This window comes from Polaromonas sp. SP1 (assembly GCF_003711205.1).
Lineage (GTDB): Bacteria > Pseudomonadota > Gammaproteobacteria > Burkholderiales > Burkholderiaceae_C > Polaromonas.
The window spans coordinates 796,971-853,863 of record NZ_CP031013.1; the positions used below are offsets into that span (position 1 = coordinate 796,971).

Consider the following 56,893-nt stretch of genomic DNA (forward strand, 5'->3'; position numbering starts at 1 on the left):
CCGACGTGATCGGCATCGAGATCGAGCACGTCAACTTCGCCGCCGACTACAAAGACCGCGTGTTTGCCGAGTTCCTGCGCGAATACCAGGCCGGCCGCACGCCCAACCCCGACATCCTGTGCAACGCCGAGATCAAGTTCAAGGCGTTTTTAGACCACGCGATGCGCCTGGGCGCCGAAAAAATCGCCACCGGGCACTATGCGCGGGTGCGCCACAACGAAGCCACCGGCCTGCACGAGCTGCTCAAGGGCCTGGACCCGGCCAAAGACCAGAGCTACTTTTTGCACCGCCTGAACCAGGCGCAGTTGGCCAAAACGCTGTTCCCCGTGGGCGAGTTGCACAAGACCGAAGTGCGCCGCATCGCCGACGAGATCGGCCTGCCGAACGCGAAGAAAAAAGACTCCACCGGCATTTGTTTTATCGGTGAGCGGCCCTTCCGCGAGTTTTTGAACCGCTACATCGCCAAGGAACCCGGCCCCATCAAGAACGACAAGGGCCGCGTGCTGGGTGAGCATGTCGGTTTGTCGTTCTACACGCTGGGCCAGCGCCAGGGCCTGGGCATTGGCGGCGTGAAGGCCAAAGGCGCCGAACTCAAGGCGGCGCAGGCGCGCGGCCAACGCGGCGTTGGCGAGCACGAACCGTGGTTTGTGGCGCGCAAGGACCTGGACACCAACACCCTGTGGGTGGTGCAAGGCCATGAGCACCCGTGGCTGCAATCGACCGTGTTGCAGGCGCAGGACTGCAGCTGGGTGGCCGGCCACGCACCGGCGCCCGGCGCCATGGCGGCCAAGGCGCGCTACCGGCAGGCCGACGCGGCGTGCGTGTTGAGCAGCGGCGCAGGCGCCACCTGCGAGCTGACGTTTACCGATGCCCAATGGGCGGTCACGCCGGGGCAGTCGGCCGTGCTGTACCAGGGCGGTGTGTGCCTGGGCGGCGGTGTGATTGCCGCCAGCAATGTGCAGAACCTGCCGGCCGCGCCGGTCAAGGCGGTCTCGCCTGATTTCAAGCGAAATCAGGCTCTAGCCCAATAACCACCTTGGGTTATAGCTCCTGAATTCATAGCAAACCGGGTTTGACCGAAGGCTTAAAGCGCCGACTCGACGTAGGTGTAGATGTAGTTGGAGCCGCCGTTGACATTGCCCAGCAGGCGCGACGTGCCAAAAATACCGGAGCGGTGCGAGACGCCGAAGCCGATATAGGTTTCCTTCAGCGGGCGGTAGCCGATCAGGTCGCCCAGGCTCACGTCGATGGTCGGGTCCAGGAAATTCAGCATGCGCGAGGGCGACTTGCCGTTGGCCGCCAGGCTGGACGACTCAATGTAAGGCGCCCGCTGCGCCATCGACACGCCCACGCCCAGCCCCAGCCGCGTCTTCACGCGGTCGCTCCACGGAAAGCCCGAATACACCGCCTTCATGAACAAGTCGAGCTGCACGCCGTTGGCCTGCAGGCCGCGCTCGTTGTGGTGCGTCAGGCCCACATAGCCGATGAAGTCCAGCGGCCAGCCGTTGACGTTGTTCAGGAAGGGCTTGCCCACCTGGATGCCGGTGATGCTGGTCGAATTGGTTTTGGCGGTGGAGAGGCACTGCGCCGTGATGATCTTGGCCAGGTGGCAGCCGTCCTCGGTCGATTTGCCGTACAGCAGCTTGAAGTAGGTGGGCGAGCTGTCTTCGGCCCATTCGCGCTTGTGGCCGCCGAAGTCATACGCCGCGCCCAGGTACACCGCGGGCAGCACGCCTTTTTGCACGATGGGGCTGTCCTTGGTCTTGCTGTCCAGCATGGTGGCCGACACGCCGGCCAGCAGGCGCCAGCGCTGCGTCAGGTCGTAAGAGCCATACAGGCCGATGGAGGTCTGAATGCCGGAGCCCGGCGCATACGCGGGCCGGCCCGGTGTCGCCTCGCCGGGCTGCACGCCGTAGTAATAGTTGTTGAGCCTGGCGTCGCGCATGGACACGGTGATGTTGGGCCGCAGCATCCACGGGCCTGAGCGCCAGTCGTAGGTGTAGCCCAGGCGGACCTCGTTGCCCTTGTAGGTGTTGCTGATGTCATGCACCAGCTCGGCCTGCAGCGTGCCCCAGGGCTGGCGCCAGCGGTAAGCCAGGCCCAGGTCGATGCCCGAATCGCGCGGCGACATGCCGGCCAGGCTGGCGGGCAGCCGCTCGGTCGGAAAGCCCTCCAGGCGCTGCTCGATAAAAAGGTCCAGCCGCTGCTCGGTGCCGTTGAGCAGCTTCACGCCGCCGCGGTTGGCATGCAGGAAAAGCCGCTCGCCCTCATACAGGTACAGCGGCAGCAGGTCGTAGCGGGTGCCCGCATCCTTGTAGGGCGAGCGCTCGATCCGCGTCACCAGGCCCAGGCCGGCGCTGCCGGGCGCCGAGAGGATGTCGGTGAGCGGCTCGGTGTTGCCGCCCGCCAGGGCCGGCGATACCGCGAAAAGGGCGCAAAGGCTGCCCAGCGCAAGGGTGGAGCCCACAAGGAGGCGGCGCGGCGAGAAGGTGAGATTCATCATGTTTTTTTGGGGGAAAGTGCAAAAAAAGAGGGCAAAAAAGGGCTGCCCGATGGCTGGGGCGCGAAGGACACTCCGATGCTATCCACGAATGGCACACCCCGGCCCGCCCAACTTGTAAGCAAAACGGCACAAACCGGCTAGGCCGGCATCCTTTTGGGCCGGTTTCCTCACACGCCGGCTCACACGTACACTGCCTATCGTCGGGTCTCCACCAACTCAAAGGAGCCTGTTATGCCCAAATTTGTGATCGAACGCGCCATCCCCGGACTCGGGGCCCTGAAGCCCGCCGAACTGCAATCCATCTCCCAGAAATCCTGCGGCGTGCTGCACGACCTGGGGCCGGACGTCCAGTGGATGCAAAGCTACGTGACGGGTGACAAGATGTACTGCATCTACCGCGCGGCCAATGAAGAACTCGTCAGGGAACATGCGCGCAGGGGGGGCTTTCCGGCGAATTCCATCGCGCAGGTCACCACCGTCATCGACCCCACCACCGCCGAAGCCTGAGGCCCACCGGTGAAACCGCAAGCCCCCGACGCCCCGCCGCCGCAGGGGCTTGCCATTTACCTGCTCGGCCCGCCGCGGGTCGAGCGCGGCGGCAGCCCGGTGGCGGCCCCGCGCGGGCACAAGGTCTGGGGTCTGCTCGCCTATTTGGTCCAGAGCGGCGCGCCGGTCAGCCGCAAACACCTGGCAGGGCTGCTGTTCGAGGATGCCGAAGACCCGCTGGCCGCCTTGCGCTGGAACCTCAGCGAGTTGCGCCGCCTGCTCGGCACCGACGGCCTGCGCGGCGATGTGCCGGCGCTGCCGCTTGAAGCGGCCAGCTACGTCGACCTGCGCGCCGTGCTGTCGGGAAGCTGGGCGCAGGCCCTGTGCGTGCCCGGCCTGGGCCGCGAGCTGCTGGAAGGCATGAATTTCCCCGGCAGCCCGGCCTTTGAGGTCTGGCTCGCCACCGAACGCCGCCATTTGCAGGCCGCCGCAGAAGCCGTGCTGCGCGAAGCCGCACTGGCCCGCATGGCCGCCGGCGCCATGGCCGAAGCCGCCGCGCTGGCCGGCCGGCTGGTGCGGCACAACCCGCTCGATGAAAACTACCAGGCGCTGCTGGTGCGCAGCCTTGCGGCGGCAGGCGACGGCGTGGGCGCGGCGCGCCAGGCCGCCGCCTGCCGGGAGCTGTTCCAGCGCGAGCTCGGCGTGCAACCCGGCGCCACGCTGGACGCCGCCATGCGCACGGTCACGGCGGTGCCCACTGCAGGGCCCGCCACCGGGCGCGCCGCGGCGCTGGCGCAGCTGGAAGCCGGCGAGGCGGCCATCGGCGCCGGCGCGCTGGATGCCGGACTGCAGTGCCTGCGCCGCGCCATTGTGGAAGCCGACGCCACCGGCGACGCCGTTCTGCGAACCCGGGCCCGCGTGGCGCTGGGCGGCGCACTGGTACATGCCGCCCGGGGGCGCGACGAGGAAGGCGCCACGGCGCTCCACGAAGCGCTGGCGGTCGGCCGGGACGCCTCACCGGCGCTCGCCGCGGCGGCCTGCCGCGAACTTGGCTATGTGGAGTTCCTGCGCGGGCGTTACGAGCGCACGCTGGCGTGGCTGGAGCAGGCCGCCCCGCTGGCCGCCGGCGACCGCCCCGAGCAGGCGCGCATCGCCATCGTGCACGGCGCCGCGCTCAGCGACACCGCGCACTACACGGCCGCCATCGGCCTGTTGCAAGAGGCCGAAACGCTGGCCGCGGCCGCCGGCGACAGGCGGCAAACCGCCTACGCGCTGTCGATGCTGGGGCGTGCGCTGCTGCTGCACGGGGATCCCGATGCCGCGGCCGGCGCCCTGGACAGGTCGGTCGGCCTCGCCCAGCAAGGCTGGACGGCGTTTGTGCCGTGGCCGCAATCGCTGCGGGCCGAAGTCGACCTGGTGCGCGGCGACGTGGACGCCGCGGCGAGCCGCTTTGAACACGCTTTTGCGCTCGGCTGCCAGATCGGCGACCCTTGCTGGGAAGGCATTGCCGGCCGGGGCCTGGGATGCGTGGCCATCGCGCGCGGTGAGCCGCAGCGCGCGGTCGAAATCCTCCTTGACGCCATCGCGCGCTGTACTCGCCTGCCGGACGCCTACCTGTGGGGCAAGGCCTATGCGCTTGACGCCCTGTGCGGCGTGGCCGTGGCGCACGCCATGCCCCAGGCCTCGGCCTGGATCAACGACATGCAGGGCCTGGCCGCGCGCAGCGGCATGCGCGAGTTGACGGTGCGCGCCTGCCTGCACCGCGCCGCACTCGGCGACAGCGCCAGCGGGGCCGCGGCGCGGCTGCTCGCAGGCCGGATCGACAACCCCGCGCTGCACGCGCTGGCCGCGCTTTGACACCGCCGCCGCAATACCTCAAGAGGCTGATGATGAAGACAAACACCTTGCACGGCGGAACCCGGCTGCTGGCGCCCGGCCAGGCGCTGCGCCTGCCCCGCGCGGGCGGCGAACTGACGGTGCTGCGCGGCCGGCTCTGGCTGACGCGCAACCACGACCTGGGCGACCACTTCATCGAAGCGGGGCAACGCGTGTGGCTGGACGCCGGCGAGAACGCAGTGGTTGAATCAGCAGGAAGGCAAAAGCAGCAAGGCGCCAGCCTGCACTGGGAGCCCTGCCGGCAAGGGGTTTTCAGCGCCCTGCTCGCCGGGCCGCTGAACGGCACGGCCTTCCTTGCGCTGCTGGCGGCCCGCGCTTTCATGGCGCTGGGACGCAGCGCCGCAGCGGGCGCCATCCGGGCGCGCGGCCGCCGCGAGACCAGCGACTGCCATGCGGTGTTCATCGCGCTGGAGCGTGGCGGTGCAGCGCAGCCTGCGGCCTTCAAAGGCCAGCGCCCCTAAAGAAAAAAGGCCCAAGGCGTCAACGCCTGGGGCCTCTTGTTTGCAACGCCGAAGCGGCGGATCAGAACGGAATATCGTCGTCCATGTCGTCGAAACCGCTGGCAGCCTTGGAGGCCGCTGGCGCCTGCCGGGGTGCGGCTGCGGCAGGTGCGCGTGCCGGTGCGGACTGGCGCGGGGCTTCGTAGCCGCCGCCGTCGTCACCGCCGGGGCCGCCCATGCCCTGGCGGCTGCCCAGCATCTGCATCTGGTCGGCGCGGATTTCAGTGGTGAATTTTTCGATGCCGTCCTTGTCGGTCCACTTGCGCGTGCGCAGGCTGCCTTCAACGTACACCTGCGAGCCCTTGCGCAGGTACTGGCCGACGATCTCGGCCAGGCGACCGTTGAACACCACGCGGTGCCATTCGGTGGCTTCTTTCATTTCGCCGCTTTGTTTGTCTTTCCATTTGTCGGTGGTGGCAATGGTGACGTTGGCGACCTGGTCGCCGCTCGGGAAAGTGCGCATTTCGGGGTCGCGGCCGAGATTGCCGACGACGATGACTTTATTGACGGATGCCATGGGGTGTTCTCCTGATCTAACCTGGATCGAACTTTAGAGTTTAACTGGGTGGCCCGGTGCGGCATTAGGGTTGTCTGTAACAGACGCAGCCCCATGCCGGCTGGGCGCCTTCATGGGCCAGGCCACCGCGAGCCACAGCAGCATCAGGCCGCCGCAGACTGCAAAAAGCCCCTCGGCGCCGTGCGTCTTGGTGATCCAGCCGCCGACCGCCCCACCGGCAAAAAAGCCCAGCGACTGCAGGGTGTTGTAGACCCCCAGCGCCGCACCGCGCGCATGCGCCGGCGCCACGCGCGATGCAAGACTGGGCTGCGTGGCCTCCAGCACATTGAAGCCGCAGAAAAACAGGAACAGCAAGCCCGCCAGCAAGCCCAGGCCGGGTGTCGCCGAAGCCACCCAGAGCAGGCCCAGCTGCACCAGCCCGATCAGGCCTACCGCGCCCAGGAACACGGCCCGCAGGTAGCCGCGCTTTTCCAGCGGAAACAGCGTCATGCCCATCACCACAAATGAGGCCAGCACCGCCGGCAGGTACACCTGCCAGTGGCTGGCCTTGTCCAGCCCGGCGCCCACCAGCAGGGCCGGAATGGCGACCCACATGGCCAGTTGCACGGCGTGGAGGATAAAAACGCCAAAGTCCAGCCGCAGCAGGGCCGCATCTTTCAGGACTTCGGCCACACTGCCGCGCGGGCGGTTGGCGTGCTCCACCGGCTCGGGCGGCACCCACCAGATCACCACGGCAATGCCACCCAGCGCCAGGGCGCCGGTCAGGGCAAACAGGCCATGCAGGCCGATGAGGCCGCCCAGCAGCGGCGCCACCACCAGCGAGAGCGCAAACATCAAGGCAATGCTGCCACCCACCAGGGCCATGGCCTTGGTGCGCACCTCGTCCCGGGTGGAGTCGGCCAGCAGCGCGGTGACAGCGGCCGAAATGGCGCCCGCGCCCTGCAGTGAGCGGCCGGCAATCAGCCAGTGAAGGTCGGGCGCCCAGGCCGCCACCAGGCTGCCCAGCGCAAAAACCACCAGGCCGGAAATAATCACGCGTTTTCGGCCCCACCAGTCCGAGGCGATGCCGAACGGAATCTGCAAAAGGCCTTGCGTCAGGCCGTAAATGCCCATGGCCAGCCCAACCCGCGCCGGGTCATCGCCGCCGGGGTATTTGGCCGCCTCCAGCGCAAACACCGGCAGCACCAGGAAAAGGCCCAGCATGCGCAGCGCAAAAATCGACGCCAGCGAGGCGCTGGCGCGCCGCTCGGTAGCGGTCATCGGGAAGGACAAAGGGGCAGTCGGCGCGGTCAAGGGGTAAAAAGCGGCAAAAAGGGCTGAAAAAGAGGGGAAAACGGGCAATCGGCCTGTATGACACGGCAAACCCGGCCGTCCGGACGGTACCCAACCGGCTATTGTGCTTGAAACAGTGCTTCGGTCTATGATGGAGAGTTTTGCGGCTGCCACATCTTGAACTCTCCCGACGACAGCAAATACCTCGCTTCCCAGGCCGCAGAAGGCCGGCATGTGGCTGAGCCTGCAGGCCGTTATCTGGCGCAGGCCCTGGCGGCGCAACGCATCAGCATTCGCGGGGCACGCACGCACAACCTCAAGAACATTGACCTGGACATCCCGCGCAACCAGCTGGTGGTCATCACCGGGCTGAGCGGGTCGGGCAAGTCAAGCCTGGCCTTCGACACGCTGTACGCCGAAGGCCAGCGCCGCTACGTCGAAAGCCTCTCCACCTACGCCCGCCAGTTTTTGCAGCTGATGGACAAGCCCGACGTTGACATGATCGAGGGCCTGTCGCCCGCGATCTCCATCGAGCAAAAGGCGACCTCGCACAACCCGCGCTCCACCGTCGGCACGGTGACCGAGATCCACGACTACCTGCGCCTCTTGTTTGCCCGCGCCGGCACGCCGTTTTGCCCGATTCACGACTTGCCGCTGCAGGCGCAAAGCGTCAGCGAGATGGTCGACACCGTGCTGGCCCTGCCCGAAGACACCAAGCTGATGATCCTGGCGCCGGTGGCGCGCGACCGCAAGGGCGAGTTTGTGGACGTGTTTGCCGAGATGCAGTCGCAAGGTTATGTGCGCTTTCGCGTCGACGGCACGGCGTATGAGTACGACGACCTGCCCAAGCTCAAGAAAACCGAGAAGCACAACATCGACGTGGTGATTGACCGCATCAAGGTGCGCGCCGACATGCAGCAGCGCCTGGCCGAAAGCTTTGAAGCCGCGCTGCGCCTGGCCGACGGCAAGGCGATTGCGCTGGAAATGGACACGGACAAAGAGCATCTCTTCAGCGCCAGGTTTTCCTGCCCGGTATGCGACTACTCACTCAGCGAGATGGAGCCGCGGCTCTTCTCGTTCAACTCGCCCGTCGGCGCCTGCCCGACCTGCGACGGCCTGGGCCACATGGAGTTTTTCGACCCGGCGCGCGTGGTGGCATTCCCCTCATTGAGCCTGGCCAGCGGCGCCGTCAAGGGGTGGGACCGCCGCAACGGCTATTACTTCTCGATGCTCGAGAGCCTGGCCAAGCATTACAAGTTCGACATCGACACGGCCTTTGAAGACCTGCCCGAGAACGTGCAGCAAGTGGTGCTGCACGGTTCGGGCGAGGAAGAAATCAAGTTCAGCTATGTGATGGACTCGGGCAACTTCGCCGGCAAGAAGATCACCAAGAAGCATCCCTTCGAAGGCGTGATCACCAACTTCGAGCGCCGCTACCGCGACACCGACTCCGCTGCCGTGCGCGAGGAACTCGCCCGCTACCGCAGCGTGCAGCCCTGCCCCGATTGCGAAGGCACGCGCCTGCGCACCGAAGCGCGCCACGTGTACCTGGTGGGCGCGCCGGAAGACGGCAGCGATCCCCTGGCGCGCAGCCACCGCAAGGCGATTTATGAAATCAGCCACGCCACGCTGCGCGAAAGCTTCGACTATTTCAACGCGCTGAAGATGCAGGGCGCCAAGGCCGAGATTGCCGCCAAGGTGGTGCGCGAGATCGGCCTGCGCCTGAAATTCCTCAACGACGTCGGCCTCAATTACCTGAGCCTGGACCGCAGCGCCGAGACACTCTCGGGCGGCGAGTCGCAGCGCATCCGCCTGGCCTCGCAAATCGGCTCGGGCCTGACGGGCGTGATGTATGTGCTCGACGAGCCCAGCATCGGCCTGCACCAGCGCGACAACGACCGCCTGATCGGTACCCTCAAACATTTGCGCGACATCGGCAACAGCGTGCTGGTGGTCGAGCATGACGAAGACATGATCCGCGCCGCCGACCACGTGATCGACATGGGCCCGGGCGCCGGCATCCACGGCGGGCGCGTGATGGCGCAGGGCACGTTTGAAGAAGTGCGGGACAACCCCGCCTCGCTGACCGGCCAGTACCTGGCCCAGACGCTGAAGATCGCCGTGCCCCAACGCCGCACGCCCTGGCTGCCGACGGTCAAAGCGGTGGAAGCGGCCGAGAAGAAAAAAGTCTCGCGCTTTCCGCAAAGCCCGGCCGCCGAGCGCCGCGCCGCACGCGAAGCCGTGCACCAGGCCACGCTGGGCGACATGCAGGCGCTGCGCGTCATCAACGCCACCGGCCACAACCTCAAGGGCGTGAGTGTCGAATTCCCGGTGGGCCTGCTCACCTGCGTGACCGGCGTCTCCGGCTCCGGCAAGTCCACGCTGGTCAACGACACGCTGTACGCCGCAGTGGCGCGCACGCTGTACCGCGCGCATGAAGAGCCCGCGGCCCACGAAGCGATTGAAGGCATCGAGCATTTCGACAAGGTCATCAACGTCGACCAGTCGCCCATCGGCCGCACGCCGCGCAGCAACCCGGCCACCTACACCGGCCTCTTCACGCCGATTCGCGAGCTGATGGCCGAGATGAACACCGCGCGCGAACGCGGCTACGGCGCCGGGCGCTTCAGCTTTAACGTGGCCGGCGGCCGCTGCGAAGCCTGCCAGGGCGACGGCGTGGTGAAGGTCGAAATGCACTTTTTGCCCGACGTGTATGTGCCCTGCGATGTCTGCAAGGGCATGCGCTACAACCGCGAAACCCTCGAGGTGCAATACAAGGGCAAAAACATCGCGCAGATCCTCGATTTGACCGTCGAGGTGGCCGCCGAGTTCTTCAAGGCCGTGCCCACCATCTCGCGCAAGCTGCACACGCTGCTGGATGTGGGCCTGTCTTACATCAAGCTGGGCCAGGCCGCGACGACGCTGTCGGGCGGCGAGGCGCAACGCGTCAAGCTCGCGCTGGAGCTGAGCAAACGCGACACCGGCCGCACGCTCTACATCCTGGACGAGCCGACCACCGGCCTGCACTTTGCCGACATCGACCTGCTGCTCAAGGTGCTGCACCAGCTGCGCGATGCCGGCAACACGATTGTGGTGATCGAGCACAACCTGGACGTCATCAAGACCGCCGACTGGCTGGTCGACATGGGCCCCGAAGGCGGGGCCGGTGGCGGCACGGTGGTGGGCGTGGGCACACCCGAAGACATCGCCGCCAACCCGGCCAGCCACACCGGCCGCTACCTGGCCCGCCTGCTGTAATTTTTTGTTGTTGATGCGTCAGGGCGCGCGCCGCGCCCGGGCCGCGCCTTTTTGTTTTCCCTTTCTTTCATGGAATCCCGGTTTTGAACAGCTCCACCTTTTTCACCCAGCGCAAAGTCGTTTTCCTGCTGGCCTCGCTGTGCTGCCTGCTCTGGGGCAGCGCCTACCCGGCCATCAAGAACGGCTACGCGCTGTTCCATATCGCCGCCAACGACATTCCGTCCAAGCTGGTGTTTGCCGGCTGGCGTTTTGTATTTGCCGGCCTGGTGCTGCTGGTGTTTGCCGCACTCAGCAAAAAGCCGGTGTTCAAGCTGGACCGCCGCACCTTCGGGCAGGTGACGCTGGTGGGCCTGACGCAGACGAGCCTGCAATACGTGTTCTTCTACATCGGCCTGGCGTATGCCACGGGTGTGAAGAGTTCGATCATGAATGCGACGGGCACTTTTTTCAGCGTGCTGCTGGCGCACTACATCTACAAGAACGACCGGCTCAGTTTTAACAAGGTGCTGGGCTGCGTGGTCGGTTTTGCCGGCGTGATGGTGGTGAACTTCAGCGAAGGTTTGCTGACCTTCGACTTCACGCTGCTGGGCGAGGGCTTTGTGGTGATCGCCGCCTTTGTGCTGTCGGCCGCCAGCATCTACGGAAAGAAGGTGTCGCAGCGCGTGGACTCGGTGGTGCTGACGGGCTGGCAACTGGCGATTGGCGGCCTGGCCTTGTTGCTGATCGGCTTTGCCACTGGCGGCACGCTGACGGGCTTCACGCTGAAGTCGACCTTGCTGATGGTCTACCTGGTGGTGTTGTCGTCGGCAGCGTTTTCACTGTGGACGATTTTGCTGAAATACAACCGGGTGAGCATGATCACGGTGTTCAACTTCATGGTGCCGATTTTCGGGACGCTGCTGTCGGCGGTGTTCCTGGAGGAGAGTTTTCTGGAGTGGAAGAACGGCTTGGCCTTGTTGCTGGTTTGTTATGGGATCTGGTTGGTGACGAAGGAGGAGAAGGTTGCGGGTTGAGGCTCTCTTTGGCCTCTAGCCCAGGTGGTGTCTTGGGTTTTAGCTCCTGAATTGATAGCGGTCACCATTTCCCGTCTCCCTCCGTTCCCCGTCCCCCGTCCCCCGTTCGGGCTGAGCCTGTCGAAGCATTCTCCCCTCCCGTTCGGGCCGAGGTATCGAAGCCTTCTCCCCTCCCGTTCGGGCTGAGGTATCGAAGCCTGGCGGTGCTCCGACGATGTGTTTTTTGCTGAGGCTTCCTGGCCGGGGTTGCCGGCGGCAACTTACTTTTCTTTGCTTCGCCAAAGAAAAGTAAGCAAAAGAAAGGCGACCCTGCTGGCTGCGTCCCTCCGCTTCGCTACGGGCAACCTGCGGTGCTCGATTCAGGTGGGGTCTCGCTAAACTCGCTTCGCTCAAACAACGCGATCCCTGATCCGCCTGAATCTCCGCTCCTCGGCGCATCCAGAAGGGGGTGGAGACAGGAACACCCAACAGCCGAATACCAAAACCGAATACCTGAAGAAACAAGGACTCGCCGTGGCGAGTCCTTGTTGTATTTGCATTGGTTATTTGTCTTTGGTCCCCGCTCCCGTTCCCGATTGCCCCTTGTGGATGCGCCGAGGAGCGGAGGACCAGACGGATCAGGGCAAAAACTTGTTTGAGCGAAGCGAGTTGTTTTTGACCCCGGCTGGGCCGAGCACCGCAGGTTGCCCGTAGCGAAGCGAAGGGACGCAGGAACCAGGGTCGCCTTTTCTTTGGTGACTTTCTTTTGGCGAAGCAAAAGAAAGTTACTTGCTGCCGGGCAACCCCCGGCCAGGAAGCCTCAGCAAAAAACACATCGTCGGAGCACCGCCAGGCTTCGATACCTCGGCCCGAACGGGAGGGGAGAATGCTTCGACAGGCTCAGCCCGAACGGGTGCGGGGTGCGGGGTGCGGGGTGCGGGTACGGGTACGGGTACGGGTACGGGTACGGGTACGGGATGCGGTGTGCGGTGTACGGTGTGCGATGAACGCTATCAATTCAGGAGCTAAAACCCAAGACAACACCTGGGCTAGAGGCCAAAAACACCTACAACTCCAGGCAAGACCTCAAAACCCGTACAACCCCGCCGGGTTGTCGACAAGAATCTTGCGCCGCACCGCATCCGACGACACCCACGAAAACAGCAAATCGTACAAATCCACTTCCGACGGTGGCGGGTTGCGGCCCGGATGCGGCCAGTTGCTCGCCCAGAGGCAGCGTTCGGGAAATTTCTCCGCCAGGGTGCGGGCGATCAGGCTCACGTCGTCGTACCCGGGCGCACCGACCTTGGAGGTCTCATACGGCGCCGACAACTTGATCCACACATTGCCCGTGTCCAGCACCCGCAGCAGCGACTGGAACGAAGGATGGTCGGGTTTGACGGGTTCGAGGAACTTGCCGTTGTGGTCGATCACCAGCTTGCAGGGCAGGCGCTTGAGCACCTCTTCATGCTCGGGGAAATTGCGGCCATCGAGCTGCAGGTTGATCATCCAGTCCATCACCGCCAGGCGCGCGGCCATGGGCTCAAGCGACTCCCAGCCCAGCACCGGGTTGATCATCATGTAGCGCACGCCGCAGATGCCGCCGTCGTCCAGCCGCTTGAGTTCGGCGTCCGGCACATCCGGCTGCACCAGCGCGATGCCGCGGCCGGCCTCGCCCAGTTGCGCCACCGCATCCAGCGTGCAGCTGTTGTCAAAACCATAGGCCGAAGGCTGCACGATGACGGCGCGGCTCAGGCCCAGGGCCTTTTGCACTTCGCGGTACGTCGACACCGGCAAATGGGGCGGCACCCAGGCGACGTTGGGCACCATGGGGTATTTGTCTTCGTAGATGTGGACGTGGCAGTCGCACGCGCCGGCGTAGGTCGTGTTCTGGGTGGCTTGCATAAAAGCTTTCGCGAAAAGAAAGAATAAAGGAGGGCGGGTTCAGGCAGCCTGAGGGGCGCGCGTGGCCTGCCGCCAGCGCGTGGCCTGCTGCGCATTGACAGCGCCCTTGGGCGCGCGGCCCTGCATCAGCTCGGCCACCTGCGCCACGGTTTCCATGGCCTGGTGTTCCACCGCCGGCGGGGTGAGGCCGCCGATGTGCGGGGAAGCGACCACGCGCGGATGTGCGGCCACGCGGGGCGACGGCATCTGGTCGGGCGCGCGGCCCACGTCGACGGCGCAGCCGGCGATCACGCCGGCGTCCAGCGCGGCAATCAACGCGTCTTCATCGACCAGGTTGCCGCGCGAGGCGTTGATGAAAAACGCGCGGGGCTTCATCGCGGCAAAGGTGGTCGCGTTCATCAGGTTCTCGGTGGCCTCGGTCGCGGCGGCCAGGCAGACCACGTAGTCGGACTGCTGCAGCAGCGGCAGCAGCTCGACCTGCTCCAGTTCCTTGCGGCCGGTGGGCGTGTAGGGGTCGTGCACCACGATGCGCATGCCGAACGCCAGCGCCACGTCGCACAAATACTGGCTGATCTGGCCATAGCCGATCACGCCCAGCGTGGCGCCGCGCAGCTCTCGGCCCATGGTGGCGGTCACGGGCTGGCCTGCGTGGTACAGCGCCGTGGTTGCGCTGATGTGGCGGCTCAGGTCGATCATCACGCCGATGATCCATTCGCTCACCGACGGGATAAAGCCCGCGCTGGCCTGCGTGACCAGCACGCCGTGGCGGCTGGCGGCCGGCACGTCGATGTTGCGGATGTCGATGGCGCAGCGCACAAAGGCCAGCAGGCGCGGCAGCGCGGCAAAAAGCGCCTCGTCACCCACCGTCTGGCGGTAGGAAATGATCACGTCGCAATCGCCGGCCAGCGCCGCCAGCTCGGCGGACGAGAGATCGGTGTCGCCGCCGTTAAAGCGCACGTCGGCAATCGCTTTGAGCGCAGCGATGGCGCGGTCGCCGAAGTAATGCGCGAGTTTGTCTTTGGGGTGGCTGACGAAAACCGTTGTCATTCAAAAACCTTGTTCAATATAAAAAGTCAGCGCTTGCCGGGCGTGTATTTCGCGACCGAATCACGCGCCATCAGCGTGGGCTGGAAGATGAACTCCTGCGTGGCGATGGCCGGGTCGGCCAGCCGGCTCATCACGCGCTCGACCATTACCTGCGCCATCTCGGGCACCGGCAGGCGCACGCTGGTCATGGCCGGGTGCATCAGCGTGGAAAGAAACACGTTGTCGATGCCGATCACCGACACATCTTCGGGCACGGCCAAACCGGCATCGCGAAAGCCCGCCATCAGGCCGAAGGCCATCAGGTCGTTGACGCCGATCACGCCGGTGGGCCGGTCAGCCAGCTGGGCCAGCAAACCTGCCTGCGCGCGGCCCACTTCGCTCATCATCGAGTCGCCGTATTCGTCGACCGGCGTGCCTTCGACCACGCGGGCGGTCGCCTCCAGCCCTGCGGCTTTGGCGGCGGCCGTGAAGCCGGCGATTTTTTCATTACGGCTCATGGTGCGGCCGGCCGGCGTGACAAACGCCAGGCGCCGGTGGCCCATGTCGATCAGGTGCTGCGTCGCAATGCGGGCGGACTCAAAACTGTCGACCGTCACGTGATCGATGATGGAGGTCATGCCCGGCGTGGCGCGCCGGTCGTAGCTCACCATCACCAGGCCGCGCTCGGCGGCGGCCTCCACGTGCTGCTCGTCGATCAATGAGGAAATGATGATCACGCCGCGCACACCGTGGGCCAGCAGGTCGTCGAAGAAGCGCAGCTCCTTGTCCTTGTCGCGGTAGGTGTTGCCGATCATGATGCGAAAGCCGTAGCGCTCCTGCGCCAGGGTTTCGATCTCGCGCGCGATAAAACCGTACATCGGGTTGGCCATGGACGGCACCAGCAAACCGATCAGCGGCGTGTAGCCGGTCTTGAGCTGGCGCGCCGTGGAGTTGGGCCGGTACTTCAGCTCGGCAATCGCGGCCTCCACCCGTGCCAGCGTCTCGGCGGCCATGCGGTTGGCACGGCCGTTGAGCACGTTGGACACGGTGCTGGTGGACACACCCGCCAGGGCGGCGACATCTCGGATCTTGCTCACGTTTTTTTCCCTGTCTTTTTATGCGTCTGCCGGTTGTGGCGCGTGAAAATGTGAAGAAATCGTAGCGAGCAACCCCGAGGCCGGTAGGAGGACCGGAGCCGTACATGCGTACGGTGAGGACCGCAGTGCCGGGATTGGGGTGCGCAGTAGATTTATTCGCATTTTCACAGGCCCATGCGGGTCGGCAGCCATAGCGAGAACTGCGGCACCAGCACCAGGATGATCAGCGTGACGAACAGCACCGCCAGGTATTTCATCATGGGCCGCCAGACATTTTTGAGCTCGGTGCCCGTGATGGCACAGGTGGCAAAGAGCCCCAATCCTATCGGCGGCGCGAAGAGCCCCAGGCCCATCGCAATCACCATGACCGTCCCGAAATGTAAGGGATTGACGCCGAGCTGCGAGGCAATCGGGGTCAGCAACGGGCCGAAGATGATAAGCGCGGGCGCGCCTTCCAGCACCGCACCGAAGATGATCATGATGAGCACCGACAGCAGTACGAACATGGTGCTGCCGTACGAGGCCGCAAACCCGATCATGAAGGTCGACAGGTATTGCGGGATCTGCTGGATGGTCAGCGCAAACGACACGCTGGAGGCCGCCGCCACGATAAAGAGGATGCCGCCGGCCATGGAGGCGGATCGCACAAAGAGCTGCGCCACCGACTTGACGGTCAACTCGCGAAACGCCATCCACCCCACCACCAGTGCGTACACCACCGCAAAGGCCGACACCTCGGTGGAGGTTGCCACGCCGGAGGTCACGCCCTTGCCGATCATCGCGACCATGACCAGCGCCACCATCGCGCCGCCCAGCAGGCGGAACATCGGCGTGCGCACGTCAAAGGCTTCGTCGGGGTTGATGCGCGTGCCGACGTACACCGTCACTGCCGCGAGCGACAGCGCCAGCACGGCTGCCGGCACCAGCCCGGCCATGAAGAGGCCGGCGATCGAGATGTTGGCCACGAAGCCCATGATGATCATGTTGATGCAGGGCGGAATGGTCTCGGCCATCACGGCCGTGCAGGCCAGCAGGCCGGCGGTTTCATTCGGGTCCTGCTTGGTCTTGCGCACGGCCGGCATGATGATGCCGCCCACGGCCGCGATGTCGGCCAGCTTGGAGCCCGACACACCCGAGAAAAACGCGGTGGCGGTGATGGTGATCAGCCCCAGCCCGCCGCGCACGCGGCCGAACATGCGCAGCAGCAGCTCGATCAGGCGCGACGACATGCCGTTGGCTTCCATCAGCAAACCGGCCAGCACAAAGAAGGGGATGGCCAGCAGCACATAGTGGTCGGTGCCGGCCATCACCTGCTGCGAATACACCAGCATGGGCAGGGAAGGGTCGGCCATGAAGAACACCAGCGACGACAGCCCCAGCACAAAGGCAATCGGCACACCCAGCAGCAGGCCGCCGACAAAACCGATGGTCAGCAGCATCCAGGGCTTGATGGCCATGCCCGGCATGAGCATGTTCCAGCCCGTCACCGCCACCACCATGGCGATGCCGATGGCCAGCGTGGTCCACACCACGCGCCGCGGGCCGTTCACTGCGTTGGCAATGCCGAACAGCGTCATGAAGAGGCTGCCGATGACGACGGGGAAGGTGTAGATCCATTGCGGCAGGCCGATGGGCGTGGTGCTGGACCACGAATCGATCAGCAGGCCGACGGACGACACGCACAGGCTGGCCGACACGGCCACGATGATCCAGCTGGCGAACTGGATCAGCGCCGGCTGCCAGCGCGCCGGCAGCAAACCGCGGAACAAATCAACGCCCACGTGCTGGCTGCGCGCCAGCACTGTGGCGGCGCCGAAAAACACCAGCACGATCATCAGCGCGCGCGCGATTTCCTCGGCCCAGTCAAAGGGCTCGTGCAGGAAGTAGCGGAACACCACCGAGACAAACACCACCAGCACATCGACAGCCAGCACCACGCCCGCGACGTACTCGGTCATGCGCATCAGCCAGGCCAGCCAGCGGCCGGACGAGTGGTTGACGCTGAAGCCCGGTGCGGACGCCTGCGTCGGGTTGTGCGACAGGGCTTCCGGCAAGGTCTCCCCTACCGCCCCGGGTACGGCCCCGGGCAGGGCCGCCGACATGCTGCCTGCCATGCTCAGCCTCGCGCCGCGTTGATTGCGGTAAAGAGCGGCGCGGTCTCAGGGTATTGCCTGGCAAAGCCGGCCCAGAGTTTGGCTTCCATTTCCTTGCGGACCTGGTCGCGCTCGTTCTTGGCCATGGGCGTGAAGGTGATGCCGAGTTTTTTCAGGTCTTCGATGCCCTGCAGGCCTTTTTGCGTGCCCGTCGTGCGCAACTGCACGGTGGAGTCCTGCGCGGCTTTCAGGAAGGCAGGCTTGAGGTCGGCCGGGATCTTGTCCATGCCGCGCTTGCCCATGATGCAGACCATGGGGCTGAAGAGGTGCTCGGTCATCCAGCAGTGCTTGACGACTTCGTTGAGCTTGCTGGCCAGCACCGTGCCGGAGTCATGCTCAAAGCCGTCGACCACGCCGGTCTGCGCCGCCATATAGAGTTCGCCGAAAGAAATCGGCGTGGGGATCGCGCCCATGATCTTGAAGGTTTCGATAAACGCCGGCGTGGGCAACACGCGCAGCTTGACGTTCTTGATGTCGGCCAGCGACTTGACCGGCTGCTTGGTGTAGACATTGCGGGCGCCGTAGTGCGCGCTCCAGGTGATGACCTGGCAGCCCGTGCCCTTTTGCAGCATCTCGTTGAGCTTGGCTCCCACGCCGCTGTCCAGCGCCTTGGCCACGTGCTCATAGCTGTCGAACAAATAGCCCAGGTCCAGCATGCCGAGTTGCGGCGTCACCGTGGCCCAGATGGAGGAGCCCGTCAGCATCATGTCGATGGAGCCGACCTTGACCTGCTGGACCACGTCGCTTTCCTTGCCGAGCTGGTTGTTGGGGAAGTAGTCGATGCGGATCTTGTCGCCCACGGCCTTCTTGAGGTTGGCTTCCATCAGCTGCTGCCAGGCGAAGTGCGAGGAGTTGAGGTCGGGCAAATGCGCCGACGACAGGCGCAGCGTGACGGTGGACTGGGCATTGGCCAGCCCAGAAAAACCCGTCGCCATGGCAACCGAGGCGGCGGACGTTGTCTGGACAAAGCGGCGGCGTGAAAGTGAAGTCATTTTTTGTCTCCTGATGGTGTTTTAGGGTGCGCTCTGGAATCTCGGGGTTCTTTGTAGAACGATTTACTGTATCGTTACACCAAAATACCGGTCAAGCCCCGAAACAGCCGTTTTGATAGGTGTTTTCCACCGTAAACAGCGGTTTTCCTACGAGAAAATCCGCTTTTGAACCGGCAGGGCGCGTCCGCAAGCAGCCGTTCCGCGCTTATCCTTCAGGGGCTCAGCTTCAACCCCTCAACTGTCCCTCGGATCTCCCCATGTCCTCCATCACCCTCCGCTTCCTGGCCGAACCCAGCACCGTCAACTTTGGCGGCAAAGTACACGGCGGCACCGTCATGAAATGGATTGACGAGGCCGGTTACGCCTGCGCCACCAGCTGGGCCAAGCGCTACTGCGTCACTGTGTCGGTGGGCAGCATCCGTTTTCAGCGCCCCATCATGATCGGCGACCTGGTCGAAGTCGAAGCCCGCCTGGCCTACACCGGCAAGACCAGCCTGAACATCTCGGTCGAAGTGCGCGCCGGCGACATGAAGCTCGGCCAGATGCAGGTGATCACCGAATGCCTGGTGGTGTTTGTCGCGGTCGATCTGGATGGCAAGGCGCTGCCCGCCGAACAATGGCGGCCCGAAACGCCCGGCGACATTGCCCTGGCCCAGCGGGTGAAAGCGCACCTGGACGCTGCGCGCGCGATGCAGCCGGGCTGATCAGGCCGTCGATGCAAGCTAATTCCCTGACAGGCCGCGATCTGGCGGCCGCCCTCACCGTGGTCGTGCTGTGGGGCGTGAATTTTGTGGTGATGAAATTCGCCCTGCGCGACTTCACGCCCTTCCAGCTCGGCACGGCCCGCTATGTGTTTGCCGTATTGCCGCTGGTACTGTTGATCCGCCCGCCGCAAATCGCCTGGAAGTGGATTGTTTTTTACGGCCTGTTCCAGGGCGTTGGCCAGTTCGGCATTTTGTTTCTGGCGCTCAAGGTCGGCATGACGGCCGCGCTGGCTTCGGTGCTGCAACAAACGCAAGTGTTCTGGACGGCGCTCTTTGGTTTTGTGTTGCTGCAAGAGCGCGCCAGCCGGCCGCTGCAGGCCGGCCTGGTGCTCGCGGCGCTGGGCCTGGCGTGTTTTGCGCTCAACTATGTGGGCACTGATGGCGCCGGCGCCACGACGCCGCTGGGCTTTGTGCTGACGCTGTGCGCGGCCGCCATGTGGGCCATGTCCAACATCGTGGCGCGCCGCGTGCAGCAGACGTACAAGGACTATTCGCCGCTGGCCTTTGTGGTGTGGAGCAGCCTGGTGGCGGTGCTGCCGTTTGCCGCGCTGTCGTGGGCGTTTGACCCGGAGGCCGTGCGCTGGCAGTGGGTGGAAGCACGCGCGTCCAGCTGGGCGGCCGTGGCTTACCTGGGCTGGGCGGCCACGATTCTGGGCTACGGCTTGTGGACCAACCTGCTCAAGCGCCACCCGGCCAATCGCGTCGCACCCTTCAGCCTGGGGGTGCCGGTGGTGGGCCTGGCCACCGGCATGCTGGTGCTGGGTGAAGTGATCACGCCCTGGCAGTGGGCCGGCATTGCGCTGGTGGTGGGTGCGCTGGCCTGCGTGATGCTGGGCGGGCTGATCAAGCGGCGCTAGCGCTACCCCCCGAACGGGCAAACCAGGCCGCCAGCAAGTCCAGCGTGTGACGCACTTTCGCCGGCTGCTCGCCGCGCCGCGGCGTCACGGCGTAGAGCGGCATGTCGCTCATGCGCCAGCCGGGCAGCACCGGCAGCAGCCTGCCGTCGGCCAGCGCCTGGCGGTCGTCTTCACTCACCGCCATGCTGATCCCCCAGCCGGCCACACACAGCGCGTGCACCGCCGTCACCTGCGAGGCCTGCACCCGGGGCGCCAGCCGCAAGGTTTCGCGTTCGCCGGCGGGGCCTTCCAGCTCCAGCATCTCTACGCCCGGGCTTTGCGGCCGGCTGGTCAGCCAGTCGTGCTGCAGCAAATCCTGCGGGTGCGCGGGCCAGCCTCGCTCGGCCAGGTAGGCCGGCGACGCGCACAGCAGGCGCGTCATGCTGCCCAGCTTGCGCGCCACCAGCGAGGAGTCGGGCAGCTGCCCGACCCGCAAGGCGATGTCGACGCGCTGCTCGATCAGGTCGATGACGGTGTCGTCCAGCAGCAGGCGCAGGCTGAGTTTGGGATGGCCGCGCAGTGGTGCGAGCGCCGAAGCCAGCAAGCCGCCAAAACCGATGGGCGCGGCCAGGCGCAGCTCGCCCTCGGGCTCATCGCGCAGGCGCACCAGGGCCTGCTCGGCCGAACGCGCGGCCGACACCATGGCGGCGCAACCGGCGTGGTAACGCTCGCCGGCTTCGGTCAGCGTCAGGCGCCGGGTGGAGCGGTGCAGCAGCGCCAGGCCCAGCGCCTGCTCAAGCTGGCGCAAATGCTGGCTCACGGCCGAGGGCGTCATACCCAGCCGGCGCGCCGCCGCGGTGAGCGAGCCGGCCGCCACCACCTCGGCAAAGATGGCCATGCGCTTGAGTTGGTCCATAGATTTGTCGCTCATTGCCCGCCCTATTCATTCGCCTATTGATTAGCTCTACTTCACAGTGTTAGCCAATTTTGCAGTCTATTCAACTTCTTGTGAAGTAATCAAACTAAAGGCTTCTTCAATCCACCAAGGGAAATTCCATGAACATCGCACTCATTGGCGCCACCGGTTTTGTCGGCGCCCCCATCCTTTCCGAACTGCTGAGCCGCGGCCACAAGGTCACCGTGCTGGCCCGCAACCCTGGCAAGCTTGCCGCGCAGCCGGGCCTGACCGTGGTCGCCGCTGATGCGCTGGACGCGAAGCAGGTCGCCAAAGCCGCAGCCGGGCATGACGCCCTCATCAGCGCCTACAACCCGGGCTGGAGCGAACCGAAAATTCACGACGTGCATTTGCAGGCCAGCAAAGCCATCGTCGACGGTGTGAAGCAAGCCGGCGTGAAGCGCCTGCTGGTGGTGGGCGGCGCGGGCAGCCTCTATGTGGCGCCGGGCCTGCAGCTGGTGGACACGCCGGAATTTCCGCCGCAGTACAAACAGGGCGCACTGGCCGCACGTGAAGCTCTCAACCAGCTCAAGCTGGAAACCTCGCTGGACTGGAGTTTTGTCTCGCCCCCCATCGGCCTGGCGCCCGGTGAGCGCACCGGCAAATACCGCCTGGGCGCCGACGACCTGCTGCCCGGCCAGGGCGACAAACCCGCCGGCATCTCGGTCGCCGACCTGGCCGTTGCCATCGTGGACGAGATCGAGCAGGCCCGACATATCCGCCGCCGCTTCACCGCGGCGAATTAAAGGCAAATCGGCCTCCAGCCCAATCGCCGCCTTGGCTGGTAGCTATTAAAAATATAGCAATCGAGGGTGCGGGCGGATTTGCCGGCTAAGTTTCAGTCCGCGCAAACATCCCGCACGCACTCGCGCAGCCAGCGGTGCGCCAGGTCGGCGTGCAGCCGCGGGTGCCACAGCAAGGACACCGTGATCTCCGGCATCGGGAACGGCAAGGCAAAGCTGTGCATGCCGCCGCGCAGGTTGCCGGTGTGGCGCTCGGGCACGGTCGCAATCAGGTCCGACGCGCGAGCCAGCGCGAGGGCGGCTGAAAAGCCGGACACGACGGTGGCGATCTGACGCTGCAGCCCGGCGTTCGTTTCCTGCAGCGCCACATCCACCGGCCCCTGGCTTTCGCTGCGGCGCGACACCGCGACATGCCGGCCCGCGGCGTAACGCGCGGGCGTGATCTCGCCTTCGCTAAGCGCATGCCCCGTGCGCACCACGCCGATAAAACGGTCGCGAAACAGTGCCTGCGCGCGCAGCTCCGGGCTGGCGCCCTGCCCCACCACGCCGGTTTCCAGGTCGACGGCGCCGTCCCGCAGCGGCGTGCTGTCCTTGTCGGTCTTTTGCACAAAACACAGCGTCACGCCGGGCGCCTCTTTGCCGGCGCGGGCGATCAGCGCCGGCCCGAAGTTCTCGACAAAACCCTCGCGGGTTCGCAGCGTGAAGGTGCGCACCAGCCGTTTTAAATTGAGCTTGCCGGCGGGGCGCAACACCGCCTCGGCGTCTTCCACCAGCTGGCGGGTCCGCTCGCGCAGTTCAATCGCACGCGGCGTGGGCACCAGGCCGCGCCCGGCCCTGACCAATAACGGGTCGCCCGTCGTTTCACGCAGGCGCGCCAGCGCCCGGCTCATCGCCGAGGGGCTGAGCCGCAGGCGCTCGGCGGCGCGCGCCACGCTGCCTTCGGCCAGCAGTACGTCCAGGGTCACCAGCAGGTTGAAATCGGGCATTGCCATGGGCCGACCATACCGCAATTGCGCCTGGCATGGCGTCAAACGCATGAATAAGCTGCAAATGCTGCGCCTTCCGCCATTCCAGCCAAAGAACTACGCTTGAAGCAGCTCCTTTTCGGGGCTCCAGGAAGGGAATTCAAGTGACCTCACTCAACACAAAAACTGGCGAAAACGACCCACCGCTCACCCCCGTCGCCCGCTGGGCGCTTGCCAGCCTGTCGCTGTCCATGCTGCTGTCCTCGCTGGGCACCAGCATCGCCAATGTGGGCCTGCCGGCCCTGGCCGAGGCCTTCAGCGCCAGCTTCCAGCAGGTGCAGTGGATCGTGCTGGCCTACCTGCTGGCCATCACCACGCTGATCGTCAGCGCCGGGCGGCTGGGCGACCTGATGGGCCGACGGCGTGTGCTGCTGGCCGGCATCGCGCTGTTCACGGCGGCGTCAGTGCTGTGCGGGTTAGCGCCCACACTCGGCTGGCTGCTTGTTGCGCGCGCGCTGCAGGGCGCGGGGGCGGCCTTGATGATGGCGCTGACCATGGCGTTTGTCGGCGAGACGGTGCCCAAGGCCAGGACCGGCAGCGCGATGGGTTTGCTGGGGACCATGTCGGCCATGGGCACCGCGCTCGGCCCCTCGCTGGGCGGCCTGCTGGTGGCCGGGCCCGGCTGGCGCGCCCTCTTCCTGGTCAATGTGCCGCTGGGCGTCGCGGCTTTTGGGTTGGCGCAGCGCTGCCTGCCCGTGGATGGCCCGCGGCCCGACACACGCCGCGCCGGCTTCGACCCGCTGGGCACGGGGCTGCTCGCAATGACGCTGGCGGCCTATGCGCTGGCGGTGACGACGGGTCGCGGCCACTTCGGCGCGCTCAACCTGGCCTTGCTGGCGGCGGCTGCCCTGGGCGCCGGCCTCTTTGTGCTGGCCGAATCAAAGGTCGCAACGCCGCTGGTCAAGCTGGCGATGTTCCGCCAGCCTGACTTGAGCGCCAGCCTGGTGATCAGCGCACTGGTCTCCACCGTGATGATGGCGACGCTGGTGGTGGGGCCGTTTTACCTTTCGCGTGCGCTGGGGCTCAACGCTGCGGTGGTGGGACTGGCCCTGTCGGCCGGGCCGCTGGCCGCCGCGCTGGCCGCCATGCCTGCGGGCCGCATGGCCGACCGTTTTGGTGCGCAGCGCATGACGATCGCCGGGCTGGTCGGGATTGCGGCCGGCGCGCTGGTGCTGTCCATGCTGCCGGCATCGCTGGGCGTTGCAGGCTATGTTGCCCCGCTTGTGGTGATGACCGTCGGCTATTCGCTGTTCCAGACGGCGAACAACACCGCCGTGATGGGCGATGTCGCGGCGGACCAGCGGGGCGTGGTCTCGGGCCTGCTCAACCTGTCGCGCAACCTGGGACTGATCACCGGGGCGTCCGTCATGGGCGCGGTGTTTGCGTGGGCCTCGCGCGCGGTGGACATTGCGGCGGCGGAACCTGAAGCGGTGGCCACCGGCATGGGAGTGACGTTTGGCGTGGCGGCGGCGCTGATCGCCTGTTCGCTGGCTATCGCGGCGGCAAGCCGGGCACTTGTCACGCGCCGTACGGTTTTGCTATGAATTCAGGAGCAACATGCCTATACCCTGATTGGGCTGGAGGCCGATTTCATTCAAGACATCAGCCACCCGGCCACGGCACACCCCGGTACCAGGCGTGCTGCGCCAGCCGCAGCATGGGCTTGTCGCCGGAGGTGTCGCCATAGGCATAGAGCGTGGCGCCCTCCAGCCCCGCCGCGCCAAAGCGTTCAGCCGCCCAGGCGCGCAAGCGCACCACTTTCTGCTCACCATGGCAGTTCGGTGTCTTCATGCGGCCGGTGAGGCGGCTGCCTTCAACTTCCATCTCCGTGCAGATCAGCGCATCAAAACCCAGTTGCTGCGCCACACGCGGCAGGTAAACATCGGGCGAGGCGCTCACCATCACGCAGCAATGCCCGGCCTGCTGGTGCCAGGCCAGCCGCGCCATGGCGTCATCGCGCAACTGGCCGGGGAAGTCTTGCGCGAACCAGCGCGTGGCCCAGTCGTCCATCTCCTTCACACTGCGGCCGGCCAGCGTGGCCTGCAGCAGCTTTGCCTTGGCGATGTTGTTGGGCAGCAGGCGCAGCGCGTAGCCGGCCAGCCAGGGCGAGCAGCGCAGCAGAGCCCCCAAGAAACGCGGCCAACCGAGGCCGCGCACGAGAAATGGAATGAGCGTGTCGCGCCGGGTCAGCGTGCCGTCGAAGTCAAAGGCAGCAATCACCGGTGCGTCTGGGGTGCTTACCTCGGGCATCGCACCTGGCCGCAGTAACGCTCACAGAAGGGGCAGCCCGTCATGGGCAGCCAGCTCGGAATATTGAAGTAGCGCTTGAAGGCCACGCCCAGCACGCCTTCGCGGTAGGCGGGGTAGTTAAAGCCCTTGCCTTCCACCGCGTAAAAAGGCACGCCGCTTTGCTCAAAGCTCAGCGCACTTACCGACTCGAAGTAAGGCGCAAATTCTTCCAGCTTCGGCGGGTCGGCCACGATGATGCGGATCGTTTTGCCCTGGTAGAGCGAGAAGTCGACCAGCATGTCGTCTTGCCGCGCATGGAACTTGCCGGAGCCGAAGACCGGCATGTACTGGCGGCGCTCAAAACCGAAAATCGACGCGGGCGTGTAGGCCTCGGCCATCAGCACCGCACCGGGCACGGTCACCTGCTGCAGCATCTCGGCGGTTTTGTAGCTGCGGATGATTTGCGGATAGAGCTTGGTGCTGCGCCAGTTGTCGAGCGAGGTCATGTACAGCCCCGCGACCACCAGCACATGCAGGCCGGCAAACACGGCCAGGCCCTTGGCGCAGGCCTTGAGCCTGTCGGCAGGCAGGGCAAACGCCAGGAACACAAAACCGAAGGGGTAGAACGACAGCACCCAGTGCAGGCCGATCACTTTTTTGGCCGACAGCAGCGCAAAGAAAACCAGCGGCACCACCACCAGGCAGGCCAGCAGGCGCTGCGAGCGCGCCGTAGCCGCCAGCGCCTGGCGATACCTGAAGGCCATCCACACCGCTACGGGCGTGATGAGGTAGACCATCATGCCGATGTAGGTGAGCGGCTTGCGCCATTCAAACACCGCATCTTCATTGCGGTTGTACACGTTGAACATGATGTTGGACCAGCCGTGCGACATGTTGTAGGCGATGTTGATGGCCGGACCCGGCAAGGCGCACAGCACCAGCAGCGCAAAGCCGGCGAGCCGGTCGCGGCGGTACAGCATGAAGTACACAAAGTAGGTGAAGCCCAGCACCACCGAGAAATACTTCGAAAGAAACGCGCAACCTAAAAAGAAACCCGACAGGGCATAAAGGCCGTAGGCGGCGCGGTCGGCCTGCGCGCGGCGCTCGGCGCGCATCAGCGCGGCGACCGACAGCACCGACCAGAGAATCAGCGGCGTGTCGGTGGTGATCAGGGTGTTGAGCCAGTTGAGCGGGGCGAGCCAGAAAAACAGCACCGCCCAGGCGGCGCGTACTTTATCGACCGGCTTCAATGCCCACCACAGCGCCGCGCCCAGCGCCAGCGGCAGCAGCACGATCGGCAGTCGTATGGACCACAGGCTGTCGCCCAGCGTGGCGCGCATCAGCGCGATCAGCCAGCCCACCATGGGCGGATGGTCCGAATAGCCCCAATCCGGGTACACGCCCCACCAGTAAAAGAAGGCCTCGTCGCCGGTGACCGGAAAAGTGACGGCGATCCAGAACCGCAGCAGCAAAGAGAGCAGGCCGGCGGCCAGCAGCCAGCGGCTCAGTGAAACAGGAAAGGCGGCGGTGTCGTGGTTCTGGGGCATGAAACTGGAAACTGGGGGAATCGTGGGCGGCCCCGGCAAGAGGGGCGAAGGCAGCAAAGGCGGGAAAGAGGGGCCTAGCGAAAGCTGATTTCCTTGCGGATGGCCGCACTATAAAGCAAGGCCACCACGCCAATGCCCACGGCCAGCCACAGCGTCAGCAGCCGCACCAGCACGGTGACGGACAAGGCCACCGCCGGCGTGGCGCCCTGCGCCACCAGCAGGCCCGTGAGCACGGCCTCGGTGCCGCCCAGGCCGGCCGGCAAGGCCGACAGCGCGCCGGCCACCATGGCCACGGCATAAAAACCGGTGGCCGTCAGCAACTCCATGTGCACATTCATGGCGCGGCACACCAGCCATACGGCCAGGCCCTGCGCGGCCCAGGCCAGCAGCGTGAGGCCGAACCACAACCAGGGCCGCACCGCCAGGCAATGCCAGGCCTCGCGCAGCCAGGCAAAGCGGGCAAAAAGCTTCTCACGGTAGAGAAAGAGCAAGGCGACGGCCAGGATCACCAGCAGAGCACCGGCCGCCAGCAACCCCACCAGCAAGGCGGGCGCCGACTGCACCGCGCCGTGGCGCAGCAACCAGGCCAGCGCCGGCAGGCACAGCAGCAGCAGGCACAGCAGATCGGCCAGGCGCTCGGCGCCGAAGATGGCCAGGCTTTGCGCCGCGCCCAGCGGCTGGCGCGCCAGCATCAGGCCGCGCACCGCCTCGCCGACATTGCCGGGCGTAGGCGTAAACGCATAGCCGGCCAGGTAAAGGCGCAGGCCCTGCACCGCGCCGAAGTGGCGCCCGTAGTGCGCCATCCAGAATCGCCAGCGCAGGCCGCGCAGCAGGTAATTGAGCAGGCACAGGCCCGCGGCCTGCGCGCCGGTGGCCGACCAGAGCAAGGCGAGTGAGGTTTGCGGGCTGTCGCCCCAGACCAGCAGCACGGCTGCGTACGCCGTGGCCACTACGCCGAGCACCAGCAAAAGCCGCTTGAACGGCAGGCCGCCTGCTGCGGGCGCTGCGGCCACGGTGTTGGCGGGATGGTCGCCGGAACTCACAAACGGCGGCTCAGGAAGATGGCCAGCCACAGCACGCCGGCGGCCAGGATCCAGGGGTCGCGCAGCATGTCGCGCGCGACGTCTTCGCCACGGCCGCGGTGCACCTGGTAGGTGTAGCGCAGCATGCCGAAGATCACCACCGGCACGGTGTAGAGCAAACGCTCGCCGTGCTGCAGCTGCGCCTCGGGGCTGGTGGCAAACAGGCTGTAGGTGGCCAGCGTGGCGGTCATGGTGACGGCCATGAAGGTGTCCAGCAGGGCCGGCGGGTAGTGCGCCATCACGGCGCGCTGGCTGGCCTCTTCATGAAAGCTCTCGGCCTTGCGTTTGGAAAACCCGAGGAACAGCGCCACAAAAATGCCGGTGAGCAGCAGCCAGCGCGACGGCGGGATGCCAACGGCCACAGTGCCGGCCAGCAGCCGCAGCATGAAACCCGAGGCGATGATGGACACATCGACCACCGGCACCTGCTTGAGCCGCCACGAGTAGGCGAGATTCAGCACCGCATACACGCCGAGCAGCGCCAGCAGCGTTCGGTTGCCCGCGGCCAGCAGCAGGCCCGCGAACAGCAGCAGCGCGGCCAGCACCAGCGCCACCGGTACAGACACCGCGCCGCTGGCCAGCGGCCGGTGGCGTTTGGTGGGGTGCAACGCGTCGTTCGCACGGTCGTGCCAGTCGTTGATGATGTAGACCATGCTTGAGAGGCAGCAAAACGCGGCAAAGGCGTAGAAAACGCGCAGGTCCAGTGCGGTGTCCTGCCAGTTCTGGCTGAAGACCAGGCCGGCAAACACGAAGGCGTTTTTCAGCCACTGGTGCGGCCGCATGAGCCGGATCAAGGCCAGCGGTGAGGAGGACGAAGATGTCATCGGGAAGGGGGAAAACACCCCGTGGGGAAGCGGGCTTCAAGCATAACTGACGGGCAGGCAACGGACATCCCCGAATACGGCCAGAATGAGGGCATGTCTTTCGCACCCTCCCCCACCCTCAACCCCACGCCCTCAACCCTGCCCGCCGTTTCACCCCACGCCCTGGCCTTGATCCAGGCCCTGGTGCGCATGAACACGGTCAGCGACAACAGCAACCTTGAGCTGATCCATTTTGTGCGGGACGAGCTCAAAAAACTCGGAGTGGCCAGCCGCATCACCACCAATGCCGGCAAAACCAAGGCCAACCTCTTCGCCACGCTGGGCGAGGGCAAACCGGGCGGCGTCATCCTGTCAGGCCACACCGACACCGTGCCCTGGGACGGGCAGGACTGGACGCTGGACCCGCTGTCGGCAACCGTGAAGGACGGCCGGCTTTACGGCCGCGGCAGCTGCGACATGAAGGGTTTTATCGGCATGGCGCTGGCGCACGCCGGGGATTTCATCCACAGCCAGGCGCCGTTTGCGGTGCACCTGGCACTCAGCTATGACGAGGAAGTCGGTTGCCTGGGCGTGCGCGAGCTGATTGCCGACATGAAAGACGCCGGCATCAAGCCGCTGGCCTGCATCGTCGGCGAGCCCACCAGCATGGTGCCGGCCACGGCGCACAAGGGCGTGTACCGCTACAAATGCTGCGTGCGCGGCAAGGAGGCGCACTCCTCACTCACGCCGCAGTCCGTTAACGCCATCGAGATGGCGGCCCGCGTCATCGGCAAGCTGCGCGACATGGGCGAGGGGTTTGAGGCCAACGAGCCGCGTTACGAAGGCTTTGACGTGCCCTTCAGCACCACCAGCGTCGGGCAGTTCCACGGCGGCATTGCCGACAACGTGGTGCCGCGCGACGCCGAGTTCCGTTATGAGTTCCGCAACCTGCCCACCGCCGACGCGCATTCAATGCAAAAAGAGGTCGTAGCCTACGCGGAGCGTGCACAGCCCGCTATGAAAAAGATAGCGCCCGACGCCGGCTTCAGTTTTGAGACGATTTGTGAGGTGCCCGCCTTTTTGGGCTCGGCCGGCGACGCGGTGACGCAACTGGCGCAGCGCCTGGCCGGCACCAAAGAGACCACGCTGGTCGCCTTCGGCACCGAGGCCGGCCTCTTCAAGGACGCCGGCATTCCGACCGTGGTGTGCGGCCCCGGCAGCATCAACCAGGCGCACCAGCCTGATGAATTTGTCAGCCTGGAGCAATTGGCGCGTTGCCAGGACTTCATGCGTGGGCTGATCGCCACGCGGCAGATCGCCTGAATCAAAAAAGCCCGGGCAAGCCGGGCTTTTTTGACGAGGATGTACCGCCTCGCGATCAGGTCCTGACCCGGCCGTCACCTGTGAGCATCGACAGCTCCACAAAACTCGACGCCACATGGTCCGTCGGCGAAAACGACACCGAGAACCCGCCGAGCGACTGGGTGCCCATGCCTTCGAGGCCGGAAATCAGCGACTCGCGGCTGATCTTGGCGCCGCCTCGCTTGAGGCCGTCCACCAGCACCCGGGCGGCCACATAACCTTCCATGCTGGAGAAGTTGATCTGCGCGTCCTTGCCCGCGGCCTTCACGGCGTCGACAAACTCGCGCGCAATCGGGCGGGCCGTGTTGTAGGGCGAAGGCATAACCTGCGACACCACCACGCCTGCGCCGTCTTTGCCCAGCTCGTCAGCCAGCGCCTGCGTGCCGACAAAAGAGACGTTGTAGAAAGTGCCGCCGTAACCGGCCTTGCGGGCCTCGCGGATGAACGCCGCGCAGGCCTTGTAGGCGCCGATCTGCACCACCGCATCAGGGCCGGCGGCGACCAGCGTGCTCACGGCCTTGGCCACATCGACCGAATTGCGCTCGACGGTCGCCGTCGCCACCGGCTTGAGGTTCTGCGCGCCCAGCGCCAGCACCACGCCGTCCAGGCCGGCTTTGCCGTAGGCATCGTTCTGGTGGAACACGGCGATTTTTTTCAGCCCCAGGGCGGTCAGCTGCTTGACGATCAGGCCTGTCTCATCGTTGTAGGAAGCGCGCACATGGAAGGCGTACTTGTTGAACGGCTCGCGCAGCGCCATGGCGCCGGTGAACGGGGCGATGAAGGGAACCTTGTCCTTCGTCGCCAGCGGCAGCGCAACAACGCTGGTGGGCGTACCGATGTAGCCAAAGAGCGCAAATACATCGTCGGCGATCAGCTTGCGGGTGTTTTCAGCGCAGCGGTCAGGCTCATAGCCGTCATCGAGGTTGCGGATTTCGATCAGTCGCTTGCCGACGCCGCCTTGCGCGTTGACCTGGTCGAAATAGACTTTCGCGCCCTGGTAGAACTGGATGCCCAGCTGTGCGGCCGGCCCGGTAAAGGGCGCCGACTGGCCCAGGATGATCTTGTCAGTCTGTGCGTGGGCGATGTTAAAAGCGCCCAGCATGGACGCGCCGACGGCGGTGGAGAAGGTTCTGCGAGTAAGTTTCATGCGGTGATTCTCCCAATGCAGCTTGCGCTTGTGTGTTCATCATCACCAACCGAAAGCGTATTCGTAAGATTTATCACTGTTTTGGCGGCCCAAACGGCCATATTGCCAGCAAATTGCCAGCTTTTGCGGCATTTAGCCAACAGTGCCGCCAGCCTTCGCTTACTCCCGCACCCGCCCTGTCGCATCAATGAGGCTGAGTTCGACCAGCTTGGAGCCCACGCGGTCACCGTCAAAGTGAAGGCGAAAACCACCCAGGTTCAGGTCCTGCATGGTGTCCAGCGCCTTGCGCAGCTTGGCGCGGGTCGGGTCCTTGCCGGCCTTGCGCAGGGCTTCGGTGAAAGTCCAGGCGGCGATATAGCCTTCGAGCATGTAGACATTGGATTTGAGTTTGGCGGCCGCGGCGTCTGCCTGCAACTCGCGCACCAGGACGCTTTTGGCGTTGTCCGACTTGGGCGTGACCCGCGCCACCACCACACCGGCGCCGGCCGCGCCCAACTGCTCGGCCAGCAGGCTTTCGCCGGTGGTGGAAAAGCCGTAGATCGGCCCGCGAAAGCCCTTGGTCCGCAGGTCGCGTATGGCGCTGGCGGCGCCCGAGGCGTCGCTGATCACCAGCACCGACTCAGGTTTTTTGGCCAGAACCTGGTCGACGCTGGTGGCGATGCTGCCGCCTGTCAGCGGCGACTTGGCCACCAGATTGGCGCCCAGGCCGCCCATGGTGCGCTCGGCCGAGTCCAGCGCCGCCAGCGACTCCAGGTCTTTGCCGTGCAGGATGGCCAGCTTGCGCATGCCCAAGGTCTCGGCGTGGCGCGTGATGACCGCGGCTTCTTCCGAATAGCCGGGCCGCACTGAATACACATTGGGGTAGAGCGAGCCGCGCAGCTCGTCGGCGCCCGCCATGGGGGCAAACAGCAGCACATCGGTGTCTTTGAGCAGCGGATTCGCGGCGGTGACCTGCGGCGAGCCGTAGTAGCCAAAAAGGGCAAACACCTTCTGGTCGAGCAGCTTTTTGGTGTTGGCCGCGGTAGTTTCAGGGTTGCCGGCGTCGTCCAGCGTGGTCAGCTCGATCTTGCGGCCGTTGATGCCGCCGCCGGCATTGACGCGGTCGAAATACAGGCGCGCACCCTGCCCAAACGGCGTGGCCAGCGTGGTGCCGGGCCCGGTGACGGCCAGCGATTGCCCCAGCGTGATGGCCGTCTTGCTGATGCCGTCCTGCGCCTTGACCCCTGTTGCCGCCAGGACGGCCAGGGCCGCTACCATGGTGATTTTGGCGGCGGCCCGGACTGCGCGCATTCCACGTTTTGTTGTTGTCATGATGTGTCTCCCCCGGGATGCCCCGATGACTGTCAATATAGAGTTGAACCATGAGCAATACCATCAGCATCTCCCCTATCGCTAACCCTGATAGTCAGGGATCAAGCCCCACACAGGTGCTTGGCGCCTGCCCCCACGACTGCCCCGACACCTGCTCGCTGCTGACCACGGTGGAAGGCGGCGTCGCCACCCGCGTGCAGGGCAACCCGGACCACCCCCATACCGGCGGCGTGCTGTGCAACAAGGTCTCGCGCTACACCGAACGCACCTACCACCCCGAGCGCCTGCTGCAGCCGCTCAAGCGCAGCGGCCCCAAAGGCAGCGGGAAGTTCGAGCCGGTGAGCTGGGAGGCGGCGCTGGCCGACATCGCGGCGCGCCTCAAAACCATCGCCGCGCGCGACCCCGAAGCCGTCCTGCCCTACAGCTATGCCGGCACCATGGGCCAGGTGCAGGGCGAAAGCATGGCGGGGCGTTTTTTCAACAAGCTGGGCGCCTCCTTTCTCGACCGCACGATCTGCTCGTCGGCCGGCGGCGAGGCGCTGACGCAAACGCTGGGCGGCAAGGTCGGCATGCGGGTCGAGTTTTTTGCCGAGTCCAAGCTCATCATCATCTGGGGCAGCAACTCCATCGGCAGCAACCTGCACTTCTGGCGCTATGCGCAGCAGGCCAAACGCAACGGCGCCCGGCTGATCTGCATAGACCCGCGCAAAAGCGAGACCGCCGAAAAATGCCATGAACACATCGCCCTGCTGCCCGGCACCGACGCGGCGCTGGCGCTGGCGCTGATGCACGAGCTGATCACCCACGACTGGCTGGACCACGACTACATCGCGCAGCACACGCTGGGCTGGCAGGGCCCCGAAGGCGGCCTGCGCGAACGCGCGCTGCAGTGGAGCCCCGAGCGCGCCGCTGGTGTCTGCGGCGTGCCGGCGGAGCAAATCCGCGCGCTGGCCCGCGAATACGGCGAATGCATGGTCAACAAACAGCCCGCCGCCATTCGCCTGAACTACGGCATGCAACGCGTGCGCGGCGGCGGCAACGCGGCGCGCGCCATCGCCTGCCTGCCGGCGCTGACGGGCGCGTGGCGGCACCGCGCCGGCGGCGTGCTGCTCAGCAGCTCAGGCCTGTTCCCGGTCGACCGGGCCGCGCTGCAGCGGCCTGACCTGCTCAAGGGCCGCCAGCCGCGCACCATCAACATGAGCACCATCGGCAACGCCCTGCTGGAGCCGGCATCGAAGCAGTTCGGCCCCAAGATCGAAGCGGTGATCGTCTACAACAGCAACCCGGTGGCCGTCGCGCCTGAATCGGGCAAGGTGGTGAAGGGCTTTGCGCGCGAAGACCTTTTCACCGTGGTGCTGGAGCATTTCCAGACCGACACGGCCGACTACGCGGACTACATCCTGCCGGCCACCACCCAGCTGGAGCACTGGGATATTCACAGCGCCTACGGCCACACTGACGTGCTGCTGAATCGCCCGGCCATCGCGCCCATGGGCAATGCCAAGACCAACACGCAGATCTTCCGCGAGCTCGCTGCCCACATGGGCTACACCGAGCCCTGCTTTGCCGACAGCGACGAGCAGCTGTGCCGCGCGACCTTTGGCGACAAGGTCAACTTCCAGCAACTGCTGGACACCGGCTTTACCACGCTGGCGCTGCCCGATGCGCCGTTTGCCGACGGCAACTTCCCGACTGCCTCCGGCCGCTGCGAGTTCTTCAGCGAGCGCCTGGCCGCGGCCGGCATGGGCGGCCTGCCCGACCACCTGCCCAACCATGAGGCGGCCGGCACGTCGGCGAAATTCCCGCTGGCCATGATCTCGCCGCCGGCGCGCAATTTCCTCAACTCCACCTTCGTCAACGTGAAAAGCCTGCGCGACATCGAAACCGAGCCGCTGCTGGAAATCCACAGCGACGATGCCGCGCTGCGCGGCATCACCAGCGGCGCCATCGTCAAGGTGTTCAATGAACGCGGCGAATACCGGGTCAAGGCCGAGGTCTCGGCGCGGGCGCGCCCGGGTGTGGTCCACGGCATGGGCATCTGGTGGCGCAAGCTGGGCCTGGACGGCACCAACGTCAACGAACTCACCAGCCAGCACCTGACCGACATGGGCCGCGGCCCGGTGTTTTATGACTGCCTGGTGCAAGTGCAGCGCGAAGCCGGGGCTGCCTGAGGGCCGACGTGAAGCCCGCCACGGCCAAACGAACCCTTGCCGTGGCCCTGGCCGCCATGCTGGGCCTGGGCGGCTGTGCGGACCTGGGCTACTACTGGCAGTCCGTCAGCGGCCACCTGCAGATGATCAACGCGGCGCGCCCGGTCGATGAGTTGCTGGGCGACGCCCACGCATCCGGGCAGCTCAAGGCCCGGCTGGCGCTGGCGCAGCGCATCCGCAACTTTGCGGTGACGGAGCTCAAGCTGCCCGACAACCCCAGCTACCGCCGTTACGCCGACCTGCAGCGCAGCGCCGTGGTGTGGAACGTGGTGGCCGCGCCCGAGTTTTCGCTCACGCTCAAGACCTGGTGTTTTCCCGTCACCGGCTGCGTCGGCTACCGCGGCTACTTCAACGAAGCCGAGGCGCGCGCCGAGGCTGAGCAACTCAAGGCCGATGGCCTGGAAGTCAGCGTCTACGGCGTGCCGGCCTATTCCACGCTGGGCTGGATGAACTGGGCCGGCGGCGACCCGCTGCTCAGCACCTTCATCGGCTACCCCGAGGGCGAGCTGGCGCGGCTGATCTTTCATGAGCTCTCGCACCAGGTGGTCTACGTCAAGGACGACACCATGTTCAACGAGTCCTTCGCCACCGCCGTTGAACGCCTGGGCGGCCAGCGCTGGCTGGACAGCGAGGCCTTGCGCGGCAACGAAAAGGCCCGCCAGGACTACGCCGTGTTCGACGGGCGGCGCCGGCAGTTCCGCGCACTGGCGCTGGCCACGCGGCGCGAGCTGGCCGCGGTTTATGAACAAAATACGGCTCCAGCCCAGGCAATTCCTGGGCAAGCAGCTATGAAATCGATAGCAATGCAGCGGTTTCGCGACGAGTACGCGAAGCTCAAGGCCTCGTGGGGCGGCTTTGCCGGCTACGACCCCTGGGTGGCGCGCGCCAACAACGCGGCCTTTGGCGCGCAGGCCGCCTATGATGAACTGGTGCCCGGCTTTGAGGCGCTGTTCGAGCGCGAAGGCCGCGACTGGCAACGGTTTTATGATGCGGTGAAAAGACTGGCCGGCCTGCCCAGGGAAGAGCGGCGCAAGGCACTGCAAACGACCAACACCAACAACACCGACAACAACACGGAGACACCGAATGGCTGACATCCACATCCAGCGCGAACACACCCTGGGCCTTCTTGAAGCACGCAAGATCGCCTTCAAGTGGGCCGAGCAGGTCGAAGAAAAGTTCGACATGGAGTGCACGTATGAAGAGGGCAAGACCGAAGACCTGGTGAGCTTCAGCCGCTCGGGCGTCAGCGGCACGCTGGCGGTCACCAAGGACAGCTTCGACCTCAACGCCAAACTCGGCTTCCTGCTGGGCGCCTTCAAGGACAAGATCGAAGGCGAGATCGTGAAGAACCTGGACACGCTGATTGCGAAAAAGCCCGCGGCCAAAAAAGCCGCCGCCAAAAAGAAGGCCGCCTGAAAAGCCGCTGACGTTCGGGGGTGCCGCCCGTGAGCTACAACCTCGCCCGTTTTGACCTGGTGTCGGTGCGCCTGGCGGTCGCTTGCGCGCAAACCGGCAGCCTGACCGCCGCGGCGCGCGGTTCGCACCTGGCGCTGGCCGCGGCCAGCCGGCGCATCCGCGAGCTGGAAGACGCGCTGGGCGAAGCGCTGTTTGAGCGCCACCCGCGCGGCCTGTTGCCCACCGCGGCCGGGCGCGTGTTCGTCAAGCACGGCCTTACGCTGCTGCAGACCATGGAGCAACTGGGCGGCGAGCTGGCCGACCTGCGGCGCGGCATCGCGCGCCACATCCGCCTGTGTGCCAGCAGCGCCGCCATCAGCCAGTTCTTGCCGCCGCTGCTGGCGCGCTATGGCGAGCTGCATCCGCAGGTGCACATCGACCTGGAAGAGCAGGTGTCGGAAGCCGTGGCGGCCACGCTGCGCGAAGGCCGGGCCGACGTGGCGGTGTTTGTGGAAGGGCCCGACACCACGGGGCTGGATACACGGCTCTTTCGCGAAGACGAGCTCGTGCTGATCCTGCCGGCAGGCCACATGCTGGCGGGCAAGACGCCGCTGGCCTTTGTCGATGCGCTCGATGAAGAATGGATCAGCCTGACCGCCGGCGCCGCCATGCTGCAAAAACAGCAACAAGCCGCACTGGCCGCCAACCGGCCGCTCAAGCTGCGCATGCAGGTGCGCAGCTTTGACGCCGTGTGCCACATGGTGGCCTCGGGCCTGGGCGTGGCCATCCTGCCCAAGGCCGCGACACTGCCCATGGTCAAAAGCATGAAGCTCAGCTGGCGGCCACTGGCCGACGCCTGGGCCAGCCGCCGCCTGCTGACGGCCACCATGGCGGGCCAGCCGGATGCGGGCGTTGCCTCGTTAGTGGATTTTTTGTCCCCGCCTTCGCAAAACGCGAAACCCAGGGCCTCAAAGCGCAAATAGACGGGGCCAGCCGGCGGCGGCACACTGCCGCCCATGCCCTCCCCTGAAAAATCCCTTCCGGCGTCTACCGTCCCTCCCGCGCCAGGCCCGCTCGCCGGGCTGAAAGTGCTGGAGCTCGGCCAGCTGATTGCCGGCCCCTTCGCCGCCAAGACGCTGGCAGACTTCGGCGCCGACATCATCAAGATCGAAACGCCGGGCGCGGGCGACCCGCTGCGCAAATGGCGTTTGCTCAAAGACGGCACCTCGGTCTGGTGGCAGGTGCAGTCGCGCAACAAACGCTCGGTGGCGCTGGATTTGAAGAGCCCCGAGGCGCAGGCCATCGTGCGCCAGCTCGCGGTCGATGCCGATGTGCTGATCGAGAACTTCCGCCCCGGCGCCATGGAAGGCTGGGGCCTGGGCCCTGACGACTTGCTGGCGCTGAACCCGCGCCTCATCATGCTGCGCATCAGCGGCTACGGCCAGACCGGCCCCTACCGCGACAAGCCGGGCTTTGGCGTGGTGGCCGAGGCCATGAGCGGCCTGCGCCACCTGACGGCCGAACCGGGCCGCGTGCCGGTGCGGGTCGGCGTGAGCATCGGCGACACGCTGGCCGCGCTGCACGGCGTGATCGGCATCCTGCTGGCGATGCAGGAGCGCCAGCGCTCGGGCAAGGGCCAGGTGATTGACGTAGCTCTGTATGAAGCGGTCTTCAACTGCATGGAAAGCCTGCTGCCTGAATACAGCGCGTTCGGCGCGGTGCGCGGCGCGGCCGGCAGCGCCCTGCCCGGCATCGCGCCCAGCAATGCCTACCTGTGCAAGGACGGCGGCTATGCCCTGGTGGCCGGCAACGGCGACAGCATCTTCAAACGGCTGATGGCCACCATTGGCCGCAATGACCTGGGCAGCGACCCGGCGCTGGCTGACAACGCAGGCCGCGTGGCGCGCGTGGCCGAAATTGATGCGGCGATTGGCGAGTGGACCCTGGGCCTCACAGTGGACGAGGTGCTGGCGGCGCTCGACAAAGTCTCGGTGCCGGCGGGCCGCATCTACACCGTGGCCGACATCGCCGCAGACCCGCACTACGCGGCGCGCGGCATGCTCGATGAAGTGCAGATGGATGACGGCAGCCTGCTGGCCGTGCCCGGCATCGTGCCCAAGCTGTCGCGCACGCCAGGCGGGCACCGCCGCAATGCGCCGCAGGTCGGGCAGGACACGGATGCGGTGCTGCGCGAGATTGGGCTCTCGGCCGAACAGATTCAGGCGCTGAAAGACAAAGGCATCGTGGCCGGCAAGGATTCAGGAACACCATGAAGCGGATTTTCTTCAATGAGGTCGCCACGCGCGACGGCTTCCAGATCGAACCGGCGTTTATCCCGACCGGCGACAAGGTCGCGCTGGTCGATGCGCTGAGCGAATGCGGTTACGCCAAGATCGAGGTGACCTCGTTCACCTCGCCCAAGGCCATCCCCATGCTGCGCGATGCCGAAGAGGTGATGGGCCGCATACGCCGCGTGCCCGGTGTGGAATACACCGTGCTGGTGCCCAACCTGCGCGGCGCCGAGCGCGCGCTGGAGTCGCGCGCCGACGAGCTGAACCTCGTGATGTCGGTGTCGGAGACGCACAACCTGGCCAACCTGCGCATGCCGCGCGACAAAAGTTTCGCCGCGCTCTCGGACGTGATCCGCCACGTCGATGGCCGCACGCCCATCAATATTTCCCTCTCATGCTGCTTCGGCTGCCCGATGGAAGGCGACGTGGCCGAGGAAGAAGTGCTGCGCTGGAGCGACCGTTTTGCGGCCTTTGGCGCAGACCGCGTGCGCGGCCTCACCCTCTGCGACACCACCGGCATGGCGCACCCCGCGCAAGTCAGCCGCATGGTGGAAGTGCTACAGCGGCGCTTTGAGGGCTTGCAATTGACCCTGCACTTTCACAACACACGCGGCATGGGCCTGGCCAATGTGCTGGCGGCCGTGCAGGGCGGCATCACACGCTTTGACGGCTCGCTGGGCGGCCTGGGCGGCTGCCCTTATGCGCCCGGCGCCAGCGGCAACATCAGCAGCGAAGACGCGGTGCACATGCTGGACGCCATGGGTTACGACACCGGCATGGACATCGGAAAACTGCTGGCGGTGGCGCGGCAAATGCCCGGCATCGTCGGCCATGAAGTGCCCGGCCAGGTGGCCAAAGCCGGCCGCATCACGGACCTGCATGCACCGCCGCCGTACGTGGCGGAACTGCGGGAACTGTCAGCGTGATCAGGCATCTCGATCATCTGGTGTTGACAACATCGGACGAAAAAGCCTGCGTGGACTTCTACACCCGCGTGCTGGGCATGACGCTGGAAACTTTCACCGGCGGCACGCCGCCCGTGGAACGCAAGGCCTTCAAGTTCGGCCAGCAAAAAATCAACCTGCACATCAAGGGCCGCGAGTTTGAACCCAAGGCCCACCTGCCGGTGCCGGGTTCGCTGGACTTGTGCTTTCTGGCAAGCAGCCCCCTTGCCGAAGTGATCACCCGCCTTGAGCGAGAGCGCTGGCCCATCATCGAAGGCCCCGTGCTGCGCACCGGCGCCACGCAAAAAATCCGCTCGGTCTATGTGCGCGACCCCGACCTGAATTTGATAGAGATTTCCGAACCCGCCTGAAATCGCAACCCTTAAAAGCAACCCTAAAACTACGACTGGAGACAAGACCATGACTTTCATTTCCCGCAGAACACTGCTCACCGTTGCCGGGCTCAGCACCGCCGCCTGGCTCAACCCGGTGCGCGCGCAGCTCGCCGGCAAACCCATCACGCTGATCGTGCCTACCGCCGCCGGCGGCACCACCGACATCGCCGCGCGCATGCTGGCCGAACCGCTCGGCAGGATTTTGCAGACCTCGGTGGTCGTGGATAACCGCGGCGGCGGCAACGGCAACATCGCCGGCCAGATGGTGGCGCGCGGCCCGGCAGACGGCACCAGCCTGCTGGTGCAGTACTCCGGCTACCAGTGCATCACGCCGTTGATCCAGCCGGTCCCCGGCTTTGACCCGGCGACCAACCTCAAGCCGCTCGGCCATTTGATCGACGCGCCGCAACTGCTGGTGGTGCGCGGCAACTTCCCGGCCGACAACTTCGCGGACTTCATCAAGTACGTCAAGGCCAACCCCGGCAAGGTCAACTACGCCTCCAGTGGCAACGGCTCGCTGCAGCATGTGACGACCGAGCTGCTCAAGGACCTGACCAAGACTTTCATGGTGCACATCCCTTACCGCGGCACCGGCCCGGCACTGAACGACCTGCTGGCCGGCACGGTGGACTTCACCATCACCACACCGCCGCCGTTGCTGCCGCACATCCGCGCGGGCAAGCTCAAGGCCTTGATGGTGACCGGCCGCACCCGCCTGGCTGCACAACCCAACGTACCGACGGCGACCGAAGCCGGCGTGCCGCTGGTGGCGTCGTCGTGGTTCGCGGTCTACGGGCCGACGGGCTTGTCCGCCGACCTGCAAAGCCGCCTCTCGCTGGCGATCAAACAGGTGGTGGAGTCCGAAGGCTTCAAGAAACGCGCCGAAGAGCAAGGCGCGAAAGCGGTCGTCATGAGCGGCGCCGAGTTGGCCACCCTGGGCGATAACGAACGCAAGATGTGGGGCCGGATCGTCAAGTTGGCCAATATCAAGGCTGACTAAATAGAGCCCCCACGCTTGCCACTTCGTGTGCTGCGCTGCCCCCCGAGGGGGCGCTGCGCCTGCGGCCCGGCAAAGCCGGTTCCGCGGCCCCTGCTTGGTTCGAGAAAACTCTCCTTGCACCACTACCTCTAAAGACAAAAAAAGCGGCACAGTCCGGCGCAAATTGCGCCGGGACTGTGCCGCTTTTTTGTGGAGGAGCGTTTTAGCTCAGGTCAGCAATCAGGTCGATGTACTGCTGCATCGCATCGTCCTGCGAAGTGCCTTTGAGGTTGTTCCAGGCGTCCCACTTGGCGCGGGCCACCATGTCGCCGAAGCCGGGTTTCTTGTCGGTGTTGTCGCCGCTGCTGCCCTGCTTGTAGAGCGCGTAAATCTTCAGCAGCGTCGCGTTGTCGGGGCGCTCGCTGAGGTTTTTCGAATCGGCCATGGCTTTGTCGAAGGCGGCTTTCAGGTCTGACATGTGGAATCTCCGTTTTAGAAGTGGGTCACCAATGAGGGTGCTTGGGGTAACTGCCCGGTATCTTAGCCAGACCGTTCCGTTCAAAATAGGGAACTTACCCCATCCGGGGTGAGTTCGCATCAGTTTTGCATCGGGAGTGCTCATGGTTACACGCGTTACCGCCCAGGCCGCAGGCCGCAAAGTGGCAAAAAACGTCCAGAAGAACGTCAAGCGGGCCGTCTCGGGAACCCTGGGTATTTCAGGCGAGCGAATGAGCAAGGTCGACACGGCCTGGCTGCGCATGGACAACGACGCCAACCTCATGATGATCGTGGGCGTGTGGCAGCTGGCGCCGGGCGTCAAGCACGCGGCGGTGTGCGAACGCATTGAAAACAGCCTGCTCAAGTACGACCGCTTCAAGCAGCGCGTGATGGAAGACGCGGCCGGCGCTACCTGGGTGATGGACCGCAACTTCGACCTGGCCAACCATGTGGTGCCGGAAAAGCTGCCGAAGTCGGCGAACCAGGAGCAGGCCCTGCAGGACCGCGTGGCCGAGCTCGCCACCCAGCGCCTGGACCCGAAACGCCCGCTGTGGCAAATCCACCTGATCGAGGACTACACCGGGCCTGACGGGGTCAAGGGCAGCGCCATGATTGTGCGCATCCACCACTGCATCGCCGACGGCATTGCGCTGATTTCGGTGACCATGTCGCTGGTCGATGGCGGTGCGCCGCCGCCCGTGCGGCGCAAAAAGGAACCCGCCGCGGGCGCGGAAGACTGGATTGCCGACACGCTGCTCAAGCCGTTTACCGACATCACCGTCAAGGCGCTGGGCGCCGTGGGCGAAGGCGCGGCGCGTTCGCTGGGCATGCTGGGCGACCCGAAAAAGGGCATGGAGCAAGGCGTGAGCGGCTCCTTCGACATGGCCAAGGTGTTGTTCCAGCTGCTGTCTGACTCGGCGGCGCTGGCGCTGATGCCCGACGATTCCAAGACCCGCCTCAAGGGCAAACCCGGCGGCGCCAAAAAGGTGGCCTGGTGCCAGCCGATCCCGCTGGACGAGGTCAAGGCGGTGGGCAAGGCGCTGAACTGCTCGATCAATGACGTGCTGCTCAGCTGCGTGGCCGGGGCCCTGGGCGAATATTTAAAAACCTTCGGCGACGATGTGGCGGGCCAGGAGATCCGCGCCATGGTGCCGGTGAACCTGCGCCCCATGGACCAGGCGCACAAGCTGGGCAACCGCTTCGGCCTGGTGCCGCTGGTGCTGCCCATCGGCGTCGACAACCCGATCGAGCGCGTGTACGAGGTGCGCCGGCGCATGGCCGCGCTCAAGGGCAGCTACCAGCCGCTGCTGGCCTTCAGCCTGCTGGCGGTGGCGGGTCTGTTGATCAAGCCGGCGCAGGACGTGATGCTCAACCTCTTTGCCAAGAAGACCACGGCGGTCATGACCAATGTGCCGGGCCCGCGCGAGAAGCTGAAGTTCTGCGGATCGACGCTGGAGCAAAGCCTGTTCTGGGTGCCGCAGTCGGGCGACGTGGGCCTGGGTGTGTCCATCCTGAGTTACGGCGGCGGCGTGCAGTTCGGCGTGATCACCGACAGCACGCTGTGCCCGGAACCGCAGCGCATCATTGACGAGTTTGTGCCGGAATTCGCCAAGCTCTCTATCGTGACGCTGATGCTCCCCTGGGGAGAATAATCTGCACACCCCTGTTGGGGCTCACTTCGTGTAGCCCCCTCTCCCCTTGCAGGGGACAGGCGCCTTGCGGCCGGCAAAGCCGGACCGCGGCCCCTGCTGGAAGGGATGTTTTACCTAGATTGCTATTAAATTGATAGCTACCAGCCAAGGAACCGCCCTGGCTAGAGGCCTCAAACGCTTAAACATATGAGGCCGCAGGTTCAGGCAGCGAAGCGCCGGGAGGCGATGGCCAGCAGGCCGTCGAAGATCAGACTTTCCACCAGCTCAAACTTCACCGACATGCTGGGCGCCATCTTCCAGCCGGCGCCGCCGGTCATGATGCATTCGGGGGTTTCACCGCAGTGGCGGGTGACGTTCTCGACCATGCGGTGGATGGCGCCGGCAATGGCAAAGGTGCCGCCGCTGGTCAAAGCGTCGCTGGTGTTGGTGGGAAAGTCGCGCACCTCGCCGGTCGGGACATGCAGGCCGGCGGTGCCGGACTCGAGTGCGCGCAGCATGATGCCGTGGCCCGGCAGGATAAAGCCGCCCAAAAACCTGCCGGTGGCATCAATGGCCTCGACGGTCACTGCCGTGCCCACCATGACCACCACGCAGGGCTTGCTGACGCCGCGCGCCAGCAGCCGGTGGCGCGCACCGATGATGGCGACCCAGCGGTCGGCGCCCAGCCGGGCCGGATGGTCGTAGCCGTTGGTCAGGCCCGCCTCCTGGGGGCTGGGCACCACCCAGCGCGGCGCCACGTCCCAGAGCTCCATCTGCTCGGCCACGCGCCGCTTGATGGCGTCGGCGGCGACGATGCAGCCCAGGATGCGTGACGGCGGGGCCATGGTGCCCCACTCTTCTTCCGCCAGCTTGTCGATGTTCTCAAGGAACACCGCGCCAGACGCCAGCAGCTTGGCCCCGGGTACAGGGGCTTCGTACTGGGCCCATTTCAGGCGGGTATTACCCACGTCAAGCGCTAGAAAGGTCATTTGGCGGATTATGAACAGGTTTGAAGCCTGCCCTTGCACAGGGGTCTACAGGTTTTCCAGTAGGGCCCGCCCGTTGCTGCCCGCGCTCAGATCAGGCCAAACCAGCAGGCGCGCTGGATGGCGGCCAGCTTGTTGTCGACCTTGAGCTTGGTCATGGCATTGGAGAGGTGAAAGTTGACGGTGCGCTCACTGCAGGCCAGGCGCTCGCCGCTTTCACGCGCCGTCATGCCCTGGAAGGCCAGGCTCAGGCATTCGAGCTCGCGCGGGCTGAGCGGGCTGCGCGCCTCGGCCAGCGCGCGCTTGAGCAGCGGCCAGATGTTCAGGGCCGACCAGGCCAGCAGCGCCGCCTCGCTGCGGTCGTGCCACTGGCGCGGGCTGAAGAGGTAGCACTCAAAGGCGCGCCCCACCGTCAGGGGGAAGGCGATGCGGACCACGCTCTGGTAGCCGTGCGCCAGCCAGAGCCGGCGCCAGCGGCCCAAATTCTCGAAGGCGGACTTGGAGATGTCCTGCCAGGCCACCAGGGGCGCGTCGGAGTCCCGCCAGGGCGCACCGAAGTCGCGGCTCTCGGCCAGCGCCTCCGCCGCGTCCAGCAGGCGCGGCGGGTGGATGGCCAGCACCAGGCGGTCTTCCTGGCCGCCAAAAGGGTCCGGGCCCAGCACCATCAGCGCCTCGACGGAAAACTCGCGCAATACCCCCAACCAGTCGCTGACGACACCGTCAAGGCTCACGCTGTCGAAGTTGGCGGGTAATTGCATTGCTGGCACTTTCATAATTCATGGTGGGGGCGCAAATATCCGCCCCCTCGGGTTGCCCGGAAACTCCGGCAAGGTCAACTCAAACGATGTTGCATCATGAAGTGTGAAATCGTTGGTGGCCCGATTGGGACGGTACAAGGACAATAGCGCCAAATGCGCCATCCGCATCATCCGCCAGGACCGCACGTTCAGGGAAGACTTTAAAGTGAAAAGCGCTCGTTTCAATTCGTGGTTCGCGCAACGGCCCCTGTTGCAGTGGCTGCGCGAGGAACTGATACTCGCGCCGCTGGTGCCGGTGTTGCACCCCACGCCGCTGCGCATGAAGGGCCTGGGGATTTTCACCCTGGTGGGGCATCCGCTTTTTTACCTGGTGTGGGCCTGGTGGCTGCCGCAGCCTTATGAGAACCTTTGGCTGCGTTGCTTCACCAGCCTGCTGGGCTGCCTGCTGATCTGGAAACCCGTCAGCCAGTATCCGTCCAGCCCGCTCGCCGGCGCCGTTTTCACCTGCGTGTTCTGGTTCGAGCTGCCTTTTCTGTTCAGCTGGATGTATTTTTGCAACAGCGGCAATACGGTCTGGCTGGCCAGCGTGTCGGGCATGATCCTGATTTATTACTTCGTCACCGACTGGCGCATCGCCACCATCGGCCTGGTCGCCGGCGCGCTCTCCGCGTGGGCCCTGTTCCAGGTGTTCGGGCCCGAGGTGCCGGTGCTGGAGGGCCAGCAGTTCACCACCAACATGATGGTCATTGCCTTTTGCATGAACATGGGCCTGCTGTTGGGGCTTTCTTCCGCCAACCTGCGGCGCGAACAACTCTCCAACACCCTCACGACGATGGGGATCATGGCGCACGAGCTGCGCACGCCGCTGTCGACCGCCGCGCTGCTGGGCGACGCGATCCAGCTGGAAGTGCAACGCCAGCCCGACAACCCGCGCGCGGCCCAGCTCGACAAGCTCGCCCAGCGGCTGCACATCCTGGTGCGCAACATGAACCACCAGATCGACACGCAGATCGCCAATGCCAGGCTGCTTCAGCTGCCGCGCCACACCGAGCTGGTGCCGGCCGGCGGGCTGGTCAACGACGTGGTGGCCGCCTACCCCTTCCAGTCGATGCGCCAGCGCGATTGCGTGCAGGTCCTGGTCCATGAGGACTTCACCTTCCGCTCTTCCGCCACCCAGTTTTCCCAGGTGCTGGACAACCTGATCAAGAACGCCATGCACTCGCTGATGGCCGCCGACTCGAAGTACCCGCCGGGCGCCCTGCGCATTGAAGTGGGGCAGGCTCAGGGGCACGGCCGCATCATCGTGGCCGACGAAGGCCTGGGAGTCGACCCCGCCTTGCTGCCGCAGATCTTCAAGCCGTTTTTTTCCAGCAACCGCGGCACGGGCCACGGCCTGGGTTTGGCTTTTTGCCAGCAAGTGATACAAAGTGCGGGCGGCAGCATTCATGTGAAATCGGAGTCCGCCGTGGGCGCCGTTTTTACAATTGAGCTGCCCCTTGCGACCTGATAGCCTGCTAGCCTTGCACGTGACTGCTTTTGACACTCTTCAATAGAACGACAACCATGTCCTTTGCACTCTATCGCCGCCCGGGAGGCGTGGTCTTTCTGGATGACGATCCGGACTACCTCGAAATGCTGGCCCAGGTCATGCCGCTGGACTGGTATGTGCGCCTCTTCCTGCGGCCGGTGGCCTGCATCGAGTCGCTGCTCGAGGAGCCGGCACGCTGGGAGGCCGATGCATGGCGGCAGCAGGAGATCATCAACCGCTGGCGCGAAGGCGAGTCCCTGATCCCGCAGATCCTCAAGTACTGGCGCGACGACGGCACGGCGCGTTTTGCCCTGACGCAGGTCTGCGTGGTGGACTACTCCATGCCGGCGATGAGCGGCTTGCGCGTACTGAGCGAGCTCACGGGCTGGTCGGGCTCGCGCGTGCTGCTCACGGGCCGCGCCGACGAGCAGCTGGCCGTGTCGGCCTTTAACCGCAACCTGATCGAGCAATTCATTCCCAAGCAGGCGCCCGACATCCGGCTGCGGCTGACCAACGCCATCCAGGGCCTGCTGCACCTGGCAGACGCCCGGCATGAGCAGACCTGGCGCGCCACGCTGTCGCGAGAGCAGCACGAGCTTCTGTGCAGCCCGCCGGTGGCGCAGGCGCTGGAGAGCCTCGCACTGCAGCAGGGCTGGATAGAGCGGGTGGCCATCGGTGCGCCCTTTGGCGTGCTGGCGCTCGACAACAAGGGGCGCGCCAGCTGGCTGCAGCTGGAGCCGGCCGCCAACCTGCCGGAGCTGGCAGAGATGGCCGAGTCGCAAGGGTGGGACGCACCCACCGTGCAGGATGTCCGGGCGGGCAAAAAGCTTATCGACCTCGACCTTCAACTGGCGCTGGGCGCCGTGCACAAATCCCAGCCGCGCCAGGCATTCACCATCGCCGCCGAACCTGCGCCGCTGCATGGCGCCATCTTCGCCATCCACGAATCCTTTTGCCCCGGTTTCATGGCGGGCCACGAGCGCTTCATCGCCACCCATGGCGATCGGGATGTGCAAGATTGACCCTGGTGTGGTGTTGCACGCTATCCGGTACATAAAACCGCGTCTTTTTGCCCATGGCGGCGTTGCAAATCCGCGCAATAGCAGGGCTATTGCTGTGGTTTGCGCCTTGCCCTGAACAAAAATCCATTGGTTTTATTTGTACCGTCAAGCATGCAACACCACACTAGCCGTCGATCTTTGCGCTGCGGGCGCGCCGCGCAATCGGCCAGTCCCAGGGCTTGACGATGGGCGCGATCTCCCGCGCCACCGCCTCCACATGCGACATTTCCGCCTCGGTCAAGGCGGAGCTCAAGGTCAGCCGGACCATGGCGCGGTTGCGGCTGGTGGCCGGGGCACAAAAGATCGAACCAATCACATCACGCGCCTCCAGTTCATCACGCAAGACCATGGCAGCCGGCTCGGTGCCCGCCTCCAGCGAAATGATCTGCTCGGTGCCCTGGTGGATGGGAAAACCGATATCGGAGAAGGTTGCGCGCAGCCGGCGTGTGTTGGCGTGCAGGCGGCGGCGGGCGTCGTCGCTGCGCTGCAAAACGCCCACGGTGGCCGCCAGCCCGGCGATCTCGTGGGGCAGCAGCGAAGAGCTGAAGATATTCGGGAAGCTTGAGATCATGATGTAGTAGCGCATGCTGGCGGGCGCCGAGAAAAAGCCTGCGCGCCCGGCGACGGCCTTGGCCAGGCTGGCCGTGATGAAGTGCACCCTGTCGGTCACGCCCAGTTCCGCGCACAGTCCCGCACCCTTCGGGCCATGGGTTCCCAGCGAATGGGATTCATCGACCACGATCATGCTGTCGTTCTGCTCCGTCACTTCCAGGATTTCGTGCAGCCGGCACACAGCGCCGGTGGTGCTGTAGACCGAGTCGACCACCACCACGCCGGGGCCGTGGGTCTTCATCATCCGCGCAAGGTGCTCGGGGCTGTTGTGGCGAAAGGCATATGCGGGCGCACGCGCGGCATGGGCGCCTTCCCACAGCGAAGCGTGCGCCAGCGAGTCGAGGTAGATCGGCGTCTGGGCATCCGCAATGATCTGCAACAGCCCCATGTTGGCGGTATAGCCTGACTGGCAGAGGAAACCGTCCTCCTTGCCGACCCAGTTTGCCAGCGACTTCTCCAGCGCATGCGCCGGGTGCGAGCCCAAAAGGAAGACGCCGGACTGAACGACGTTCTCCCTGTCGTGTGTCAGCGCGGAAATCTGGGCCTGAACAATTTCCGGATGTCCGGTGACGTTGAGGTAGTCATTGCCGTCCAGCCGCACTGCGCCCGCGCCCGGGGCGCGGCCATGCAGGATGAACTTGTCACCCCATTGCTCTGCCCAGCGCGGCGCAAATTCGTGCGCGATGCGCTCTTGCAGCCGCTTGCCAAGGGCCGGGTTGTGAAATGCCTTGGCATCGGGGGAAATTTCGCGTTCAAGTACTTGCATGAGGGAGCTCCGTTTGATTGAGTGGAGTCCCATTGAAAGCGCTCATACAAATTGATACGGCTCTACCCCTGTCAGTTCTGACAGGGGGTATCTATTTACCCTGAATTCTCGTCGGCGATATGTGAACTATCAGCCTCATTTCATCCAAGGGCATGCACCATCCGCTTACATATTTGTGTCACAAAAGGTACAGCTTCCAGGCGCGGCGATTTTTATCCCTGCTTCCAGGGCAGCCCCTGCAAACGCCAGCCGCCGCGATGCCCGCGCTGGCCCTGCTCGTCTGCATCACCCTCAAAACCTTCAAGGATGTTGTAGGCCTCAACACCGAGTTCCGCAGCGCGTTTGGCCGCGGCCACGGACCGCACACCGCTGCGGCAAAGCAGCACGGCCTTCTTGCCCGCAGGCACTGCGGCTTTCAGGCCCTCATCGAAGCCTGCATTCATCGCCATGCCGGGCCATTGCTTCCACGCGAGGGGGACTGCGCCGGGCACATGGCCCACCCATTCACGTTCGGCGTCCGTGCGGACATCCACCAGTACGGCCTCGCCGGATTGCATCCACTGATAGGCAAGGCGCGCGGAGACGTCGCCCGCATAACCGGCGGCGGGCCGCACCTGGAGAGATGGATCTGAAGGGTCAAGGGTTTTCATGTCGGGGCCTGTCATATTTCGGGGGGTTCAAATCAATGCGGCGCCTTATTTACATGGGCACTATTCACCACGGCAGCCGGTGCACCCCGGGCCGGGGTGCCGCGAAACAAGTTTATTCCGTTGCCGCGCGGCATGCACAATGCAAAAAAGCTTGAGCCACCCCAGGAGACCCACATGCCCTCAACACGCAGCGACCCCCCTTCATTCCCGGATCTATCAACCGGCAAGGCCGGCTTGAAGGCCCTGGCAAAAATGCTGGCGCAGTGGCAGCCACCTCCAACCGGTGCAGAGGCAAATGTCCCGGCAGGCAAGAAAGGGAAAGCGCGCAAAACCTGGTCGCTGGCCGATTTCAACCCTGGCGCCAAGCCGTTTTCCAGCGGCGACAAGGCGCACGACAAGACACTGGTGGAAGCACTTGCCGTGGAACTGGACGAGTTGCAGAACCTGCTCTATGCCGACAAGCGCTTCAAGCTCCTCGTCATCCTGCAGGGCACCGATACCTCCGGCAAGGACGGCACCTTGCGCGGCGTTTTCGGGCGCATCAGCCCCCTGGGCGTGCACACCGTCAGCTGGAAAGCGCCGAACGAGGAAGAGCGCGCACACGACTACCTGTGGCGCATTCACCAGAAAATGCCGGCCGCCGGGGAACTCACGATCTTCAACCGCAGCCACTACGAGGACGTGCTGGTGCCGCCCGTCAAAGGCTGGATCACGCCGGCGCAGACAGCCGAGCGTTACCGGCAGATCAATGACTTCGAGCGAATGCTGTCGCAAACCGGGACGGTGGTGCTCAAGTTCATGCTGCACATCAGCCTGGAAGAGCAGCGCGAACGCCTCCAGGCCCGGCTGGACGACCCCACCAAAAACTGGAAGTTCAACATGGACGACCTGGAGGCGCGCAAGCACTGGACGCAGTACCAAAAGGCTTACGAGAACCTGCTGGGCGCCACCAGCACGCCCTGGGCCCCATGGACCGTGGTGCCCGCGAATTCCAAAACCCATCGCAATCTGATGATCGCCACCATGGTGCGCGCCACGATGGCCCAATTGGGCCTGCGCTTTCCGCCGGGCGATCCGGCACTCAAAGGCTTGAAGGTCACTTGAACGTTTTGCCGATTCCTGCCTGTGGTGCAAAAACTGTTTCACCCGGATAAGGGGTAATCAAAAGGGTAATCATTTTTCTGCGTTGGTGGAAACCCTCTTTGTCAGGAATGGGCAAGGCGGAATGATGAGTGTTCTTACCTTCTTTCACACAACAGGAGACAAGTCATGACTGAGAACAAGAGCCCCCGCAGGCGCGGCCTTCTAAAAGGTGCCGCGATTGCCGCCGGCGCCATGTCCGCCCCTATGGTTGCCATGGCGCAGACAACGTCTTTCCGCTTCCAGAGCACCTGGCCGGCCAAGGATATCTTCCATGAGTACGCCAACGACTTTGCGAAGAAAGTCAATGACATGGCCGGCGGCCGCCTGAAGATTGAAGTGCTTCCTTCCGGCGCCGTGGTGCCGGCGTTCCAGCTGCTGGAAGCCGTAAACAAGGGCACCCTGGACGGCGGCCACGGTGTCGTGGCCTACCACTACGGCAAGAATTCGGCGCTGGCCCTGTGGGGTTCGGGCCCGGGCTACGGCATGGACGCCAACATGGTCCTGGCCTGGCACAACTACGGCGGCGGCAAGGCCCTGCTGGATGAAATCTACAAAGCCATCAACATGGATGTGGTGTCCTACCTCTACGGTCCCATGACCACGCAGCCGCTGGGCTGGTTCAAAAAGCCTGTGGCCAAGGTCGACGACATGAAGGGCCTGAAGTTCCGCACCGTCGGCCTGGCGGTGGACATGTTCACCGAAATGGGCACCGCGGTGAATCCGCTGCCCGGTGGCGAAATTGTGCCGGCACTGGACCGCGGCCTGATCGACGCGGCCGAGTTCAACAATGCCTCGAGCGACCGCGTGCTCGGCTTCCCCGATGTGGTGAAGAACTGCATGCTGCAAAGCTTCCACCAAAGCGGCGAGCAGTTCGAAATCCTCTTCAACAAGGGCAAGTACGCCGCGCTGCCGCAGGAGCTGCGCTCCATCATCGACTACGCCGTGCAGGCCGCCAGCGCCGACATGAGCTGGAAGGCCGTTGACCGCAATTCCAAAGACTATGAAGAGATGAAAAAGCAGGGCATCAAGTTCTACAAGACGCCGGATGCCGTGCTGCGCGCCCAGTTGGCCGCATGGGACAAAACCGTCGCCAAGAAGGCCGGTGAGAACGCCCTCTTCAAGAAGGTGCTGGATTCGCAAAAGGTCTTCGCCCAGCGCGCCGGCCAGTGGCACAACGACTACACGGTCGACTTCAAGATGGCTTACAACCACTACTTCGGCGGCAAGAAGGCCTGACATACCCGCACCTAAAGCACACCAGCCATCCGGTACCTTCTGGATGGCTGGTTTTATTTTGTCCAGTCCGCAACGGTAACTTCTCATGAACGTTCAACGAATCCTTCACACGGCTGACCAGATCAGCACCTGGGTGGGCAAGGCTTTTGCCTGGCTCATCGTGGTGCTGATGCTCCTGGTCTGTGCCGAGGTTTTCAAACGCTACGCGCTCAACGCCCCGACGGCCTGGATCTTCGACGCCAACAACATGCTTTACGGCACGCTCTTCATGATGGGCGGCGCCTACACGCTGGCGCATGACGGCCATGTGCGCGGAGACTTCTTCTACGGCGGCCTGAAACCGCGCACCCAGGCCTCGCTGGACTTGGTGCTGTATTTCCTGTTTTTTCTGCCGGGGATCGCCGCACTTACCTGGGCCGGCTGGACCTACTTCAACGAATCTTTGGCCATGCACGAACAGACCTTCAACGCCACGCCCATTCCGCTGTACCCCTTCAAGTTCGTGATCCCGGTGGCCGGCGCCATCGTGCTGATGCAGGGCCTCGCTGAAATGCTGCGCTGTGTGGTGTGCATCAAAACCGGTGTGTGGACACCGCGGATCAAAGACGCAGAGGAGTCCGATGTCGTGGCCCAGCAACTGGCGGGCAGCGAATTCGTCGATGAAGAGGCCAAGCGCCTGGCCATCGAAAAATCCATCGGCATGAAAGGTTAAGCCATGAGCAATGCAGCACTCGGCATGACCATGCTCTGCCTCATCGTGGTCGTGATCATGATGGGCTTCCCGACCGCCTTTACCCTGATGGGGCTGGGCATGATGTTCGGCTTCGTCGCGTTTTACGACCCCTCGGCGCACTGGCTCGACAACAAGATCTTCGACCTGATGGTGCAACGTGCCTTCGGGGCCATGACCAATGAAACCCTGCTATCCATCCCGCTCTTTGTATTAATGGGGTATGTGATGGAGCGCGGCGCGCTGGTGGACAAGATGTTCCACAGCGTGCAGCTCGCCTTTCGCAGCGTGCCCGGCTCGCTGGCCGTCACCACGCTGATCATCTGCACCTTCTGGGGCATCGCCAGCGGGCTGGTGGGCGCCGTGGTGGTGTTGATGGGTGTGATTGCGATGCGGCCCATGCTGAACGCGGGCTACGACACCCGGCTGGCAGCCGGCGTGATCACTGCCGGCGGCACGCTGGGCATTCTGATCCCGCCGTCGGTGATGATCATTGTGTATGCGGCCGTCGCCGGTCAGTCGGTCGTCAAGCTCTACGCCGCGGCGATGTTTCCAGGCTTTTTCCTGGCCCTGCTGTACCTCGTCTACATCATCGGCTGGGTGCTGATCAACCCGAAAATCGCGCCCAAGCTGCCGCCCGAGCAGCAAAAAGTACCGGTGCAGCCCTGGGTGCAACTGATCAGCGAGACCTATTCGCGCCGCATGCTGCCTGCGCTGACCGCGGCCGCGCTGTCACCCGGACGAGCGCTGCAGGCCACCGTGGAAGGCATGAAGATCACCAGGGGATTGCTGGTGAAAAGCCTGAGCCTGGCGCTGGTGCCGCTCGCGCTGGCCGTCGTCACGCTGGGTGCCGTGTGGTGGTATGTCGTGATCCATTCGCAGGAAGACAACGACGCCAGCGCCGCGGCGCAGGTCACCCAGCAAGCGCAGGCGCCGGCCGCAGCTGCCACCGGCGGCCTGGCCGAACCGCCCGCCGCGTCGTCGGGTTTGCAGGAGCCGCCGTCATCCACCGGCGTTCAGGAGCCACCCGCAGAAACGGGCGGCCTTCAGGAGTTGTCCGCACCGCCGGGCGCCGCTGAAGAGCCGGCCGCCGCCACCGCCAAAGACGAACCCATGCAGCAGTTTGGCGATCCGACGGCCCACGGCCCGCAGACCGCCGCGGTGCCCGCCGCCTTCTACACCGGTTTCTGGGTCGCCTGCGGCGTCACGCTGCTGTTGCTGCTCTGGTACTACCGCAAGTTCGATGCGGAGCAGTTTGAAATCCTGCGCATGCTGGTGTCCTCGGTCATGCCGCTGGCGATCCTGACCTTCATGGTGCTGGCGGTCATCCTGTTCGGCATCACCACGGCGACGGAATCCGCGGCGGTCGGTGCGGCAGGGGCCTTCCTGATGGCATGGCACGCCAAAACCCTGAACTTCCAGCGCATCAAGGAGGCGGTGTTCCTCACCATCAAAACCACCTCCATGGTGTGCTGGCTGTTTGTGGGATCGGCGCTCTTCTCGGCCGTGTTCGCCCTGCTGGGCGGCCAGCGCGTGGTGGAGGAGTGGGTGCTCTCGATGAACCTGACACCGCTGCAGTTCCTGCTGCTGTCGCAGGCCATCATCTTCATCCTGGGCTGGCCGCTGGAGTGGACGGAGATCATCGTGATCTTCGTGCCCATCTTCCTGCCGCTGCTGCAGCATTTCCAGATCGACCCGATCCTGTGGGGCGTGCTGGTTTTCGTGAACCTGCAGGCGGCCTTCCTGTCGCCGCCGGTGGCGATGTCCGCCTTCTACCTGAAGGGGGTGTCACCGGCACACGTGACCATCAACCAGATCTTCGCCGGCATGATGCCTTACATGCTGATCGTCATCCTGTGCATGGTCTTCATGTACATCTGGCCGGGCCTCACGCTCTGGCTGCCGAAGTACCTGTACGGTTAAACAGCCCAGGGGCCGCCAGGCTCCTGTCCTGACAAAAAAAGGGCGCTTCGGCGCCCTTTTTTATGGCCGGCGCCGCTGCGGGGCGCACACTTGATCGGCGCCGGCTTACCGGCTAAGATTGACGTTTACGTAAACGTCAACTAAACAGATCACAGATCGGCGGCCCGCCGCCCGCCCGGAGACAACCATGACCGACATGTCCGCTGAATACAAAGCGCTCGCCAGCTACCGCCCCACCCACAAGGTGCGCTTCATCACGGCGGCCAGCCTGTTCGACGGCCATGACGCGGCCATCAACATCATGCGGCGCATTCTCCAAAGCATGGGCGCGGAGGTGGTTCACCTGGGCCACAACCGCAGCGTGGACGAGGTGGTGACGGCCGCCCTGCAGGAAGACGCGCAGGGCATTGCCATCAGCTCCTACCAGGGCGGGCATGTCGAGTATTTCAAGTACATGGTCGACCTGCTCAAAAGCCGAGGCGGCGAGCACATCCAGGTGTTCGGCGGCGGAGGCGGCGTGATCGTGCCGCCCGAAATCCGCGAGTTGCACGCCTACGGCGTCACCCGCATCTACAGCCCCGAAGACGGTCAGAAGATGGGCCTGGCCGGCATGATCGGCGAGATGGTCATGCGCTGCGACAAGGATCTGACCGGCTTTGCGCCCAAAACCGTCAAGGCGATTGAAGGCCACGGCGAGATGAACTGGCGGGCCCTGGCCCAGCTGATCACGGCGCTGGAAAACGGCAAGGCGGACGCGGCCTTGGTCGACAAGGTACGCACGCAGGCCGCCACCCGCAAGATTCCCGTGCTCGGCATTACAGGCACGGGCGGCGCCGGCAAGTCGTCACTGACCGACGAGTTGATACGCCGCCTCCGCCTGGATCAAAACGACAAATTGCGTGTGGCCGTCATCAGTATCGACCCCTCACGCCGCAAGAGTGGCGGCGCGTTGCTGGGCGACCGCATCCGCATGAACGCCATCAATCCGTGGACTGTTCCACTCGCCGGGCAGAAGAACGCCGACAGCGGCCAACGCGTGTTCATGCGTTCGCTGGCCACACGCGACTTCGGCTCCGAAATCAGCCAGGCCCTGCCCGACGTGATCGCCGCCTGCAAATGCGCCGGCTTTGACCTCATCGTGGTCGAGACCTCGGGCATAGGCCAGGGCGACGCCGCCATCGTGCCGCATGTGGATGTGCCCATGTACGTGATGACGCCCGAGTTCGGCGCGGCCAGCCAGCTCGAAAAAATCGACATGCTGGACTTCGCCGAATTTATCGCCATCAACAAGTTCGACCGCAAGGGTTCGCTCGATGCCCTGCGCGATGTCTCCAAACAGGTGCAGCGCAACAAGGAAGCCTGGAGCACGCCGGCCGACAAAATGCCGGTCTTCGGCACCATGGCCGCGCGCTTCAACGACGACGGCGTGACCGCCCTCTATCAAGCCCTCAAGCCACGCCTGGCTGCACTGGGCCTGGCGCTGGAAGCTGGTGTGCTGCCCGCGGCCGAAGTGCGCCACAGCACCAACCAGACGCCCGTGGTGCCGGCCGCACGCACGCGCTACCTGGCCGAGATCAGCGACACGGTGCGCGGCTACAAAAAGCGCGCCCGCGCACAAGCCCAGCTGGCGCGCGAAGTGCAGCAGCTCAAGGCGGCTGCCAGCATGCTCAAGATCGACAAGCCCGACCGCGCGCCCGCCGCAGAAGCCGCGCTGGACCTGGCCGGCCATCGCAAGGCCCGCATGGACGCCGACGCGCGCGCCCTGCTCGCCCAATGGCCCGACATGCAGGCCGCTTATGGGGGCGACGAGTACGTGGTGAAAATCCGCGACAAGGAAATCCGCACGGCGCTGACCACCAAGTCCCTCTCGGGCACCACCATTCGCAAGGTGGCGCTGCCGCAGTATGAAGACCACGGCGAAATCCTCAAATGGCTGATGCTGGACAACGTGCCCGGCAGCTACCCCTACACCGCCGGCACCTTTGCCTTCAAGCGCGAAGGCGAAGACCCGACCCGCATGTTCGCGGGCGAGGGCGACCCCTTCCGCACCAACACCCGCTTCAAGCTGCTCAGCGAAGGCATGGCGGCCAAGCGCCTGTCCACCGCGTTTGACTCGGTCACGCTTTACGGCAACGACCCGGCCCTGCGTCCCGACATCTACGGAAAGGTCGGCAACTCGGGCGTGTCGATCGCCACGCTGGACGACATGAAGGTGCTGTACGACGGGTTCGATTTGTGCAACCCGTCGACCTCCGTCTCCATGACCATCAACGGCCCGGCGCCAACGATTCTGGCGATGTTCATGAACACGGCGATCGACCAGAACCTGGAGAAATTCAAAAAAGACAACGGCCGCGACCCCACAGCGACCGAGGCCGCGAAGATTCGTGAATGGGTGCAGGAAAACGTGCGCGGCACCGTGCAGGCCGACATCCTGAAAGAAGACCAGGGCCAGAACACCTGCATCTTCTCGACCGAGTTCAGCCTGAAAGTGATGGGCGACATCGCCCAGTACTTCGTGCACAACCGGGTGCGCAACTTCTACAGCGTCTCCATCAGCGGCTATCACATCGCCGAGGCGGGGGCCAACCCGATCAGCCAGCTGGCCTTCACGCTGTCGAACGGTTTCACCTTCGTCGAAGCCTACCTGGCGCGCGGCATGCACATCGACGACTTCGCACCCAACCTGAGTTTCTTCTTCAGCAACGGCATGGACCCGGAATACACCGTGATGGGCCGCGTCGCGCGCCGCA

At 64.9% G+C, this 56,893-nt stretch carries 49 protein-coding genes (2 of these 49 only partly in view); 27 read left to right on the forward strand and 22 right to left on the reverse strand.

The annotated features are described in order from the left end of the window. Positions 1–1,031, forward strand: partial view of a tRNA 2-thiouridine(34) synthase MnmA gene (mnmA, locus tag DT070_RS03765; RefSeq protein ID WP_122954208.1) — the 3' portion only. 193 nt of this gene lie to the left of the window's left edge; only the last 1,031 of its 1,224 coding nucleotides appear in the window; its start codon lies off the left edge, out of view; it ends in the stop codon at positions 1,029–1,031. 53 nt (positions 1,032–1,084) lie between these two features. Here the strand turns inward: mnmA and DT070_RS03770 are convergent, their stop codons facing one another. Continuing rightward, positions 1,085–2,503 (reverse strand): MipA/OmpV family protein, encoded by a 1,419-nt coding sequence (locus DT070_RS03770; protein WP_228778584.1) that lies wholly within the window; start codon positions 2,501–2,503, stop codon positions 1,085–1,087. Between the two features lie 231 nt (positions 2,504–2,734). On the opposite strand from DT070_RS03770, the gene DT070_RS03775 reads away from it, so the two are divergent. Genes DT070_RS03775 through DT070_RS03785 form a run of 3 tightly spaced genes read left to right on the forward strand, consistent with a single transcriptional unit; the run spans position 2,735 to position 5,346 of the window. Beyond that, a complete protein-coding gene (locus DT070_RS03775) occupies positions 2,735–3,010 on the forward strand; it encodes a DUF4242 domain-containing protein (RefSeq protein ID WP_122954210.1) in 276 nt (91 codons plus the stop codon). 9 nt (positions 3,011–3,019) lie between these two features. Then, positions 3,020–4,846, forward strand: coding sequence for a BTAD domain-containing putative transcriptional regulator (locus DT070_RS03780; protein ID WP_122954211.1), 1,827 nt, complete (start codon positions 3,020–3,022; stop codon positions 4,844–4,846). 32 nt (positions 4,847–4,878) lie between these two features. After that, positions 4,879–5,346, forward strand: coding sequence for a DUF2917 domain-containing protein (locus tag DT070_RS03785; protein ID WP_164483710.1), 468 nt, complete (start codon positions 4,879–4,881; stop codon positions 5,344–5,346). 61 nt (positions 5,347–5,407) lie between these two features. Here DT070_RS03785 and ssb read toward each other — a convergent pair whose 3' ends face one another. Next, positions 5,408–5,902 (reverse strand): single-stranded DNA-binding protein, encoded by a 495-nt coding sequence (ssb, locus tag DT070_RS03790; protein ID WP_122954213.1) that lies wholly within the window; start codon positions 5,900–5,902, stop codon positions 5,408–5,410. A 33-nt stretch (positions 5,903–5,935) separates the two neighbouring features. Further along, positions 5,936–7,162: an MFS transporter gene (locus DT070_RS03795; protein WP_122954214.1), complete on the reverse strand. Its 1,227-nt coding sequence runs from the start codon at positions 7,160–7,162 to the stop codon at positions 5,936–5,938. 189 nt (positions 7,163–7,351) lie between these two features. Here DT070_RS03795 and uvrA point away from each other — a divergent pair, with 189 nt between their 5' ends. Further along, positions 7,352–10,432, forward strand: coding sequence for an excinuclease ABC subunit UvrA (gene uvrA / locus DT070_RS03800; protein WP_369973916.1), 3,081 nt, complete (start codon positions 7,352–7,354; stop codon positions 10,430–10,432). Positions 10,433–10,515: 83 nt separating this feature from the next. Then, on the forward strand, positions 10,516–11,445 hold the full coding sequence (locus DT070_RS03805) for a DMT family transporter (protein WP_122954215.1): 930 nt from the start codon (positions 10,516–10,518) through the stop codon (positions 11,443–11,445). 1,065 nt (positions 11,446–12,510) lie between these two features. Here the strand turns inward: DT070_RS03805 and DT070_RS03815 are convergent. From DT070_RS03815 to DT070_RS03835, 5 genes are all read right to left on the reverse strand, one after another. Continuing rightward, on the reverse strand, positions 12,511–13,329 hold the full coding sequence (locus tag DT070_RS03815; protein WP_122954217.1) for an amidohydrolase: 819 nt from the start codon (positions 13,327–13,329) through the stop codon (positions 12,511–12,513). 39 nt (positions 13,330–13,368) lie between these two features. Continuing rightward, positions 13,369–14,376 carry an NAD(P)-dependent oxidoreductase gene (locus DT070_RS03820; protein ID WP_122954218.1) on the reverse strand — a complete coding sequence of 336 codons (1,008 nt, stop codon included), beginning with the start codon at positions 14,374–14,376 and terminating at the stop codon, positions 13,369–13,371. A gap of 26 nt (positions 14,377–14,402) precedes the next feature. Further along, entirely contained in the window at positions 14,403–15,452 is a 1,050-nt protein-coding gene (locus tag DT070_RS03825) for a LacI family DNA-binding transcriptional regulator (RefSeq protein ID WP_122954219.1), read from the reverse strand. A 164-nt stretch (positions 15,453–15,616) separates the two neighbouring features. Further along, on the reverse strand, positions 15,617–17,416 hold the full coding sequence (locus tag DT070_RS03830) for a TRAP transporter large permease subunit (RefSeq protein WP_228778653.1): 1,800 nt from the start codon (positions 17,414–17,416) through the stop codon (positions 15,617–15,619). A gap of 152 nt (positions 17,417–17,568) precedes the next feature. Beyond that, positions 17,569–18,597: a TRAP transporter substrate-binding protein gene (locus DT070_RS03835; protein ID WP_122954221.1), complete on the reverse strand. Its 1,029-nt coding sequence runs from the start codon at positions 18,595–18,597 to the stop codon at positions 17,569–17,571. Positions 18,598–18,854: 257 nt separating this feature from the next. Between DT070_RS03835 and DT070_RS03840 the strand changes: the two genes are divergently transcribed. Both DT070_RS03840 and DT070_RS03845 read left to right on the forward strand, forming a co-directional pair. After that, positions 18,855–19,301, forward strand: coding sequence for an acyl-CoA thioesterase (locus tag DT070_RS03840; RefSeq protein WP_122954222.1), 447 nt, complete (start codon positions 18,855–18,857; stop codon positions 19,299–19,301). Positions 19,302–19,312: 11 nt separating this feature from the next. Then, positions 19,313–20,218, forward strand: coding sequence for an EamA family transporter (locus DT070_RS03845; protein WP_122954223.1), 906 nt, complete (start codon positions 19,313–19,315; stop codon positions 20,216–20,218). Here DT070_RS03845 and DT070_RS03850 read toward each other — a convergent pair. After that, positions 20,205–21,128 carry a LysR family transcriptional regulator gene (locus DT070_RS03850; protein WP_228778583.1) on the reverse strand — a complete coding sequence of 308 codons (924 nt, stop codon included), beginning with the start codon at positions 21,126–21,128 and terminating at the stop codon, positions 20,205–20,207. The genes DT070_RS03845 and DT070_RS03850 overlap by 14 nt on opposite strands. Before the next feature lie 125 nt (positions 21,129–21,253). On the opposite strand from DT070_RS03850, the gene DT070_RS03855 reads away from it, so the two are divergent. Continuing rightward, a complete protein-coding gene (locus tag DT070_RS03855; RefSeq protein WP_122954224.1) occupies positions 21,254–21,898 on the forward strand; it encodes an NAD(P)-dependent oxidoreductase in 645 nt (214 codons plus the stop codon). A gap of 92 nt (positions 21,899–21,990) precedes the next feature. Here DT070_RS03855 and DT070_RS03860 read toward each other — a convergent pair whose 3' ends face one another. Beyond that, complete coding sequence (locus tag DT070_RS03860; RefSeq protein ID WP_122954225.1) at positions 21,991–22,887, reverse strand: LysR family transcriptional regulator; 897 nt, start codon at positions 22,885–22,887, stop codon at positions 21,991–21,993. A 137-nt stretch (positions 22,888–23,024) separates the two neighbouring features. Here DT070_RS03860 and DT070_RS03865 point away from each other — a divergent pair, with 137 nt between their 5' ends. Further along, the gene (locus DT070_RS03865) at positions 23,025–24,464 is read left to right on the forward strand and encodes an MFS transporter (RefSeq protein WP_255416855.1); all 1,440 of its coding nucleotides are present in this window, start codon (positions 23,025–23,027) and stop codon (positions 24,462–24,464) included. Between the two features lie 58 nt (positions 24,465–24,522). Here DT070_RS03865 and DT070_RS03870 read toward each other — a convergent pair whose 3' ends face one another. The 4 genes from DT070_RS03870 to DT070_RS03885 all read right to left on the reverse strand — a co-directional run bounded on the left by DT070_RS03870 (position 24,523) and on the right by DT070_RS03885 (position 28,602). After that, positions 24,523–25,140 carry an HAD-IB family hydrolase gene (locus DT070_RS03870; RefSeq protein WP_228778582.1) on the reverse strand — a complete coding sequence of 206 codons (618 nt, stop codon included), beginning with the start codon at positions 25,138–25,140 and terminating at the stop codon, positions 24,523–24,525. A 17-nt stretch (positions 25,141–25,157) separates the two neighbouring features. Continuing rightward, positions 25,158–26,696, reverse strand: coding sequence for a glycosyltransferase family 39 protein (locus DT070_RS03875; RefSeq protein ID WP_122954228.1), 1,539 nt, complete (start codon positions 26,694–26,696; stop codon positions 25,158–25,160). Positions 26,697–26,770: 74 nt separating this feature from the next. Further along, positions 26,771–27,739 carry a flippase-like domain-containing protein gene (locus tag DT070_RS03880; protein ID WP_228778581.1) on the reverse strand — a complete coding sequence of 323 codons (969 nt, stop codon included), beginning with the start codon at positions 27,737–27,739 and terminating at the stop codon, positions 26,771–26,773. Further along, positions 27,736–28,602, reverse strand: a complete 867-nt coding sequence (locus DT070_RS03885) for a decaprenyl-phosphate phosphoribosyltransferase (RefSeq protein WP_122954229.1) — start codon at positions 28,600–28,602, stop codon at positions 27,736–27,738. The genes DT070_RS03880 and DT070_RS03885 overlap by 4 nt, the downstream gene beginning before the upstream one ends. A gap of 93 nt (positions 28,603–28,695) precedes the next feature. Here DT070_RS03885 and argE point away from each other — a divergent pair, with 93 nt between their 5' ends. Further along, a complete protein-coding gene (argE, locus tag DT070_RS03890; protein ID WP_122954230.1) occupies positions 28,696–29,904 on the forward strand; it encodes an acetylornithine deacetylase in 1,209 nt (402 codons plus the stop codon). 55 nt (positions 29,905–29,959) lie between these two features. Here argE and DT070_RS03895 read toward each other — a convergent pair whose 3' ends face one another. Beyond that, complete coding sequence (locus DT070_RS03895) at positions 29,960–31,090, reverse strand: ABC transporter substrate-binding protein (RefSeq protein WP_122954231.1); 1,131 nt, start codon at positions 31,088–31,090, stop codon at positions 29,960–29,962. A gap of 159 nt (positions 31,091–31,249) precedes the next feature. After that, entirely contained in the window at positions 31,250–32,401 is a 1,152-nt protein-coding gene (locus DT070_RS03900) for an ABC transporter substrate-binding protein (protein WP_122954232.1), read from the reverse strand. A gap of 50 nt (positions 32,402–32,451) precedes the next feature. Between DT070_RS03900 and DT070_RS03905 the strand changes: the two genes are divergently transcribed. Genes DT070_RS03905 through DT070_RS03940 form a run of 8 tightly spaced genes read left to right on the forward strand, consistent with a single transcriptional unit; the run spans position 32,452 to position 40,639 of the window. After that, positions 32,452–34,572, forward strand: coding sequence for a molybdopterin-dependent oxidoreductase (locus DT070_RS03905; RefSeq protein ID WP_122954233.1), 2,121 nt, complete (start codon positions 32,452–32,454; stop codon positions 34,570–34,572). Positions 34,573–34,628: 56 nt separating this feature from the next. Beyond that, on the forward strand, positions 34,629–35,705 hold the full coding sequence (locus DT070_RS03910) for an aminopeptidase (RefSeq protein WP_122957238.1): 1,077 nt from the start codon (positions 34,629–34,631) through the stop codon (positions 35,703–35,705). Beyond that, positions 35,698–36,030, forward strand: coding sequence for a polyhydroxyalkanoic acid system family protein (locus DT070_RS03915; protein WP_122954234.1), 333 nt, complete (start codon positions 35,698–35,700; stop codon positions 36,028–36,030). The genes DT070_RS03910 and DT070_RS03915 overlap by 8 nt, the downstream gene beginning before the upstream one ends. A gap of 29 nt (positions 36,031–36,059) precedes the next feature. Then, entirely contained in the window at positions 36,060–36,992 is a 933-nt protein-coding gene (locus DT070_RS03920) for a LysR family transcriptional regulator (RefSeq protein ID WP_122957239.1), read from the forward strand. Between the two features lie 33 nt (positions 36,993–37,025). Continuing rightward, the gene (locus tag DT070_RS03925) at positions 37,026–38,282 is read left to right on the forward strand and encodes a CaiB/BaiF CoA-transferase family protein (RefSeq protein WP_122954235.1); all 1,257 of its coding nucleotides are present in this window, start codon (positions 37,026–37,028) and stop codon (positions 38,280–38,282) included. After that, on the forward strand, positions 38,279–39,226 hold the full coding sequence (locus tag DT070_RS03930) for a hydroxymethylglutaryl-CoA lyase (protein ID WP_122954236.1): 948 nt from the start codon (positions 38,279–38,281) through the stop codon (positions 39,224–39,226). The genes DT070_RS03925 and DT070_RS03930 overlap by 4 nt, the downstream gene beginning before the upstream one ends. Then, a complete protein-coding gene (locus tag DT070_RS03935; RefSeq protein WP_122954237.1) occupies positions 39,223–39,615 on the forward strand; it encodes a VOC family protein in 393 nt (130 codons plus the stop codon). Before DT070_RS03930 ends, DT070_RS03935 begins: the two co-directional genes overlap by 4 nt. A gap of 49 nt (positions 39,616–39,664) precedes the next feature. Then, positions 39,665–40,639, forward strand: coding sequence for a tripartite tricarboxylate transporter substrate binding protein (locus DT070_RS03940; RefSeq protein WP_122954238.1), 975 nt, complete (start codon positions 39,665–39,667; stop codon positions 40,637–40,639). 202 nt (positions 40,640–40,841) lie between these two features. On the opposite strand, the gene DT070_RS03945 is transcribed toward DT070_RS03940, so the two are convergent. After that, the gene (locus DT070_RS03945) at positions 40,842–41,096 is read right to left on the reverse strand and encodes an acyl-CoA-binding protein (protein WP_092130100.1); all 255 of its coding nucleotides are present in this window, start codon (positions 41,094–41,096) and stop codon (positions 40,842–40,844) included. Positions 41,097–41,238: 142 nt separating this feature from the next. Between DT070_RS03945 and DT070_RS03950 the strand changes: the two genes are divergently transcribed. Further along, positions 41,239–42,768, forward strand: a complete 1,530-nt coding sequence (locus DT070_RS03950) for a wax ester/triacylglycerol synthase family O-acyltransferase (RefSeq protein WP_122954239.1) — start codon at positions 41,239–41,241, stop codon at positions 42,766–42,768. A gap of 200 nt (positions 42,769–42,968) precedes the next feature. Here the strand turns inward: DT070_RS03950 and DT070_RS03955 are convergent, their stop codons facing one another. Then, positions 42,969–43,736, reverse strand: a complete 768-nt coding sequence (locus tag DT070_RS03955) for a type III pantothenate kinase (protein WP_122954240.1) — start codon at positions 43,734–43,736, stop codon at positions 42,969–42,971. Positions 43,737–43,822: 86 nt separating this feature from the next. Further along, complete coding sequence (locus DT070_RS03960; protein ID WP_122954241.1) at positions 43,823–44,491, reverse strand: helix-turn-helix transcriptional regulator; 669 nt, start codon at positions 44,489–44,491, stop codon at positions 43,823–43,825. Between the two features lie 205 nt (positions 44,492–44,696). Between DT070_RS03960 and DT070_RS03965 the strand changes: the two genes are divergently transcribed. Both DT070_RS03965 and DT070_RS03970 read left to right on the forward strand, forming a co-directional pair. Next, positions 44,697–45,998 (forward strand): sensor histidine kinase KdpD, encoded by a 1,302-nt coding sequence (locus DT070_RS03965; protein WP_122957240.1) that lies wholly within the window; start codon positions 44,697–44,699, stop codon positions 45,996–45,998. Positions 45,999–46,054: 56 nt separating this feature from the next. After that, entirely contained in the window at positions 46,055–47,041 is a 987-nt protein-coding gene (locus DT070_RS03970) for a response regulator (RefSeq protein WP_122954242.1), read from the forward strand. 163 nt (positions 47,042–47,204) lie between these two features. Here the strand turns inward: DT070_RS03970 and cqsA are convergent, their stop codons facing one another. Next, complete coding sequence (gene cqsA, locus DT070_RS03975) at positions 47,205–48,458, reverse strand: alpha-hydroxyketone-type quorum-sensing autoinducer synthase (protein WP_122954243.1); 1,254 nt, start codon at positions 48,456–48,458, stop codon at positions 47,205–47,207. A gap of 212 nt (positions 48,459–48,670) precedes the next feature. After that, positions 48,671–49,108, reverse strand: coding sequence for a rhodanese-like domain-containing protein (locus tag DT070_RS03980; RefSeq protein ID WP_122957241.1), 438 nt, complete (start codon positions 49,106–49,108; stop codon positions 48,671–48,673). A 174-nt stretch (positions 49,109–49,282) separates the two neighbouring features. On the opposite strand from DT070_RS03980, the gene DT070_RS03985 reads away from it, so the two are divergent. Continuing rightward, a complete protein-coding gene (locus DT070_RS03985; protein ID WP_122954244.1) occupies positions 49,283–50,212 on the forward strand; it encodes a PPK2 family polyphosphate kinase in 930 nt (309 codons plus the stop codon). Here the strand turns inward: DT070_RS03985 and DT070_RS21680 are convergent. Then, complete coding sequence (locus tag DT070_RS21680) at positions 50,205–50,327, reverse strand: hypothetical protein (protein WP_255416856.1); 123 nt, start codon at positions 50,325–50,327, stop codon at positions 50,205–50,207. The genes DT070_RS03985 and DT070_RS21680 overlap by 8 nt on opposite strands. 50 nt (positions 50,328–50,377) lie before the next feature. Here DT070_RS21680 and DT070_RS03990 point away from each other — a divergent pair, with 50 nt between their 5' ends. From DT070_RS03990 to icmF, 4 genes are all read left to right on the forward strand, one after another. Beyond that, positions 50,378–51,487, forward strand: a complete 1,110-nt coding sequence (locus DT070_RS03990) for a TRAP transporter substrate-binding protein (RefSeq protein ID WP_122954245.1) — start codon at positions 50,378–50,380, stop codon at positions 51,485–51,487. A gap of 85 nt (positions 51,488–51,572) precedes the next feature. Further along, positions 51,573–52,199: a TRAP transporter small permease subunit gene (locus DT070_RS03995; protein ID WP_122954246.1), complete on the forward strand. Its 627-nt coding sequence runs from the start codon at positions 51,573–51,575 to the stop codon at positions 52,197–52,199. A gap of 3 nt (positions 52,200–52,202) precedes the next feature. Then, a complete protein-coding gene (locus tag DT070_RS04000) occupies positions 52,203–54,140 on the forward strand; it encodes a TRAP transporter large permease subunit (RefSeq protein ID WP_122954247.1) in 1,938 nt (645 codons plus the stop codon). Positions 54,141–54,327: 187 nt separating this feature from the next. Further along, a protein-coding gene (icmF, locus tag DT070_RS04005) for a fused isobutyryl-CoA mutase/GTPase IcmF (RefSeq protein WP_122954248.1) crosses the window boundary here: on the forward strand, positions 54,328–56,893 show its 5' portion. It continues 758 nt past the right edge of the window; the window shows 2,566 of its 3,324 coding nt (coding positions 1–2,566); its start codon is at positions 54,328–54,330; the stop codon falls past the right edge of the window.

What these genes read in the sequence shown, in the direction of transcription:
- DT070_RS03770 (WP_228778584.1), bottom strand. Translation starts at nt 2,503, where the DNA reads ATGATGAATCTCACCTTCTCGCCGCGCCGCCTCCTTGTGGGCTCCACC.
- DT070_RS03775 (WP_122954210.1), top strand. Translation starts at nt 2,735, where the DNA reads ATGCCCAAATTTGTGATCGAACGCGCCATCCCCGGACTCGGGGCCCTG.
- DT070_RS03785 (WP_164483710.1), top strand. Translation starts at nt 4,879, where the DNA reads ATGAAGACAAACACCTTGCACGGCGGAACCCGGCTGCTGGCGCCCGGC.
- ssb (WP_122954213.1), bottom strand. Translation starts at nt 5,902, where the DNA reads ATGGCATCCGTCAATAAAGTCATCGTCGTCGGCAATCTCGGCCGCGAC.
- DT070_RS03795 (WP_122954214.1), bottom strand. Translation starts at nt 7,162, where the DNA reads ATGACCGCTACCGAGCGGCGCGCCAGCGCCTCGCTGGCGTCGATTTTT.
- DT070_RS03815 (WP_122954217.1), bottom strand. Translation starts at nt 13,329, where the DNA reads ATGCAAGCCACCCAGAACACGACCTACGCCGGCGCGTGCGACTGCCAC.
- DT070_RS03820 (WP_122954218.1), bottom strand. Translation starts at nt 14,376, where the DNA reads ATGACAACGGTTTTCGTCAGCCACCCCAAAGACAAACTCGCGCATTAC.
- DT070_RS03830 (WP_228778653.1), bottom strand. Translation starts at nt 17,416, where the DNA reads ATGCGCATGACCGAGTACGTCGCGGGCGTGGTGCTGGCTGTCGATGTG.
- DT070_RS03835 (WP_122954221.1), bottom strand. Translation starts at nt 18,597, where the DNA reads ATGACTTCACTTTCACGCCGCCGCTTTGTCCAGACAACGTCCGCCGCC.
- DT070_RS03840 (WP_122954222.1), top strand. Translation starts at nt 18,855, where the DNA reads ATGTCCTCCATCACCCTCCGCTTCCTGGCCGAACCCAGCACCGTCAAC.
- DT070_RS03845 (WP_122954223.1), top strand. Translation starts at nt 19,313, where the DNA reads ATGCAAGCTAATTCCCTGACAGGCCGCGATCTGGCGGCCGCCCTCACC.
- DT070_RS03850 (WP_228778583.1), bottom strand. Translation starts at nt 21,128, where the DNA reads ATGAGCGACAAATCTATGGACCAACTCAAGCGCATGGCCATCTTTGCC.
- DT070_RS03855 (WP_122954224.1), top strand. Translation starts at nt 21,254, where the DNA reads ATGAACATCGCACTCATTGGCGCCACCGGTTTTGTCGGCGCCCCCATC.
- DT070_RS03860 (WP_122954225.1), bottom strand. Translation starts at nt 22,887, where the DNA reads ATGGCAATGCCCGATTTCAACCTGCTGGTGACCCTGGACGTACTGCTG.
- DT070_RS03875 (WP_122954228.1), bottom strand. Translation starts at nt 26,696, where the DNA reads ATGCCCCAGAACCACGACACCGCCGCCTTTCCTGTTTCACTGAGCCGC.
- DT070_RS03885 (WP_122954229.1), bottom strand. Translation starts at nt 28,602, where the DNA reads ATGACATCTTCGTCCTCCTCACCGCTGGCCTTGATCCGGCTCATGCGG.
- argE (WP_122954230.1), top strand. Translation starts at nt 28,696, where the DNA reads ATGTCTTTCGCACCCTCCCCCACCCTCAACCCCACGCCCTCAACCCTG.
- DT070_RS03895 (WP_122954231.1), bottom strand. Translation starts at nt 31,090, where the DNA reads ATGAAACTTACTCGCAGAACCTTCTCCACCGCCGTCGGCGCGTCCATG.
- DT070_RS03900 (WP_122954232.1), bottom strand. Translation starts at nt 32,401, where the DNA reads ATGACAACAACAAAACGTGGAATGCGCGCAGTCCGGGCCGCCGCCAAA.
- DT070_RS03905 (WP_122954233.1), top strand. Translation starts at nt 32,452, where the DNA reads ATGAGCAATACCATCAGCATCTCCCCTATCGCTAACCCTGATAGTCAG.
- DT070_RS03910 (WP_122957238.1), top strand. Translation starts at nt 34,629, where the DNA reads ATGCTGGGCCTGGGCGGCTGTGCGGACCTGGGCTACTACTGGCAGTCC.
- DT070_RS03915 (WP_122954234.1), top strand. Translation starts at nt 35,698, where the DNA reads ATGGCTGACATCCACATCCAGCGCGAACACACCCTGGGCCTTCTTGAA.
- DT070_RS03925 (WP_122954235.1), top strand. Translation starts at nt 37,026, where the DNA reads ATGCCCTCCCCTGAAAAATCCCTTCCGGCGTCTACCGTCCCTCCCGCG.
- DT070_RS03930 (WP_122954236.1), top strand. Translation starts at nt 38,279, where the DNA reads ATGAAGCGGATTTTCTTCAATGAGGTCGCCACGCGCGACGGCTTCCAG.
- DT070_RS03940 (WP_122954238.1), top strand. Translation starts at nt 39,665, where the DNA reads ATGACTTTCATTTCCCGCAGAACACTGCTCACCGTTGCCGGGCTCAGC.
- DT070_RS03945 (WP_092130100.1), bottom strand. Translation starts at nt 41,096, where the DNA reads ATGTCAGACCTGAAAGCCGCCTTCGACAAAGCCATGGCCGATTCGAAA.
- DT070_RS03950 (WP_122954239.1), top strand. Translation starts at nt 41,239, where the DNA reads ATGGTTACACGCGTTACCGCCCAGGCCGCAGGCCGCAAAGTGGCAAAA.
- DT070_RS03955 (WP_122954240.1), bottom strand. Translation starts at nt 43,736, where the DNA reads ATGACCTTTCTAGCGCTTGACGTGGGTAATACCCGCCTGAAATGGGCC.
- DT070_RS03960 (WP_122954241.1), bottom strand. Translation starts at nt 44,491, where the DNA reads ATGCAATTACCCGCCAACTTCGACAGCGTGAGCCTTGACGGTGTCGTC.
- DT070_RS03970 (WP_122954242.1), top strand. Translation starts at nt 46,055, where the DNA reads ATGTCCTTTGCACTCTATCGCCGCCCGGGAGGCGTGGTCTTTCTGGAT.
- cqsA (WP_122954243.1), bottom strand. Translation starts at nt 48,458, where the DNA reads ATGCAAGTACTTGAACGCGAAATTTCCCCCGATGCCAAGGCATTTCAC.
- DT070_RS03980 (WP_122957241.1), bottom strand. Translation starts at nt 49,108, where the DNA reads ATGAAAACCCTTGACCCTTCAGATCCATCTCTCCAGGTGCGGCCCGCC.
- DT070_RS03985 (WP_122954244.1), top strand. Translation starts at nt 49,283, where the DNA reads ATGCCCTCAACACGCAGCGACCCCCCTTCATTCCCGGATCTATCAACC.
- DT070_RS03990 (WP_122954245.1), top strand. Translation starts at nt 50,378, where the DNA reads ATGACTGAGAACAAGAGCCCCCGCAGGCGCGGCCTTCTAAAAGGTGCC.
- DT070_RS03995 (WP_122954246.1), top strand. Translation starts at nt 51,573, where the DNA reads ATGAACGTTCAACGAATCCTTCACACGGCTGACCAGATCAGCACCTGG.
- DT070_RS04000 (WP_122954247.1), top strand. Translation starts at nt 52,203, where the DNA reads ATGAGCAATGCAGCACTCGGCATGACCATGCTCTGCCTCATCGTGGTC.